Genomic DNA, 44,542 nt, shown 5'->3' on the forward strand with positions numbered 1-44,542 from the left:
GCTGATAATTGTTGCCCCCGCCTTGCTGATCGCCCTGCTGCGGACGGCCGCCTAGCAGTTGCATGGTGCCTTGCATGTCGACCACGATTTCGGTGGTGTAACGCTTGATACCGTCTTTTTCCCACTCGCGGGTCTGCAGCTTGCCTTCGATGTAGACCTGGGAACCTTTACGCAGGTACTCGCCGGCAATTTCTGCAACCTTGCCGAACATCGAAACACGGTGCCACTCGGTCTTCTCGACCTTCTGACCGGTTTGCTTGTCGGTCCACTGTTCGCTGGTCGCCAGACTCAGGTTGGTCACGGCGTTACCGTTAGGCAAGTAGCGAACTTCGGGATCCTGGCCGCAAGTGCCGACCAATATGACTTTGTTAACCCCACGGGCCATAACGTTCTCCTAGGCTTCGCACGCTGTCGCGGTCGGGTTGTTCACCAGACGCTCGAGGGTGGTGCGATCCAATAGTTCGGTGTCCAATTTGATGTAAATAGCCGCTTCATCAGCGACCACGACTGCATCTGTTACCCCTACAACGGCCATGAGGCGCTCGACCAGACCCGCTTCGCGGATGGCCTCCGGCGACAGCGGCACACGCAGGCTCGTTACGTAGGGCGGTTCGCGCATGGTAACAGCAAAGGCCAGCCAAAGTGCAGCAAGGCCAGCGCATCCGAGGAACACAACCGACAGACCGCCATGCTGGAACAGCCAGCCGCCCATGATCCCGCCCAACGCCGAACCGAGGAACTGGCTGGTGGAATAAACCCCCATCGCCGTGCCCTTGCCGCCTGCCGGTGAAACCTTGCTGATCAGCGATGGCAGCGAAGCTTCCAGCAAATTGAACGCGGTGAAGAACACCACCGTACCGATCACCAGAGCCCGCAAGCTATCGCCGAACTGCCAGAAGAATAGCTCAGTCAGCATCAGCGTCAGCACCGCGCCCAATAAAACTCGTTTCATTTTGCGTTTCTTCTCGCCATAGATAATGAACGGGATCATGGCGAAGAAAGAAATCAGCAGCGCAGTGAGGTAGACCCACCAGTGCTGCTCCTTGGGCAACCCGGCTTTTTCGACCAGGGCCAGGGGCAAGGCGACGAAGCTCGACATCAACATCGCGTGCAACACAAAAATGCCCAGGTCGAGGCGCAGCAGGTCAGGATGTTTCAGCGTTGGTATCAGCGCCTGACGCGCCACGCCCGATTCGCGATGCTGCAACGGCCCGGTCGAACGCGGCACCATGAACATCACGATGACAATACCCAGCAGCGCCATAGCACCCGTAGCGATAAACAAACCGGACAGGCCGAATGCACGGGTCAGCAAAGGGCCCACAACCATGGCAACGGCGAATGACAGACCGATCGTCATGCCGATCATGGCCATGGCTTTGGTCCGATGCTGTTCGCGGGTCAGGTCTGACAGCAACGCCATGACAGCCGCAGAAATCGCCCCGGCGCCCTGCAGGATCCGTCCGGCAATCACGCCCCAGATCGAATCGGCGCTGGCTGCCAGGACACTGCCCAGGGCGAAAATAATCAGCCCAAGGTAAATCACCGGGCGGCGACCGATCCGGTCGGATATGAAACCGAAAGGGATTTGAAACAGTGCCTGGGTCAGGCCATACGCGCCAATGGCCAGTCCGATCAGGGCCGGGGTCGCGCCTGCCAGATCCATCCCATAGGTCGCCAACACCGGCAACACCATGAACATGCCCAGCATTCGGAAGGCGAACACGAGGGCCAGACCGCTTGCTGCGCGGGTCTCGCTGCCACTCATGCGTTCGCTGTGGGGATCGTGCATGGAAAAACCTCATGTGAACCGGCGGCGATTCTACCAGTCCCATCGATTGACAGGGTACATCGCGACGCTTTGACGCGCTGCGCTGACAGAGTCTTCATGCAAGCCTGTGACCCGCTCATTCGATAGTGTGCATCCATCCAGTATTTGGCCGTATACTGCTACGTTTTCGACGCCCGCCAAGCGAGGCCACTTTGGACAAGATCCTGATTCGTGGGGCCCGAACCCACAACCTGAAGAACATCGATCTGACCCTGCCACGGGACAAACTGATCGTTATCACCGGCCTGTCCGGATCCGGCAAATCGTCCCTCGCATTCGACACGCTGTACGCCGAAGGCCAGCGCCGTTACGTCGAGTCGCTGTCGGCTTATGCACGGCAGTTTTTGTCGATGATGGAAAAGCCGGATGTCGACACCATCGAAGGTTTGTCGCCAGCCATTTCCATCGAACAGAAGTCGACCTCGCACAACCCGCGCTCGACGGTAGGCACCATCACCGAAATCTACGACTACCTGCGCCTGCTGTATGCGCGTGTGGGTATTCCGCGCTGCCCGGATCACGACATTCCGCTGGAAGCGCAAACGGTCAGCCAGATGGTCGACCTGGTCCTCGCACAACCGGAGGGCAGTCGGCTCATGCTGCTGGCCCCGGTCATCCGCGAGCGCAAAGGCGAACATCTTTCCGTATTCGAAGAGCTGCGCGCCCAAGGCTTTGTCCGGGCCCGGGTGAACGGCCGGCTGTGCGAGCTGGACGAATTGCCAAAGCTGGATAAACAGAAGAAGCATTCGATTGACGTTGTGGTTGACCGCTTCAAGGTCCGCGCCGATCTGCAACAACGTCTGGCAGAGTCTTTTGAGACTGCGCTGAAGTTGGCGGACGGTATTGCCCTGGTCGCCTCAATGGATGACGAGCCCGGTGAAGAGATGATTTTCTCCGCGCGTTTCGCCTGCCCGATTTGCGGTCACGCAATCAGCGAACTCGAGCCCAAGCTGTTTTCCTTCAACAACCCGGCCGGCGCCTGCCCGACCTGCGACGGTCTGGGCGTGAAGCAATTTTTCGACATCAAGCGCCTGGTCAATGGCGATCTGACACTGGCTGAGGGGGCGATCCGCGGATGGGACAGGCGTAACGTCTATTACTTCCAGATGCTGGGATCGCTCGCGTCTCATTACAAATTCAGCCTCGAAGTGCCGTTCAATGAATTGCCCGCCGACCAGCAGAAATTTATTCTGCACGGCAGCGGTTCGCAGAAAGTCGACTTCAAATACCTGAACGATCGTGGCGACATCGTCAAACGTTCGCACCCGTTCGAAGGCATCGTGCCGAACCTCGATCGCCGCTACCGCGAGACCGAATCGGCCTCGGTGCGCGAAGAGTTGGCCAAGTTCCTCAGCACCCAGCCCTGCCCGGATTGCCGTGGCACACGACTGCGCCGTGAAGCACGGCACGTCTGGGTCGGCGAGAAAACCCTGCCGGCGGTGACCAATCTGCCGATTGGCGATGCGAGCGATTATTTTGGCCTGCTCAAGTTGACGGGCCGGCGCGGCGAGATTGCCGACAAGATTCTCAAGGAAATCCGCGAGCGCCTGCAGTTCCTGGTCAACGTCGGCCTGGATTATCTGTCGCTGGATCGCAGTGCAGACACCTTGTCCGGCGGTGAAGCTCAACGAATCCGTTTGGCGAGCCAAATCGGTGCAGGCCTCGTCGGGGTTCTGTACATCCTCGATGAACCGTCGATCGGCTTGCACCAACGCGATAACGACCGCCTCCTCGGTACGCTCAAACATCTGCGTGACATCGGCAACACGGTGATCGTGGTCGAGCACGACGAAGATGCGATTCGCCTGGCCGACTATGTAGTGGATATCGGCCCTGGTGCTGGCATACACGGCGGGCACATTGTTGCCGAAGGCACACCGGCGGAAGTCATGGCGCATCCTGATTCGCTGACAGGAAAGTATCTGTCGGGTCGGGTGAAGATTGCGGTGCCAGCCAAGCGGACGCCACGAAACAAGAAGTTGTCCTTGTCGCTCAAGGGAGCGCGCGGCAACAACCTGCGCAACGTCGATCTGGAAATTCCGATCGGCCTGCTGACGTGTGTCACCGGCGTATCCGGCTCGGGCAAGTCGACGCTGATCAACAACACACTGTTCCCGCTGAGCGCTACAGCCCTCAACGGCGCCACCACGCTGGAAGCGGCTGCTCACGACAGCATCAAGGGCCTGGAACACCTCGATAAGGTCGTCGACATCGACCAGAGCCCGATCGGCCGTACACCGCGCTCGAACCCGGCGACGTACACCGGTTTGTTCACACCGATCCGCGAACTGTTCGCCGGTGTTCCGGAATCCCGCTCGCGCGGATATGGACCGGGCCGGTTCTCCTTCAATGTCAAAGGCGGACGCTGCGAAGCTTGCCAGGGCGATGGCCTGATCAAGGTGGAGATGCACTTTCTGCCGGACATCTATGTTCCTTGCGATGTCTGCAAGAGCAAGCGCTACAACCGCGAGACGCTGGAGATCAAGTACAAGGGCAAGAGCATTCACGAGACCCTCGAGATGACTATCGAGGAAGCCCGGGTGTTCTTCGACGCCGTTCCAGCGCTGGCGCGCAAGCTGCAGACACTGATGGATGTCGGTCTCTCGTACATCAAGCTCGGCCAGTCGGCAACCACGCTGTCAGGCGGTGAAGCACAACGAGTGAAGCTCTCCCGCGAGCTGTCCAAGCGCGACACGGGCAAGACGCTGTACATCCTCGATGAGCCGACTACCGGTCTGCACTTCGCGGATATCCAGCAGTTGCTCGACGTGCTGCATAGACTGCGCGACCACGGCAACACCGTGGTAGTCATTGAACACAATCTAGACGTGATCAAGACCGCTGACTGGCTGGTGGATCTTGGGCCGGAGGGCGGTTCCAAAGGTGGGCAGATCATCGCGGTCGGCACTCCAGAGGACGTCTCGGAAATGAAGCAATCCCACACCGGTTTTTATCTCAAGCCACTGCTGGCACGAGATCGGGATTAAATTGCAGGCATGAAAAAGCCCCTGTCACTTGATCGGTGACAGGGGCTTTTTTTGCGCTGCCAGCAGGTAGTTTGCTTCTACAACATCACTACTCGGCGTGCGATTGCAGGTAGTTTTCCAGGCCAATCAACTTGATCAGCCCCAACTGCTTCTCGAGCCAGTAGGTGTGATCTTCTTCCGTGTCGTTCAGCTGAATACGCAGCATCTCGCGACTGACATAGTCCTGGTGTTGCTCACAGAGCTCGATGCCCTTGCAGAGTGCAGCGCGGACCTTGTATTCCAGACGCAAGTCAGCCGCGAGCATGTCAGGTACGGTAGTGCCGACATCGAGGTCGTCCGGACGCATGCGCGGCGTGCCTTCAAGCATCAAAATCCGACGCATCAAGGCATCGGCATGGCCGGCCTCTTCTTCCATCTCGTGGTTGATTCGTTCGTAGAGCTTGGTGAATCCCCAGTCCTCATACATTCGCGAGTGAACAAAGTATTGGTCACGCGCGGCCAGTTCGCCGGTCAGCAACGTGTTGAGGTAATCGATAACGTCTGGGTGGCCTTGCATCGCCCTACATCTCCCTGCTTGAAAGTCTGTAGTTTGAACCAAGGCGGCCATTTGGTCACCCCCGCTTACGCGATAAAAGAGAAGAAATTCCGAGAAAAGTAGCTTAAATAACGCAAAAACCGCTCAAATGTGAGCGGTTCTGCTTCTCGTTTAGACTTCGTTGAACGGTAAGTTGAGCGCCGTTGCGATTGCTTCTCCGTACGCCGGATCTGCCCGGAAGAAATGCTGCAGCTGGCGATCAACCACATCACTGGAAACTCCAGCCATCGCGCCTGCGATGTTGCTGACCAGAAGCGCTTTCTGCTCATCGCTCATCAGGCGGAAGAGCGCACCGGCATGACTGTAGTAATCAGTGTCTTCGCGGTGATCGTATCGGTCAGCCGACCCGCTCAGTGCGAGGGGAGGCTCAGCGTATCGAGGCGCTTGTTTTGGCGATTCGACATAGCTATTCGGTTCGTAATTGGGGGCGGCACCGCCGTTGCTGCCAAAGGCCATTGAACCGTCGCGCTGGTAATTGTTGACCGGACTACGCGAGGCGTTCACGGGCAAGTGCTGGTGGTTGGTACCAATCCGATAGCGATGAGCATCAGCGTACGCGAAAACGCGTCCCTGCAGCATGCGGTCCGGGGAGAGCCCCACGCCTGGCACCATGTTGCTGGGGCCGAATGCAGCCTGCTCGACTTCGGCGAAGTAATTCTGCGGGTTACGATTGAGCTCCAGTTCGCCAACCTCAATCAGCGGGTATTCTTTCTGCGACCAGGTCTTGGTCACATCGAAGGGATTCTCATAATGAGCCGCTGCTTGTGCCTCGCTCATGATTTGCACGCACACACGCCATTTTGGAAAATCACCGCGCTCGATAGCCTCAAACAGATCCCGCTGGGCGTAATCAGGATCGGTCCCGGCCAAACGAGCAGCATCGGCTGGCGCCAGGTTCTTGATACCTTGCCGGGTTTTATAATGCCATTTGACCCAGTGCCGTTCGCCCGTGGCACTGATCAAGCTATAGGTGTGACTCCCGAAACCATGCATATGGCGGTAGCCATCGGGAATACCACGATCGGAAAACAGAATAGTGACCTGATGCAGCGCCTCAGGAGAATGAGACCAGAAGTCCCACATCATCTGCGCACTCTTCAAGTTACTTTGTGGCAGGCGTTTCTGGGTATGGATGAAGTCCGGGAATTTTAGCGGGTCACGAATGAAGAACACGGGCGTGTTGTTGCCTACGATGTCCCAGTTACCTTCTTCGGTGTAAAACTTGAGTGCAAAACCACGCGGATCGCGCTCTGTATCTGCTGAACCACGTTCGCCGCCCACTGTGGAAAATCTGAGGAAGGTCGGGGTTTGCTTACCGATTGCTTCAAACAGTTTGGCACTGGTGTATTGGGTGATATCCCGGGTGACGGTGAATGTTCCGTATGCGCCTGAACCTTTGGCGTGGACGCGACGTTCGGGAATATTCTCGCGATTGAAATGCGCAAGCTTCTCAAGCAAGTGGAAGTCGTCAAGCAACAATGGCCCGCGGGGGCCTGCGGAGCGGGAATTCTGATTATCTGCGACAGGTGCCCCACTAGCGGTGGTCAGCGTTTTATTTTGGCTCATGCATTTCATCCTCTTTCAGTCTTGGCTACCGTCTATCGGCCTGGGAGGATTGTTAACGTTTACCCGACCGCACACAAATTTATTAACTTACGTGCCTCAATAGATAATTACTAATGGAGTCGTTCCTCCCGAACGCGACGATATAAACGCTTGTCAGCACCATCAATCAGACGAAGGTTTATTCAAGACAACAAAAAACCGGGCACTAGGCCCGGTTTGATGTTTTCAGACTGACGTCTTACTCAGCGGATACAGCTTCACCACCGGCAGGACGGTCAACCAACTCGACGTACGCCATAGGCGCGTTGTCGCCAGTGCGGAAACCGCACTTGAGGATGCGCAGGTAGCCACCCTCACGGGTAGCATAACGCTTGCCCAGGTCGTTGAAGAGCTTACCAACGATAGCTTTCGAACGAGTACGGTCGAAGGCCAGACGGCGGTTAGCCAGGCTGTCTGTCTTGGCCAAAGTGATCAGCGGCTCAGCAACGCGACGCAGTTCTTTAGCTTTCGGCAGTGTAGTTTTGATCAGCTCGTGCTCGAACAGCGACACGGCCATGTTTTGAAACATGGCCTTGCGGTGCGAGCTGGTGCGGCTCAGGTGACGACCACTTTTACGATGACGCATGGTTCATTCCTTACCAAACACAACGTTCGGTGATTACGACGATCAGGCAGTCGCCTTGTCGTCCTTCTTAAGACTTGCAGGCGGCCAGTTGTCGAGGCGCATGCCGAGGGACAGACCGCGGGAGGCCAGAACGTCCTTGATTTCAGTCAAGGATTTCTTGCCAAGGTTCGGAGTCTTCAACAGCTCTACTTCGGTGCGCTGAATCAGGTCACCGATGTAGTAGATGTTTTCCGCCTTAAGGCAGTTAGCCGAACGTACAGTCAGTTCCAGATCGTCAACCGGGCGAAGCAGGATCGGATCGATCTCGTCTTCCTGCTCGACAACCACTGGCTCACTGTCACCTTTGAGATCGACGAACGCAGCCAACTGCTGTTGCAGAATGGTTGCAGCGCGGCGAATAGCCTCTTCAGGATCCAGAGTACCGTTGGTTTCCAGATCAATAACCAGCTTATCCAGGTTAGTACGCTGCTCGACACGGGCGTTTTCCACCACGTATGCGATACGGCGAACCGGGCTGAACGAAGAGTCAAGCTGCAAGCGACCAATGCTGCGGCTTTCGTCTTCATCGCTCTGACGCGAGTCGGCCGGTTCATAACCACGACCACGAGCTACGGTGAGCTTCATGTTCAGGGCGCCGTTAGACGCCAGGTTAGCGATTACGTGATCGGGATTAACGATCTCGACATCATGATCCAGCTGAATATCGGCAGCGGTAACCACCCCCGAACCCTTCTTCGACAAGGTCAGCGTAACTTCGTCACGACCGTGGAGCTTGATAGCCAGACCTTTAAGGTTCAACAGGATTTCAATTACATCTTCCTGTACACCTTCGATGGCGCTGTACTCATGGAGCACACCGTCAATCTCGGCCTCGACTACTGCACAGCCGGGCATTGAGGACAACAGGATGCGGCGCAGCGCGTTGCCCAGGGTGTGGCCAAAACCACGCTCGAGAGGCTCGAGAGTGATCTTGGCGCGGGTTGGACTGACAACCTGCACATCAATATGGCGGGGTGTCAGGAACTCATTTACCGAAATCTGCATGGATGCACCTATTTTCTAGCCCTTACTTGGAGTAGAGCTCGACAATCAGGCTTTCGTTGATGTCGGCGGACAGATCACTGCGAGCAGGAACGTTCTTGAAAACGCCCGACTTCTTCTCAGTGTCTACTTCTACCCATTCTACGCGGCCACGTTGGGCACACAGATCGAGAGCTTGGACAATGCGAAGTTGGTTCTTTGCTTTCTCGCGAATCGCGACCACGTCACCAGCACGAACCTGGTACGACGGCACGTTTACGGTCTGACCGTTAACGCTTACGGATTTGTGCGATACCAGCTGACGGGATTCGGCACGAGTCGAACCAAAGCCCATACGGTATACAACGTTGTCCAGACGGCATTCGAGCAGTTGCAGCAGGTTTTCACCGGTTGCACCTTTCTTGCCAGCAGCTTCTTTGTAGTAGCCGCTGAATTGACGCTCGAGAACGCCGTAGATACGACGGACCTTCTGCTTTTCACGCAGTTGGGTGCCGTAATCGGACTGGCGACCGCGGCGTTGGCCGTGGATACCAGGTGCTGCTTCGATGTTGCACTTCGATTCGATCGCGCGCACGCCGCTCTTCAGAAAGAGATCGGTGCCTTCGCGACGAGCGAGTTTGCATTTTGGACCAATGTAACGAGCCATTCTTTACAATCTCCTGGATTACACGCGGCGCTTCTTCGGCGGACGGCACCCGTTGTGCGGGATTGGCGTCACGTCGGTGATGCTGGCGATCTTATAGCCACAGCCGTTCAATGCACGGACAGCAGACTCACGACCTGGACCTGGACCTTTGACGTTAACGTCGAGGTTTTTCAGGCCGTATTCCAGCGCAGCTTGACCAGCACGTTCAGCAGCTACTTGAGCAGCAAACGGGGTGGACTTGCGGGAACCGCGGAAACCCGAACCACCGGAGGTAGCCCAAGAAAGCGCGTTACCTTGACGGTCGGTGATGGTCACGATTGTGTTGTTAAAAGAAGCATGGATGTGGGCGATGCCATCAACCACTGTCTTTTTAACTTTTTTACGAGGACGAGCAGCAGGTTTTGCCATGATTAATTTCCTGTCGATTCGCTGGGGCGATTACTTGCGGATCGGCTTACGCGGACCTTTACGGGTACGCGCGTTAGTCTTGGTACGCTGACCGCGCACTGGAAGACCACGACGATGACGCAGACCGCGATAGCAACCGAGGTCCATCAAACGCTTGATTTTCATGTTGATTTCGCGACGCAGGTCACCTTCAGTGGTGAACTTCGCCACTTCGCCACGCAGCTGTTCAATCTGCTCGTCGCTCAGATCCTTGATCTTTGCGGCTGGGTTTACCCCAGTCACTGCGCAAATTTTCTGCGCAGTAGTGCGACCAACACCATAGATGTAGGTCAGCGAGATAACAGTATGCTTGTTATCTGGAATGTTAACGCCTGCAATACGGGCCATTCAGTGGGACTCCAATTGACAGCTACCTACGCCCCGGAAGCCAAGAAATAGGGCGCGAGATAATATCGCTGTAATAACAAATAATCAACCCGGCAGCGCACTAGCTGCCGGGCTTGAAGCACAATCACACTCAGCCTTGGCGCTGTTTGTGACGCGGTTCCGCGCTGCAAATTACTCGAACAACACCTTCGCGGCGAATAATCTTGCAGTTACGGCACAGCTTTTTCACCGATGCACGAACTTTCATCACCAACTCCTCGAACCTTATGGGTACTCAGCGCAACATGCCGCTGCCGTAACCCTTCAGGTTGGCTTTCTTCATCAGGGATTCGTACTGGTGCGAAACGAGGTGCGATTGTACTTGGGACATGAAGTCCATCACAACCACGACGACGATCAGCAACGAGGTCCCGCCAAGGTAGAACGGAACGTTTGCTGCAACCACCAGGAACTGGGGCAACAAGCACACGGCCGTCATATATAGAGCACCGAACAGGGTCAAACGAGTCAAAACGCCATCAATGTAGCGTGCCGACTGCTCGCCTGGACGAATGCCCGGAATAAAGGCACCGGACTTCTTCAGGTTTTCCGCTACGTCTTTCGGATTGAACATCAACGCCGTATAGAAGAAGCAGAAGAAAATAATCCCTGCACTAAACAGCAGAATATTCAACGGCTGACCAGGAGCGATCGACTGCGAGATGTCCTGCAGCCAGCCCATACCTTCAGACTGACCAAACCAGGTACCCAACGAAGCCGGGAACAGCAAAATGCTGCTCGCGAAAATGGCCGGAATAACACCGGCCATGTTCACCTTCAGCGGCAAGTGGCTAGTCTGCGCGGCGAAGACCTTACGGCCCTGCTGACGCTTGGCGTAGTGAACAGCAATACGACGCTGGCCACGCTCAATGAACACCACAAAACCGATAATCGCTACTGCCAGCAAACCGATCGCAACCAGGGCGAAAATGTTGATGTCACCCTGACGCGCAGACTCGAAAGACTGCCCGATCGCTCTCGGAAGACCGGCGACGATACCTGCGAAAATCAACATCGAGATACCGTTGCCAACACCACGCTCAGTAATCTGCTCACCCAGCCACATCATGAACATCGCACCAGCCACAAAAGTGGATACCGCGACGAAATGGAAGCCAAAGTCACCAGTGAACGAAACGCCCTGCCCCGCCAGACCAATGGACATGCCAATAGCCTGAACGAGAGCAAGAACGACAGTGCCGTAGCGGGTGTACTGGGCAATCTTGCGACGCCCAGACTCACCTTCCTTCTTCAACTGTTCCAGCTGCGGGCTGACGGCGGTCATCAGCTGCATGATGATCGATGCCGAGATGTACGGCATGATCCCCAGTGCAAAGATGCTCATCCGTTCCAGCGCACCGCCGGAAAACATGTTGAACAAGCTAAGAATGGTCCCCTCATTCTGTCGAAACAGGTCCGCGAGTCGGTCCGGGTTGATACCTGGAACCGGGATGTGTGCGCCTATTCGGTAGACGATAATCGCCAGGAACAGAAAACGCAGACGAGCCCAGAGTTCAGACATACCGCCTTTGCCGAGCGCAGAGAGAGCACCTTGCTTAGCCATTTATTCCTCGAACTTGCCGCCAGCTGCTTCGATAGCCGAACGCGCACCTTTGGTGGCGCCGATTCCCTTTCCGATGGTAACAGCGCGAGTAACTTCGCCGGACAGCATGATTTTCACACGCTGCACGTTGACGTTGATCACGTTGGCATCTTTGAGGGACTGCACGGTTACGATGTCGCCTTCCACTTTAGCCAGCTCGGACAAACGCACTTCTGCGCGATCCATGGCTTTCAGGGAAACGAAACCGAACTTCGGCAGACGACGATGCAGCGGCTGTTGGCCGCCTTCAAAGCCTGGAGCAATGGTGCCACCGGAGCGGGAGGACTGACCTTTGTGGCCACGGCCACCGGTCTTGCCCAAACCACTACCGATACCACGGCCCGGACGATGCTTTTCACGACGGGAACCCGGCGCTGGACTCAGATCATTGAGTTTCATCGATTAACCCTCGACACGCAGCATGTAGTAAGCCTTGTTGATCATCCCGCGATTCTCGGGAGTATCAAGTACTTCTACAGTGTGACCGATGCGACGCAGACCCAGACCCTTAACGCACAGTTTGTGGTTAGGGATGCGGCCGGTCATGCTTTTGATCAGCGTAACTTTAACGGTAGCCATGATCAGAAGATCTCCTTGACGCTTTTGCCACGCTTGGCGGCAATGGATTCAGGAGACTGCATGGCCTTCAAACCTTTGAAAGTGGCGTGAACCACGTTTACCGGGTTAGTCGAGCCGTAGCACTTGGCCAGAACGTTCTGAACGCCAGCAACTTCGAGGACAGCACGCATAGCGCCGCCAGCGATGATACCGGTACCTTCAGAAGCAGGCTGCATGTACACCTTCGAAGCGCCATGAGCGGACTTCATTGCGTACTGCAGCGTGGTGCCGTTCAGGTCAACTTGGATCATGTTGCGGCGAGCAGCTTCCATTGCCTTCTGGATCGCAGCAGGCACTTCACGCGACTTGCCACGGCCGAAGCCAACGCGCCCTTTACCATCACCAACCACGGTCAACGCGGTGAAAGTGAAGATACGGCCGCCTTTAACGGTTTTGGCTACGCGGTTAACTTGAACCAGCTTCTCAATGTAGCCTTCGTCGCGCTTTTGGTCGTTATTTGACATAACTTAGAACTCCAGCCCAGCTTCACGAGCAGCATCAGCCAGCGCTTTAACGCGGCCATGGTACTTGAAGCCAGAGCGGTCGAAAGCCACTTGCGAGACGCCAGCGGCCTTAGCACGCGTGGCGACCAGCTGGCCAACCTTAGTGGCCGCGTCGATGTTGCCAGTGGCACCATCACGCAGTTCTTTATCCAAAGTCGAGGCAGAAGCCAGAACTTTGGCGCCGTCGGCCGAAATGACCTGGGCGTAGATGTGCTGCGACGAGCGGAACACGCAGAGACGCACGACTTCGAGTTCGTGCATTTTCAGGCGTGCTTTGCGAGCGCGACGCAGTCGAGTAACTTTTTTGTCGGTCATTTGCTATGCCCTACTTCTTCTTGGCTTCTTTACGACGGACGACTTCGTCCGCGTAGCGCACACCTTTGCCTTTGTACGGCTCTGGTGGACGGAAGTCGCGGATCTCGGCGGCCACTTGACCTACCAGCTGCTTGTCGATGCCCTTGATCAGGATATCGGTCTGGCTAGGAGTCTCAGCGGTGATGCCTTCCGGCAGTTCATAATCCACTGGGTGCGAGAAGCCAAGAGCCAGGTTCAGCACTGTGCCTTTTGCTTGCGCTTTGTAACCAACACCGACCAGCTGGAGCTTGCGCTCGAAGCCTTGGCTTACGCCTTGGACCATGTTGTTTACCAACGCACGAGTGGTACCAGCCATTGCGCGAGTTTGTTGATCGCCATTGCGAGCAGCGAAACGCAACTCACCGGCTTCTTCAACGATCTCAACGGACGAATGGATGTTCAGTTCGAGAGTGCCCTTGGCACCCTTCACCGAAAGCTGTTGGCCTGCGAATTTGACTTCGACACCGGCTGGCAGCTTAACGGGGTTCTTAGCGACGCGTGACATGCTTATCCCCCCTTAGAACACAGTGCAAAGAACTTCGCCGCCGACACCGGCAGCGCGCGCAGCACGATCCGTCATCACACCTTTGTTGGTGGAGACGATAGACACACCGAGACCGCCACGAACTTTTGGCAGATCATCGACGGACTTGTACTGACGCAGGCCTGGACGGCTAACGCGCTTCACTTCCTCGATGACCGGACGGCCTTCGAAGTACTTCAGCTCGATGGACAGCAGTGGTTTGATTTCGCTGCTGATCTGATAACCCGCAATGTAACCTTCGTCCTTCAGGACTTTGGCAACAGCTACCTTCAAAGTAGAAGATGGCATGCTTACGACGGACTTTTCAGCCATCTGGGCATTACGGATACGAGTTAGCATGTCCGCTAACGGGTCCTGCATACTCATGGGCTAGACGCTCCTAATACAAAAAAATTAGCCTTGCGGCTACTACGTGTCGCCGAGTACATCCATGCGAAAAAAGCACGGGCTCAGGCGAGCCGGGTATTCTAGACACACCCCACAAATGAATCAAGCCCCAAAAGGGGCTTGATTCAAGTTCAAGGTCACCGGTGGTCAGGATCTTGCGACCCCTCTCACCGAGACTTTGAGATGTTGCTTACCAGCTGGCTTTAACCAGACCCGGTACGTCGCCACGCATTGCTGCTTGGCGCAGCATGTTACGGCCGAGGCCGAACTTGCGGTAAACGCCGTGCGGACGACCGGTCAAGCGGCAGCGGTTACGCATGCGCGATGCGCTTGCGTCACGTGGCTGCTTCTGCAGAGCAACTGTTGCTTCCCAACGTGCTTCTGGACTTGCGTTCAGATCCACGATGATAGCTTTCAGTGCTGCACGCTTTTTGGCGTACTTGGCAACAGTGAGCTGACGCTTCAGCTCACGGTTTTTCATGCTCGTCTTGGCCATTTTCCTACTCCAATCAGTTGCGGAACGGGAATTTGAAAGCACGCAACAACGCGCGACCTTCATCATCGTTCTTGGCAGTGGTGGTCAGGGTAATGTCCAGACCGCGGAGAGCATCGATCTTGTCGTAGTCGATTTCCGGGAAGATGATCTGCTCTTTAACGCCCATGCTGTAGTTACCACGACCATCGAAGGACTTGGCATTCAGGCCGCGGAAGTCGCGAACCCGAGGCAGGGAGATCGACAGCAGACGATCCAGGAATTCATACATACGCTCACGGCGCAGGGTCACTTTGACGCCGATCGGCCAACCTTCACGGACTTTGAAGCCAGCGATGGATTTCCGAGCGTAAGTCACGATGACTTTCTGACCGGTGATCTTTTCCAGGTCGGCAACAGCGTGCTCGATGACTTTTTTGTCACCGACCGCTTCGCCCAGACCCATGTTCAGGGTGATTTTGGTAACGCGTGGAACTTCCATCACGTTCGAAAGCTTAAGTTCTTCCTTAAGCTTCGGTGCGATTTCCTTCCAGTAAATCTCTTTTAGTCGTGCCATGGTCTTCTACCTAGCAGTGTTCAAGCATCAACCGCTTTTTGGGTCGACTTGAAGACACGAATTTTCTTGCCGTCTTCTACTTTAAAACCAACGCGATCAGCCTTGTTGGTTTCGCCGTTGAAAATGGCGACGTTAGAAGCGTCCAGTGGAGCTTCTTTTTCGACGATACCGCCTTGTACGCCCGACATCGGGTTAGGCTTGGTATGACGCTTGACCAGGTTCAGACCGCCAATAACCAGACGGTTGTTAGCGAGAACCTTAAGCACCTTACCGCGCTTACCTTTGTCTTTGCCGGCGATCACGATGATCTCGTCGTCACGACGAATCTTTTGCATGTCGGATCTCCTTACAGCACTTCTGGGGCGAGCGAGACGATCTTCATGAACTTCTCAGTACGAAGTTCACGGGTCACTGGCCCAAAGATACGGGTGCCGATCGGCTCTTGCTTGTTGTTCAAAAGAACAGCAGCGTTGCCATCAAAGCGGATAATGGAGCCATCAGCACGACGTACGCCGTGACGAGTGCGGACTACAACAGCAGTCATCACTTGGCCTTTTTTCACTTTACCGCGAGGAATTGCTTCCTTCACGGTAACTTTGATGATGTCACCGATACCAGCGTAACGACGATGGGAGCCACCCAGCACCTTGATGCACATAACGCGGCGTGCGCCGCTGTTATCGGCCACATCGAGCATGGATTGAGTCTGAATCATATAATTTCTCCGACCCCTAGTCCTTAGACTTCCACAGCGCGTTCGAGAACATCAACCAGCGCCCAAGACTTGGTCTTGGCCAAAGGACGAGTTTCACGAATAGTGACTTTGTCGCCGATGTGGCACTGATTGGTTTCGTCGTGCGCGTGCAGCTTAGTCGAACGCTTAACGTATTTACCGTAGATCGGGTGCTTTACGCGACGCTCGATCAGAACGGTGATGGTCTTGTCCATTTTGTCGCTGACAACACGGCCAGTCAGCGTACGGACGGTTTTTTCGGCTTCAGCCATGATTACTTACCTGCCTGCTGTTTGAGCACAGTCTTCACGCGAGCGATGTCACGCTTAACTTGCCGGAGCAGGTGAGACTGCCCCAACTGGCCAGTTGCTTTCTGCATGCGCAGATTGAACTGGTCGCGCAGCAGGCCGAGCAGTTGCTCGTTAAGCTGCGGCGCGTCTTTTTCACGAAGTTCATTCGCTTTCATCACATCACCGTCCGTTTAACAAAGGAGGTGGCGAGTGGCAGCTTTGCAGCAGCCAGGGCGAAAGCCTCACGCGCCAGCTCTTCAGAAACGCCCTCGATTTCATACAGGACTTTGCCTGGCTGAATCTGGGCAACCCAGTATTCCACGCTACCTTTACCTTTACCCATCCGAACTTCGAGTGGCTTTTTGGTGACAGGCTTGTCCGGGAATACACGGATCCAGATCTTGCCGCCACGTTTTACGTGACGGGTCAGAGCACGACGCGCTGACTCGATCTGACGAGCGGTGAGACGACCACGAGCAACAGACTTCAGCGCGAACTCGCCGAAGCTGACTTTGCTACCGCGCAATGCCAGGCCACGGTTGTGACCAGTCATTTGCTTGCGGAACTTCGTACGCTTTGGTTGCAACATTTGGCGTACCCCTTACTTAGCAGCTTTTTTACGAGGCGCTGGTGCTTGCGGTTTCAGCTCTTCTTGGCGACCACCAATTACTTCGCCTTTGAAGATCCAAACCTTTACACCGATCACACCATAAGTGGTGTGAGCTTCGTAGTTGGCATAGTCGATGTCGGCACGCAGGGTGTGCAGTGGCACACGACCTTCGCGATACCATTCAGTACGTGCGATTTCAGCACCGCCGAGACGACCGCTCACTTGGATTTTGATGCCTTTGGCACCAATGCGCATTGCGTTCTGTACAGCGCGCTTCATAGCGCGACGGAACATTACGCGCCGCTCCAGCTGCTGAGCTACGCTCTGCGCAACCAACATACCGTCGAGTTCCGGCTTGCGGATTTCTTCGATATTGATGTGCACAGGCACACCCATTTGTTTGGTCAGGTCCTGACGCAGTTTCTCAACATCTTCACCTTTCTTCCCGATAACGATACCCGGACGAGCAGTGTGGATGGTGATACGTGCTGTTTGAGCCGGACGATGGATATCGATACGGCTTACGGACGCGCTTTTTAGTTTGTCTTGGAGATACTCACGCACTTTCAGATCAGCGAACAAATAGTCCGCATAAGTCCGACCGTCTGCGTACCAGACGGAGGTGTGCTCCTTGACGATTCCCAGGCGAATGCCAATGGGATGTACTTTCTGACCCATCTCTTCGACTCCGTTACTTGTCAGCAACCTTGACAGTGATATGGCAAGACCGCTTGACGATGCGATCAGCACGGCCTTTGGCACGTGGCATGATTCGCTTCAGCGAACGCCCTTCGTTGACGAAAACGGTGCTGACTTTAAGGTCATCAACGTCTGCGCCTTCGTTATGCTCGGCGTTGGCTACGGCCGACTCCAGCACTTTCTTCATGATCTCGGCGGCTTTCTTACTGCTGAAAGCCAACAGGTTGAGCGCTTCGCCCACCTTCTTCCCGCGGATCTGGTCGGCGACCAAGCGGGCTTTCTGGGCGGAGATTCGAGCGCCCGACAACTTAGCGGCTACTTCCATCGTTCCTTACCCCTTAACGCTTGGCTTTCTTGTCTGCCACGTGCCCACGATAAGTGCGGGTACCGGCAAACTCGCCTAGTTTGTGGCCGACCATGTCTTCGTTCACAAGAACTGGGACATGTTGACGACCGTTATGCACTGCAATGGTCAGACCGACCATTTGTGGCAGGATCATCGAACGACGCGACCAGGTTTTAACTGGTTTGCGATCATTCTTTTCCGCCGCCACTTCGATCTTCTTCAGTAGGTGAAGATCAATAAAAGGACCTTTTTTCAGAGAACGTGGCACTGTCGTATCCCTCTATTTACTTGCGACGACGGACGATCATTTTGTCGGTACGCTTATTACCACGAGTCTTCGCGCCCTTAGTCGGGAAGCCCCACGGCGATACCGGATGACGACCACCAGAGGTACGACCTTCACCACCACCATGTGGGTGGTCAACCGGGTTCATGGCAACACCACGAACGGTTGGGCGAACGCCACGCCAGCGTTTGGCACCAGCTTTACCCAACGAACGCAGGCTGTGCTCGGAGTTCGAGACTTCGCCCAGAGTCGCACGGCATTCAGCCAGAACTTTACGCATTTCACCGGAACGCAGACGCAGGGTCACGTAGACACCTTCACGAGCGATCAGCTGAGCCGAAGCACCAGCGGAACGAGCGATTTGCGCGCCTTTACCCGGCTTCAATTCGATGCCGTGTACGGTGCTACCAACTGGAATGCTGCGCAGTTGCAACTGGTTACCTGGCTTGATCGGAGCCAAAGCACCCGAAATCAGCTGGTCGCCAGCATTCACGCCTTTAGGGGCGATGATGTAACGGCGTTCGCCGTCTGCGTACAGCATAAGAGCAATGTGAGCAGTACGGTTTGGATCGTATTCAATACGCTCGACAGTGGCTGGAATGCCATCTTTGTCGTTGCGACGGAAATCGACCAGACGATAATGCTGCTTGTGGCCACCACCGATGTGACGAGTGGTAATACGACCATTGTTGTTACGACCACCAGACTTCGATTTCTTCTCGAGCAGCGGTGCGTGAGGAGCGCCTTTATGCAGCTCCTGGTTGACCACCTTGACCACATGACGGCGGCCAGGGGAAGTCGGTTTGCATTTAACGATTGCCATGATGCACCCCTTCCTTACTCAGCACTGCTGCTGAAATCGAGATCTTGGCCTGGCTGAAGGGAGATAACTGCCTTCTTCCAGTCATTACGCTTGCCCAGACCGCGAGCAGTGCGCTTGCTCTTACCCAGAACATTCAGGGTAGTAACACGCTCTACTTTCACGCTGAACAGGCTTTCGACGGCCTTCTTGATTTCCAGCTTGGTTGCGTCAGTTGCAACCTTGAAAACGAACTGGCCTTTTTTGTCAGCCAGAACCGTAGCCTTCTCGGAAACGTGCGGGCCGAGCAGAACTTTAAATACGCGTTCCTGGTTCATCCCAGCAGCTCCTCGAATTTCTTCACGGCCGACACGGTGATCAACACCTTGTCGTATGCGATCAGACTAACTGGATCGGAACCTTGCACGTCACGTACATCAACGTGTGGCAGGTTGCGAGCAGCAAGGTACAGGTTCTGATCAACCACTTCAGACACGATCAAGACGTCAGTCAGGCCCATGCCGGTCAGTTTGTTCAGCAGATCTTTGGTCTTCGGTGCATCAACAGCGAAGTCCTGAACCACAACCAGACGATCAGTACGCACCAGCTCAGCAAGGATGGAACGCATTGCTGCGCGATACATCTTCTTGTTCAGCTTCTGGGTGTGATCCTGAGGACGAGCTGCGAAAGTGGTACCGCCGCCGCGCCAGATTGGGCTACGGATAGTACCGGCACGCGCGCGGCCAGTACCTTTCTGACGCCAAGGGCGCTTACCGCCACCACGAACGTCGGAACGGGTCTTTTGCTGCTTGCTACCTTGACGGCCGCCGGCCATGTAGGCCACGACTGCTTGGTGAACCAGCGTCTCGTTGAATTCGCCGCCAAATGTCAGTTCGGAAACTTCGATCGCTTGAGCGTCATTTACATTTAATTGCATGTCAGCTTCCCCTTAACCGCGAGCCTTGGCTGCTGGACGTACAACCAAGTTGCCGCCAGTAGCGCCAGGAACAGCGCCCTTGACCAACAACAGATTGCGTTCAGCGTCCACGCGCACTACTTCAAGAGACTGCACGGTCACGCGCTCAGCGCCCATATGACCGGACATTTTTTTGCCCTTGAATACACGACCAGGAGTCTGGCACTGGCCGATAGAGCCTGGAACGCGGTGGGACACGGAGTTACCGTGGGTATTATCTTGCCCGCGGAAGTTCCAACGCTTGATCGTACCCTGGAAGCCTTTACCCTTGGACTGACCGGTTACATCAACCAGTTGACCAGCGGCGAAGATTTCAGCGTCGATCAGATCGCCGGCCTGGTACTCGCCTTCTTCAAGACGGAATTCCATTACGGTACGACCAGCGGCAACGTTCGCCTTAGCGAAGTGGCCAGCCTGAGCAGCTGTAACACGCGAAGCACGACGCTCGCCTACAGTGACTTGCACTGCACGATAGCCATCGGTCTCTTCAGTTTTGAACTGGGTGACGCGATTCGGCTCGATCTCAATGACCGTGACCGGAATGGAGACACCTTCTTCGGTGAAAATACGGGTCATACCGCATTTACGACCGACTACACCAATAGTCATGTTGTAAACCTCATGAGTGTACGGGGCTTTCACCCGCTATGGCCGCCCATTTCAGAGCGTTACACGACTAAGACCGAGTCTTAGCCGAGGCTGATCTGCACTTCCACACCGGCCGCAAGATCAAGCTTCATAAGCGCATCAACGGTTTTATCCGTTGGCTGGACGATGTCCAGAACACGCTTATGAGTACGGATCTCGTACTGGTCACGCGCGTCTTTGTTGACGTGCGGGGAGACCAGAACGGTGAACCGCTCTTTACGGGTAGGCAGTGGAATTGGACCACGCACTTGAGCACCAGTACGTTTCGCGGTTTCCACGATTTCCTGGGTGGATTGGTCGATCAGGCGATGGTCAAAAGCCTTCAACCTGATACGGATTTGCTGATTTTGCATTGGATTTCAGACTCCGGCTGCTATTCCCACCGAGCGCAATACGCCCGTTAAAAGGAGGCGCAATTCTATAGACGCCCCAAATAGGTGTCAACCCAATAAAAAAGCCCCCGCTAAGCGGGGGCTTTTTCAGATCATCACTTATTAAGCGATGATTTTGGCTACGACGCCAGCGCCGACGGTACGACCGCCTTCACGAATAGCGAAACGCAGACCGTCTTCCATTGCGATGGTCTTGATCAGGGTGACAACCATTTTGATGTTGTCGCCTGGCATTACCATTTCAACGCCTTCCGGCAGTTCGCAGTTACCGGTCACGTCAGTGGTCCGGAAGTAGAACTGTGGACGGTAGCCTTTGAAGAACGGAGTGTGACGACCGCCTTCTTCTTTGCTCAGCACGTACACTTCAGCTTCGAAGGTAGTGTGCGGCTTGACCGAGCCTGGCTTGACCAGAACCTGGCCACGCTCAACGTCGTCACGCTTGGTGCCGCGCAGCAGCACGCCGCAGTTCTCGCCAGCACGACCTTCGTCGAGCAGCTTACGGAACATTTCAACACCGGTGCAGGTGGTGACAGTGGTGTCACGCAGACCAACGATTTCCAGTGGATCCTGAACCTTGACGATACCGCGCTCGATACGACCAGTTACAACAGTACCGCGACCGGAGATCGAGAATACGTCTTCGATTGGCATCAGGAACGGCTTGTCGATAACACGGACTGGATCCGGGATGTAGCTGTCCAGAGTCTCAACCAGTTTACGAACGGCAGTAGTGCCCATTTCGTTGTCGTCTTGGCCGTTCAGAGCCATCAGAGCCGAACCGATGATGATCGGAGTGTCGTCGCCCGGGAAGTCGTAAGTGCTCAGCAGATCGCGCACTTCCATCTCAACCAGTTCCAGCAGCTCAGCGTCGTCTACCATGTCAGCCTTGTTCAGGAAGACAACGATGTACGGAACGCCAACCTGACGGGACAGCAGGATGTGCTCACGAGTTTGTGGCATCGGACCATCAGCGGCCGAGCAAACCAGGATAGCGCCGTCCATCTGAGCAGCACCGGTGATCATGTTCTTCACATAGTCAGCGTGACCTGGGCAGTCAACGTGAGCGTAGTGACGGATCAGCGAGTTGTATTCAACGTGCGCGGTGTTGATGGTGATACCACGAGCCTTTTCTTCCGGAGCGCTGTCGATCTTGTCGAAAGCAACAACGGCCGAACCGAAAACTTCGGAGCAGACGCGAGTCAGAGCAGCAGTCAGCGTGGTTTTACCGTGGTCGACGTGACCGATGGTGCCAACGTTGACGTGCGGAAGGGAACGATCAAATTTTTCTTTAGCCACGACAATTAACTCCTAGCCTAAAGGGGCTGAATCAGCCTTGTTTTTTGGTAACGGTTTCGACGATGTGCGACGGAGCCGTATTGTATTTTTTGAATTCCATAGAGTAGCTTGCGCGACCTTGGGACATGGAGCGAACGTCGGTTGCGTAACCGAACATCTCACCCAACGGAACCTCGGCACGAATCACTTTGCCGGAAACCGTATCTTCCATACCCAGGATCATGCCGCGACGACGGTTAAGGTCGCCCATCACGTCACCCATATAGTCTTCAGGTGTAACAACCTCTACCGCCATGATCGGCTCAAGCAGCTCACCACCGCCCTTCTGGGCCAGTTGCTTGGTCGCCATGGATGCAGCCACCTTGAACGCCATCTCGTTGGAGTCGACGTCGTGGTAGGAACCATCAAACACAGTTGCCTTCAGGCCGATCAGCGGATAGCCGGCAACAACGCCGTTCTTCATCTGCTCTTCGATACCCTTCTGGATAGCCGGGATGTATTCCTTAGGAACCACACCACCCACTACTTCGTTCACGAATTGCAGACCTTCCTGACCTTCGTCAGCAGGAGCAAAACGGATCCAGCAGTGGCCGAACTGACCACGACCGCCGGACTGACGAACGAACTTGCCTTCGATTTCACAGTTCTTCGTGATGCGCTCACGATAGGAAACCTGAGGCTTACCGATGTTGGCTTCGACGTTGAACTCACGGCGCATCCGGTCAACCAGGATGTCCAGGTGCAACTCGCCCATGCCGGAGATGATCGTTTGACCAGTCTCTTCATCAGTCTTGACGCGGAAAGATGGATCTTCCTGAGCAAGCTTGCCCAGAGCGATACCCATTTTTTCCTGGTCATCCTTGGTCTTAGGCTCAACGGCAACCGAAATAACCGGCTCCGGGAAGTCCATGCGAACCAGGATGATTGGCTTGTCAGCGCTGCACAAGGTTTCGCCAGTGGTGACGTCCTTCATGCCGATCAAGGCTGCGATGTCACCAGCGCGTACTTCCTTGATTTCTTCACGGGCGTTTGCGTGCATCTGCACCATACGACCCACGCGCTCTTTCTTGCCTTTAACCGAGTTGATCACGCCGTCGCCGGAGGCCAACACGCCCGAGTAAACTCGAACAAAGGTCAAAGTACCCACGAATGGGTCGGTAGCGATTTTGAAAGCCAGAGCCGAGAACGGCTCGCTGTCATCTGCGTGGCGTTCCATCTGCTTTTCCTCGTCATCAGGGTCAGTACCCTTGATGGCAGGAATATCAGTTGGAGCAGGCAGGTAATCGATAACGGCGTCGAGAACCAAGGGAACGCCCTTGTTCTTGAAGGAAGAACCGCAAACAGCCAGGACGATTTCGCCAGCGATAGTACGCTGACGCAGAGCGGCCTTGATTTCCGCGTTGGTGAGTTCTTCACCTTCGAGGTACTTGTTCATCAGCTCTTCGCTGGCTTCGGCCGCAGCCTCAACCATGTTGCCGCGCCACTCGTCAGCCAGCTCCTGCAGTTCAGCAGGGATAGGCTTACGAACTGGAACCATACCTTTGTCGGAGTCATTCCAATAAACAGCTTCCATAGCCATCAGATCGATCTGACCCTGGAAGTTGTCTTCGGAACCGATAGCCAACTGGATTGGCACCGGAGTGTGACCCAGACGCTGCTTGATCTGACCGATTACGCGCAGGAAGTTTGCACCGGCACGGTCCATCTTGTTTACGTAAACAAGACGTGGAACGCCGTACTTGTTGGCTTGACGCCATACGGTTTCCGACTGAGGCTCAACACCCGAAGTGCCGCAGAACACAACGACCGCGCCGTCGAGAACACGCAGGGAACGTTCAACTTCAATAGTGAAGTCCACGTGACCCGGGGTGTCGATGACGTTGAAGCGGTATTGGTCCTTGTGCTGCTTCTCGGAACCCTGCCAGAAGGCGGTAATGGCAGCAGAAGTAATGGTAATACCACGCTCCTGCTCCTGAACCATCCAGTCTGTGGTCGCGGCGCCGTCATGCACCTCGCCCATTTTGTGACTTTTGCCAGTGTAAAAAAGGACGCGCTCGGTGGTGGTGGTCTTACCAGCATCCACGTGAGCAACGATACCAATGTTACGGTAGCGATTAATCGGTGTTGTACGAGCCATAAAGCCCTCGCAAAATTAGTGACGCTAAAATTAGAAGCGGTAGTGCGAGAAAGCTTTGTTAGCTTCAGCCATACGGTGCACGTCTTCACGCTTCTTAACTGCAGCACCTTTACCTTCGGCAGCGTCCAACAGTTCGCCAGCCAAACGCAGAGCCATAGACTTCTCGCCGCGCTTGCGCGCGAAGTCTACCAACCAGCGCATTGCCAGAGCGTTACGACGGGACGGACGAACTTCGACCGGAACCTGGTAAGTGGCACCGCCTACACGGCGCGACTTTACTTCGACCAGCGGAGCGATGGCGTCGAGAGCTTTCTCGAAGATTTCCAGGGGGTCGCTGTTCTTGCGTTCTTTAACCTTTTCCAGCGCGCCATAAACGATACGCTCGGCAACGGCTTTCTTGCCGCTTTCCATCACGTGGTTCATGAACTTGGCCAGGATTTGGCTTCCGTATTTTGGATCGTCAAGCACTTCGCGCTTGGCTGCTACGCGTCTTCTTGGCATGGATAAGCCCTCAAACGGTCTTCAGGTTCGTTCGGAATCGGTGCCCTTGCGGGACGCCTCCGACCTTACTCTTATCGACTCAGAAAAATAGAAAATCAGTGTCTACAAAAAGCCACTACTACTTAGGCTTCTTGGTACCGTACTTCGAACGACCCTGGTTACGACCTTTAACGCCGGAAGTATCCAGAGAGCCGCGTACGGTGTGGTAACGAACACCTGGCAAGTCTTTTACACGACCGCCGCGGATCAGTACCACGCTGTGCTCTTGCAGGTTGTGGCCTTCACCGCCGATGTACGAGGAAACCTCGAAACCGTTGGTCAGACGCACGCGGCATACTTTACGCAGTGCCGAGTTAGGTTTTTTCGGCGTGGTGGTATACACACGGGTGCATACGCCACGACGTTGCGGGCAGTTCTGCAGCGCAGGCACGTCGGATTTCTCGACGATACGCTTACGCGGCTGACGTACCAGCTGGTTGATAGTTGCCATCTACTAGCTCCACTGTTGTCTTGCGACGCTATTGTCTTGCAAGAAAAGCAAAATGGCAGGAACGAATTCCCGCCAAATTTAGGGGTACAAGAGTCTAAAGAGGATCTTGCCCCCAGTCAAGGCAAGGCCCCGACGCCTCCACTCATCCAACCTCGACAAATCGTCTCGATTCGATGAACGGAGCGGCCAGGGCCTTACGCTCATTTATTGCAGAACTCAGTTACCGCTTGAGTTCAGCGCTTCGGTCAGTGCAGCTTCCACTTCACTGGCGCTTACGCGCAGCGGCTTGTCTGCTTCACGACGACGCTTACGCTCGCTGTGATAAGCCAAACCGGTACCGGCCGGGATCAGACGACCCACGACCACGTTCTCTTTCAGGCCGCGCAGATAATCGCGCTTGCCGGTTACCGCCGCTTCGGTCAGTACACGAGTGGTTTCCTGGAAGGAAGCCGCCGAGATGAACGATTCGGTGGACAACGACGCCTTGGTGATACCCAGCAACACGCGAGTGAACTTGGAAACGAATTTCTCGTCGCCAGCCAGACGCTCGTTCTCTACCAGAACGTGAGTCAATTCCATCTGGTCGCCCTTGATGAAAGTGGAATCGCCGGATTCAGCAATTTCAACTTTACGCAGCATCTGACGCAGGATGGTCTCGATGTGCTTATCGTTGATCTTCACGCCTTGCAGACGATATACGTCCTGGATCTCGTTCACGATGTACTTGGCCAGCGCACTCACACCCAGCAGACGCAGGATGTCGTGTGGATCGCTCGGGCCGTCGGAGATAACTTCGCCGCGGTTTACCTGTTCGCCTTCGAAGACGTTCAGGTGGCGCCACTTCGGAATCAGCTCTTCGTACGGATCGGTACCGTCGTTCGGGGTAATGACCAGACGGCGCTTGCCTTTGGTCTCTTTACCGAACGCGATGGTGCCGCTGACTTCAGCCAGGATCGAGGCTTCTTTCGGACGACGTGCTTCGAACAAGTCGGCAACACGTGGCAGACCACCGGTGATGTCACGGGTCTTCGAAGTCTCTTGCGGGATACGAGCGATAACATCACCGATCGCAATCTTCGCGCCGTCCGCTACACCAACCAGGGCGTTAGCAGGCAGGAAGTACTGAGCAATTACGTCAGTACCCGGCAGCAAGAGATCCTTGCCATTGTCATCAACCATCTTCACAGCAGGACGGATATCTTTACCGGCAGCTGGACGGTCTTTGGCGTCGAGGACTTCAATGTTGGTCATACCGGTCAATTCGTCAGTCTGACGCTTGATCGTGATGCCTTCTTCCATGCCCACGTAGGTCACGGTACCTTTCATCTCGGTAACGATTGGGTGAGTGTGCGGATCCCACTTGGCCACGATTGCGCCAGCGTCGACCTTGTCACCTTCCTTAACCGAGATCACAGCACCGTACGGCAGCTTGTAACGCTCACGCTCACGACCGAAGTCATCAGCGATTGCCAGCTCACCGGAACGGGACACAGCAACCAGGCAACCATCCACTCGCTCAACGTGCTTCAGGTTATGCAGACGAACGGTACCGCCATTCTTCACCTGAACGCTGTCAGCTGCGGAGGTCCGGCTTGCCGCACCACCAATGTGGAACGTACGCATGGTCAGCTGGGTACCCGGCTCACCGATGGACTGGGCAGCGATAACGCCGACCGCTTCACCGATGTTCACCTGGTGACCACGGGCCAGATCACGGCCGTAGCACTTGGCGCAAATGCCGTAGCGGGTTTCGCAGCTGATCGGCGAACGCACGATCACTTCATCGATGCTGTTCAGCTCGATGAACTCGACCCACTTCTCGTCTACCAGAGTGCCACCAGGAACGATGACTTCTTCGGTACCCGGCTTGAACACGTCACGAGCAATGACACGACCCAATACGCGCTCACCCAGCGGCTCGACAACGTCACCGCCTTCAATGTGCGGAGTCATTACCAGGCCATGTTCGGTGCCGCAATCGATCTCGGTCACAACCAGATCCTGCGCCACGTCTACCAGACGACGAGTCAGGTAACCGGAGTTCGCAGTTTTCAGTGCGGTATCCGCCAAACCTTTACGAGCACCGTGAGTGGAGATGAAGTACTGAAGTACGCTCAAACCTTCACGGAAGTTCGCAGTAATCGGCGTTTCGATGATGGAACCGTCCGGCTTGGCCATCAGGCCACGCATACCGGCGAGCTGACGGATCTGCGCAGCAGAACCCCGTGCGCCCGAGTCGGCCATCATGTACATCGAGTTGAAGGACTCTTGGTCGACTTCGACGCCATGACGGTCGATGACTTTCTCTTTCGAGAGGTTGGCCATCATCGCCTTGGAAACTTCGTCGTTCGCCTTGGACCAAAGGTCGATCACTTTGTTGTACTTCTCGCCCTGGGTTACCAGGCCGGAGGCGTACTGACTTTCGATCTCTTTCACTTCATCGGTTGCAGCATTGATGATGCGGGCTTTTTCATCCGGGATAACGAAGTCGTTAACACCGATGGAAACGCCGGAGATGGTCGAATAGGCAAAACCGGTGTACATCAACTGGTCAGCGAAGATCACGGTCTCTTTCAAACCAACCACGCGGTAGCACTGGTTGATCAGCTTGGAGATCGCCTTTTTCTTCATCGGCTGGTTAACGACGTCGTAGGACAGGCCAGGTGGAACAACCTGGAACAACAGCGCACGACCGACGGTTGTGTCGACGATACGGGTGTTCTTGACGCTGCCACCATCACGATCGTTGACGGTTTCGTGGATGCGGACTTTGACCTTGGCGTGCAGTGCGGCTTCGCCGGCACGGAACACACGGTCAACTTCCTGCAGATCCGCGAACACACGACCTTCGCCCTTGGCGTTGATCGCTTCACGAGTCATGTAGTACAGACCCAATACAACGTCCTGCGAAGGAACGATGATTGGCTCACCGTTGGCTGGCGACAGAATGTTGTTGGTCGACATCATCAACGCGCGCGCTTCCAACTGGGCTTCCAGTGTCAGCGGTACGTGCACGGCCATTTGGTCGCCGTCGAAGTCGGCGTTGTACGCGGCGCAGACCAGAGGGTGCAGCTGGATAGCCTTACCTTCGATCAGTACCGGTTCAAACGCCTGGATACCCAGACGGTGAAGGGTCGGTGCACGGTTGAGGAGAACCGGGTGTTCACGGATCACTTCAGCGAGCACGTCCCAAACCTCAGGCAGCTCGCGCTCGACCATCTTCTTGGCAGCTTTGATGGTGGTCGCGAGACCACGCATTTCCAGCTTGCCGAAAATGAACGGCTTGAACAGCTCGAGGGCCATTTTCTTCGGCAGACCGCACTGGTGCAGACGCAGGGTCGGACCAACGGTAATTACCGAACGACCGGAGTAGTCAACACGCTTACCGAGCAAGTTCTGACGGAAACGACCCTGCTTACCCTTGATCATGTCAGCCAGGGATTTCAGAGGACGCTTGTTCGAACCGGTGATAGCGCGACCACGACGACCGTTGTCGAGCAGTGCATCGACAGCTTCCTGCAACATACGCTTTTCGTTGCGAACGATGATGTCCGGAGCGGACAGATCGAGCAGACGCTTCAAGCGGTTGTTACGGTTGATCACTCGACGATACAGATCGTTGAGGTCGGAAGTCGCGAAGCGACCGCCATCCAGCGGGACCAGTGGACGCAGATCCGGCGGCAGAACCGGCAGAACGGTGAGCACCATCCATTCTGGAAGGTTGCCGGAACCCTGGAAGGCTTCCATCAACTTCAGACGCTTGGACAGCTTCTTGATTTTGGTTTCGGAGTTGGTTTGCGGAATTTCTTCACGCAGGCGGCCAATCTCGTGCTCCAGGTCGATAGCGTGCAGCAGTTCGCGGACAGCTTCGGCACCCATGCGGGCATCGAAATCGTCGCCGAACTCTTCCAGCGCTTCGAAGTACTGCTCGTCGTTCAGCAACTGACCTTTTTCAAGGGTGGTCATGCCCGGATCGATAACGACATAGCTCTCGAAGTAGAGAACGCGTTCGATATCACGCAGGGTCATGTCCATCAGCAAGCCGATACGCGACGGCAGCGATTTCAGGAACCAGATGTGGGCAACTGGCGAAGCCAGTTCGATGTGCGCCATGCGCTCACGACGAACCTTGGCCAGCGCGACTTCAACGCCGCACTTCTCGCAGATCACGCCACGGTGCTTCAAGCGCTTGTACTTACCGCACAGGCACTCGTAATCCTTTACCGGGCCAAAGATCTTGGCGCAGAACAGGCCGTCACGTTCAGGTTTAAACGTACGGTAGTTGATGGTTTCCGGCTTTTTAACTTCACCGAACGACCACGAACGGATCATCTCAGGCGATGCCAATCCAATACGGATGGCGTCGAACTCTTCGACTTGACCCTGGTTTTTCAGCAAATTCAGTAGGTCTTTCAAGGCCTTTCCTCCTGGCGGAGCAGAGAGCGGGCAATCCTGCCCCGCTCTCGATTCGCGTCACGTGTTATTCGGTTTCCAGATCGATATCGATGCCGAGGGAACGAATTTCCTTGATCAACACGTTGAAGGACTCGGGCATGCCCGGCTCCATACGGTGATCGCCATCCACGATGTTTTTGTACATCTTGGTACGGCCGTTCACATCGTCCGACTTCACTGTGAGCATTTCTTGCAGAGTGTAAGCAGCACCGTATGCTTCCAGTGCCCAGACCTCCATCTCCCCGAAACGCTGACCACCGAACTGTGCCTTACCACCCAGCGGCTGCTGGGTAACCAGGCTGTACGAACCGGTAGAACGAGCGTGCATCTTATCGTCTACCAAGTGGTTCAGCTTCAGCATGTACATGTAGCCAACAGTAACCGGGCGCTCGAACTTGTTGCCGGTACGGCCGTCGGTCAGCTGCATCTGGCCGCTTTCTGGCAAGTCTGCCAGCTTCAGCATGGCCTTGATTTCGCTTTCCTTGGCACCGTCGAACACTGGAGTGGCCATTGGAACGCCGCCACGCAGGTTTTTCGCCAGATCCAGAATTTCCTGGTCGGAGAAGCTGTCCAGATCTTCGTTACGACCACCGATCTGGTTGTAGATCTCGTCGAGGAATTTACGAAGCTCGGCGACTTTGCGCTGCTCTTCGATCATCCGGTTGATCTTCTCGCCCAGACCTTTGGCCGCGAGGCCCAGGTGAGTTTCAAGGATCTGACCAACGTTCATACGCGACGGTACGCCCAACGGGTTGAGGACGACGTCGACCGGGGTGCCATTGGCATCGTGCGGCATGTCTTCAACCGGCATGATCACGGAGACCACACCTTTGTTACCGTGACGACCGGCCATCTTGTCGCCCGGCTGGATGCGACGACGGATTGCCAGGTAAACCTTGACGATTTTCAGCACGCCTGGAGCCAGGTCATCGCCCTGCTGCAGTTTGCGCTTCTTGTCTTCGAACTTGTCGTCCAGCAGACGGCGACGATCAACGATGTAGGCCTGAGCCTTCTCGAGCTGCTCGTTCAGAGCATCTTCAGCCATGCGCAGTTTGAACCACTGACCATGCTCAAGACCGTCGAGAACTTCATCGGTGATGTCCTGACCTTTCTTCAGGCCGGCGCCGCCTTCGGCTTTGTGGCCGACCAGAGCGGAACGCAGACGTTCGAAAGTCGCGCCTTCAACGATACGGAACTCTTCGTTCAGATCCTTGCGGATCTCGTCGAGCTGAGTCTTCTCGATCGACAGGGCACGAGCATCACGCTCAACACCGTCACGAGTGAAGACCTGTACGTCGATGACGGTACCCTTGGTGCCGGTAGGCACACGCAGGGAGGTGTCTTTAACGTCGCTGGCTTTTTCACCGAAGATCGCACGCAACAGCTTCTCTTCCGGAGTCAGCTGGGTCTCGCCTTTCGGAGTGACCTTACCGACCAGGATGTCGCCCGCGCCTACTTCGGCACCTACGTAAACGATACCGGCTTCGTCCAGCTTGTTCAGTGCAGCTTCACCCACGTTCGGGATGTCTGCAGTGATTTCCTCAGGCCCAAGCTTGGTGTCACGCGCCACACAGGTCAGTTCCTGGATGTGGATCGTGGTGAAGCGGTCTTCTTGAACAACGCGTTCCGACAGGCAGATGGAGTCTTCGAAGTTGAAGCCGTTCCATGCCATGAAGGCGATGCGCATGTTCTGACCCAGCGCCAGTTCACCCATGTCGGTGGACGGACCGTCGGCCATGATGTCGCTGCGCTGAACCCGATCACCCTTACGCACCAGCGGACGCTGGTTGATGCAGGTGTTCTGGTTGGAGCGGGTGTATTTGGTCAGGTTGTAGATGTCGACACCAGCTTCACCGGTTTCAACTTCGTCATCAGCAACACGAACCACGATACGGCTGGCGTCAACGGAGTCGATAACACCGCCACGACGAGCTACGACGCAAACGCCGGAGTCACGGGCTACGTTACGCTCCATGCCGGTACCGACCAGCGGCTTGTCAGCGCGCAGGGTGGGTACAGCTTGACGCTGCATGTTCGAACCCATCAACGCACGGTTGGCGTCATCGTGCTCGAGGAACGGGATCAGCGACGCTGCAACCGAAACTACCTGCTTCGGCGATACGTCCATCAAGGTGACGTCTTCCGGCGCCTTGACGGTGAACTCGTTCAGGTGACGAACAGCTACCAGCTCGTCGATCAGAACTTTCTTGTCGTTCATCGTGGCCGAAGCCTGAGCGATCACGTGATCGGCTTCTTCGATGGCGGACAGGAAAACGATCTCGTCGGTGACCAGAGCGTCTTTCACCACACGGTACGGGCTCTCAAGGAAGCCGTACTGGTTGGTGCGCGCATAGGCAGCCAGGGAGTTGATCAGACCGATGTTCGGACCTTCCGGCGTTTCGATCGGGCATACACGACCGTAGTGAGTCGGGTGTACGTCACGAACTTCAAAGCCAGCACGCTCACGAGTCAGACCGCCAGGGCCGAGTGCAGACACACGACGCTTGTGGGTGATCTCGGACAGCGGGTTGTTCTGGTCCATGAACTGGGAAAGCTGGCTGGAACCGAAGAACTCTTTCACCGCCGCAGCCACTGGCTTGGCGTTGATCAGGTCTTGCGGCATCAGGCCTTCGCTTTCTGCCATCGACAGGCGCTCTTTGACCGCACGCTCAACACGTACCAGGCCAACGCGGAACTGGTTCTCGGCCATCTCGCCTACGCAGCGAACACGACGGTTACCCAGGTGGTCGATGTCATCGACGATGCCTTTACCGTTACGGATGTCGACCAGGGTCTTCAGAACCGCGACGATATCTTCCTTGCACAACACGCCCGAACCTTCGATCTCGGTACGACCGATACGACGGTTGAACTTCATCCGGCCGACCGCAGACAGGTCATAACGCTCAGGGCTGAAGAACAGGTTGTTGAACAGAGTCTCGGCAGCGTCTTTGGTTGGCGGCTCGCCTGGACGCATCATGCGATAGATCTCGACCAGCGCTTCCAATTGGTTGCTGGTGGAGTCGATCTTCAAGGTGTCGGAGACGAACGGACCGCAGTCGATATCGTTGGTGTACAGAGTTTCGATGCGAACGACCTGAGCCTTGGCGATTTTTGCCAGGATCTCGGTGTTCAGCTCGGTGTTGCACTCTGCCAGGATTTCGCCGGTTGCCGGGTGCACGATGGCCTTGGCGGTAGTGCGACCCAGGACGTAGTCCAGAGGCACCTCCAGGGTCTTGAGACCGGCTTTCTCGATCTGGTTGATGTGGCGCGCGGTAATACGGCGACCCGCCTCAACGATGACCTTGCCCTTCTCGTCCTGAATATCAAGAACAGCGATCTCACCACGCAGACGCGAAGCAATCAGTTCCAGACTGAGGGTTTCGCCGCTCAGGTGGAAAACGTTGGTGGTGTAGAACGCGTCGAGCACTTCTTCAGTGGTATAGCCGAGCGCGCGCAGCAGTACCGATGCAGGCAGCTTGCGACGACGGTCGATACGCACGAATACACAGTCTTTCGGGTCGAACTCGAAGTCCAGCCACGAACCACGGTAAGGAATGATGCGCGCGGAGTACAGCAGTTTGCCGGAGCTATGCGTCTTGCCGCGGTCGTGGTCGAAGAACACGCCCGGGGAACGGTGCAGCTGGGAAACGATTACACGCTCGGTACCATTGATTACGAAGGTACCGTTTTCAGTCATCAGGGGGATTTCACCCATGTAGACTTCTTGCTCTTTGATGTCCTTGATCGCTTTGTTCGACGATTCTTTGTCGAAAATGATCAGGCGCACTTTTACCCGCAAAGGTACGGCGTAAGTTACACCGCGCAATACGCATTCTTTGACATCAAATGCCGGTTCGCCCAGGCGATAACCGACGTACTCCAGCGCAGCATTGCCGGAGTAGCTGATGATCGGGAAAACGGATTTGAAGGCCGCATGCAGGCCCACGTCGCGGAACTGATCTTTAGTCGCTCCCGCCTGCAAGAATTCACGATACGAATCCAGCTGGATTGCCAGGAGATACGGCACATCCATGACGTCCGGCAACTTGCTAAAGTCCTTGCGGATACGTTTTTTCTCAGTATATGAGTAAGCCATCAGCGTTCCCCAGCTTGGTCACCTGCTTGTTTGGCCCCTCCCGACGGGAGCAGCCAGAAAATCGTGCAAACCCCATGGTTTGCGCCACCGCATCGGGTGGTTACAGCTCGCTACCGGCACCGACCCAGTCGGCAGCCAATAACGGAAAAAGGCCGGTGGCAAGAGCCACCAGCCATCAGCCTTTCGCTTAACGCTCGGGCTGGAGGTGCAAAGTCGATGCTTACTTCAGCTCGACTTTAGCGCCTGCTTCTTCCAGAGTGGCTTTTGCTTTGTCAGCTGCGTCTTTCGATACAGCTTCCAGAACGATGCCAGGAGCGCCGTCAACTACTGCCTTGGCTTCTTTCAGGCCCAGACCGGTCAGTTCACGTACTGCCTTGATCACGTTAACTTTCTTCTCGCCAGCTTCGGTCAGCATGACGTTGAATTCAGTTTGTTCTTCAACAACGGCAGCAACAGCAGCTGGACCAGCGGAAGCAGCGGCAGCAGAAACGCCGAACTTCTCTTCCATGGCCTTGATCAGCTCAACGATTTCCAGAACGGATTTTTCGCCGATTGCTTCGATGATTTGGTCGTTAGTCAGAGACATGACTATAAATTCCTGTATTGGGGTGACAGCCTACGCGGCCATCGAAATAAACAATAAACGCTGAAAGGAGTCGCTCAGCCTTAGGCTGCGGCAGCTTCTTTCTGGTCGCGAAGGGCCGCCAGAGTACGAGCCAATTTGCTGGTTGCGCCTTGAATCACGCTCATCAGCTGAGAAATTGCTTCGTCACGGGTCGGCAGACTTGCCAGTACGTCGATCTGATTAGCTGCGAGGAACTTGCCCTCGAACGCAGCTGCCTTGATCTCGAACTTATCCTGACCTTTTGCGAATTCCTTGAAGATACGAGCAGCAGCGCCCGGATGATCTTTGGAGAATGCAATCAAGGTCGGGCCAGTGAACACGTCGTTGAGCACGTCATATTGAGTGCCAGCAACGGCGCGCTTGAGCAGGGTGTTACGTACAACACGTACGTAAACGCCAGCTTCACGAGCCTCTTTACGGAGTCCGGTCATAGCGCCAACTGTCACGCCGCGGGCATCAGCCACAACAGCAGACAGGGCAACATTGGCAGCCTCGTTGACTTCAGCGACGATGGCCTTCTTGTCTTCGAGTTTAATTGCCACGGGTTTAACTCCTGCTTGTTACCGTTTCATCCAACCGAAGCCGGATGTCGTTTTGGTGTCTGATTCGGTAAGGAACCGGGAGCACCATCTGCGTAGGCTTGAGGTTTAAGACTTTCGTCGCCTACGGTCTTGGATAGCCCCCGCCAGGCAGGGACCCCAATCTTTCAATTGGCGCAATCGCTTGCGCCAACCTGTGTCTTACGCGTCGAGCGAGCCTTGGTCGATGACCAGACCTGGACCCATGGTGGTGCTCAGGGTAACGCGCTTGACGTAGATACCTTTCGAGGAAGCTGGCTTGATACGCTTCAGATCAGCGATCAGGGCTTCAACGTTTTCCTTCAGCTTGACGGCATCAAAGCCGACCTTGCCAACGGAGGTATGGATGATGCCGTTTTTGTCGGTGCGATAACGAACCTGACCAGCCTTGGCGTTTTTAACCGCGGTGGCTACGTCTGGCGTTACGGTGCCGACTTTAGGGTTAGGCATCAGACCACGTGGACCGAGGATCTGACCCAACTGACCCACAACGCGCATGGCATCCGGGGATGCGATAACGACGTCATAGTTCAGGTCGCCGCCTTTCATTTCGGCAGCCAGATCGTCCATACCTACACGGTCAGCGCCGGCAGCCAGAGCGGCCTCAGCAGCTGGACCCTGGGTGAACACGGCAACGCGAACGGTCTTGCCAGTGCCGTGTGGCAGCACGGTAGCGCTACGAACGACCTGATCAGATTTACGCGGGTCAACGCCCAGGTTCACGGCAACGTCGAACGACTCGCTGAACTTGACGGTCGACAGCTCAGCCAGCAGAGCGGCAGCGTCTACAAAGTTGTAGGACTTGCCTGCTTCGATTTTGCCGGCGATAGCCTTTTGACGCTTGGTCAACTTAGCCATTACACACCCTCCACGTTAAGGCCCATGCTACGAGCAGAACCGGCGATAGTGCGCACGGCTGCATCCATATCAGCTGCAGTCAGATCCGCGTTTTTGGTTTTCGCGATTTCTTCCAGCTGAGCACGGGTTACAGTGCCAACCTTAACGGTGTTCGGACGAGCGGAACCGCTAGTCAGACCGGCCGCCTTCTTCAGCAGAACCGAAGCAGGGGTGGATTTGGTTTCGAAAGTGAAGCTACGGTCGCTGTAGACAGTGATGATCACTGGAGTCGGCAGGCCTGGCTCAATACCCTGGGTGCGGGCGTTGAAAGCTTTGCAGAATTCCATGATGTTCACGCCGTGCTGACCCAGTGCAGGACCAACAGGTGGGCTTGGGTTAGCCTGAGCGGCCTTCACTTGCAGCTTGATGTAAGCGGTAATCTTCTTGGCCATGAGGCACTCCAATTACGGGTTCGAACGCCTCGAAAGGCTCCCCGGTTACTTGCGCGTTTATCCCAGTGACGACAAAACCCCACAGCCTAGGGCTGCGGGGTTGGGATGCATGTTCAGCTAGACCTTTTCGACCTGGCTGAACTCTAACTCTACCGGAGTAGAGCGACCGAAAATGAGCACTGCCACCTGGATCCGGCTCTTTTCGTAGTTAACCTCTTCAACCGTGCCGGTAAAATCGGCAAACGGCCCGTCGTTGACACGCACTGACTCACCTGGCTCGAACAACGTCTTCGGCTTCGGCTTGTCGCTACCATCAGCAACACGACGCAGAATTGCTTCTGCCTCTTTATCTGTGATCGGTGCAGGCTTATCAGCAGTACCGCCGATGAAACCCATCACCCGAGGAGTATCCTTGACCAAGTGCCAAGTACCCTCGTTCATATCCATCTGGACCAGCACGTAACCTGGGAAGAACTTACGCTCGCTTTTGCGTTTCTGGCCATTACGCATTTCCACCACTTCTTCAGTGGGAACCAGAATTTCGCCGAAGCCATCTTCCATGCCAGCCAGCTTTACGCGCTCTACCAACGAGCGCATGACATGCTTCTCGTAACCGGAGTAAGCATGCACAACGTACCAACGCTTAGCCACGGGACACCCTTAGCCGACAATCAAGGAAACAAGCCAGCCGAGCAGGGAATCAAGACCCCACAACAGCAACGCCATTACCAGTACAACAGCCACAACAATCAAAGTGGTCTGCGTGGTTTCTTGGCGAGTTGGCCATACGACTTTACGAATCTCGGTGCGAGCTTCCTTAACCAGTACAAAGAAAGACTTGCCCTTGGCTGTCTGCAGGCCTACAAAGGCAGCTACAGCAGCAATGGCAAGCAATGCAAGTACGCGGTACAGGATCGGCGAAGCAGAGTAATACTGATTGCCAACAACGCCAACAACCACCAAAGCAACTACTACTAGCCACTTGAGCAGATCGAAGCGAGAGCCTTGAGCTTCAGCTTTAGGAGTCATCTATGAAGATCCTGTGAAAAGAAAGCCAAACCCACCAAGTGAATCTGGCAGGTCAGGAGGGAATCGAACCCCCAACCTACGGTTTTGGAGACCGTCGCTCTGCCAATTGAGCTACTGACCTAAAACAAAATCAGGCCGACCATTATGCCGGCCTGAAAAAGACATTACAACAACTTACTCGATGACTTTTGCCACGACACCCGCGCCGACGGTACGACCGCCCTCACGAATGGCGAAACGCAGACCATCTTCCATCGCTATGGTTTTGATCAGGGTAACGGTCATCTGAACGTTATCACCTGGCATAACCATCTCAACACCTTCCGGCAGCTCGCAGTTACCAGTCACATCAGTCGTACGGAAGTAGAACTGTGGACGGTAGCCCTTGAAGAATGGCGTATGACGACCGCCCTCTTCCTTGCTCAGAACATAGACTTCAGCAGTGAACTTGGTGTGCGGCTTGACGGTGCCCGGCTTGACCAATACCTGGCCACGCTCAACATCATCACGCTTGGTACCACGCAGCAATACGCCGCAGTTCTCACCTGCACGACCTTCGTCGAGCAGCTTGCGAAACATCTCCACACCAGTGCAAGTCGTCTTGACCGTGTCGCGCAGACCAACAATCTCGACTTCTTCCTGAATGCGGACAATGCCACGCTCAACACGACCAGTCACGACAGTACCGCGACCAGAGATCGAGAACACATCCTCGATCGGCATCAGGAACGGCTTATCAATAGCGCGCTCAGGCTGCGGAATATAAGTATCCAAGGTCTCGACCAGCTTCTTGACGGCAGTAGTGCCCATCTCGTTGTCGTCTTGACCATTCAACGCCATCAGCGCCGAACCGATGATGATCGGAGTGTCATCACCTGGGAAATCGTAAGTGCTCAACAGGTCGCGTACTTCCATCTCGACCAGCTCAAGCAGCTCCGCGTCATCTACCATGTCAGCCTTGTTCAGGAAGACAACGATGTACGGAACGCCAACCTGGCGCGACAGGAGGATGTGCTCACGGGTTTGCGGCATCGGACCATCAGCGGCCGAGCAAACCAGAATTGCACCATCCATCTGTGCAGCACCGGTAATCATGTTTTTTACGTAGTCGGCGTGACCAGGGCAGTCCACATGTGCGTAGTGACGCACGGCCGAATCGTATTCCACGTGAGCGGTGTTGATGGTAATGCCACGAGCTTTTTCTTCTGGGGCGCTATCGATCTTGTCGAAGTCAACTTTTGCCGAACCGAACACTTCGGAGCAGACGCGAGTCAAGGCTGCAGTCAGAGTAGTTTTACCGTGGTCGACGTGACCAATGGTGCCTACGTTGACGTGCGGCTTATTACGTTCGAACTTTTCCTTAGCCATCGAAATCACCCTCAGGAGAAGATTTTTTACAAGTCAAACAAGCCATTAAAACAAAGGCAGATATTTTCATATCTGCCTTGTTATATGGAGCTCTTGAGCGGATTTGAACCGCTGACCTCACCCTTACCAAGGGTGTGCTCTACCAACTGAGCTACAAGAGCGTAACACTGTGCAAGATCCGCAAACGTGGAGCGGGTAGCGGGAATCGAACCCGCATCATCAGCTTGGAAGGCTGAGGTTCTACCACTAAACTATACCCGCGAGCTTGCAACTCTCGCTAAAAATGGTGGAGGGGGAAGGATTCGAACCTTCGAAGTCGTAGACGTCAGATTTACAGTCTGATCCCTTTGGCCGCTCGGGAACCCCTCCTAAGCGAGCCGGCATTCTATATCATGCCGACCTTCTGTCAAGCATTTTCTCATTAAAAACCTGAGGTTAGCTGCGTTGACCTCGCTACACACTGCTGACCATCAAAGGTCTTCACTGCGAAGCGGGCGCCATTCTATGCAAACTATTCGATAGGTGCAAGCCCCTCACAAGGCATTATTTTATGTTTTAACTCATTGAATTCTCTGGAAAGGTTTCGCAGCTGCACATCACCCAACCAGCGTCGACTCTCGGGCGCTACGCGCACCCAGTAACCAGCCAATTCCGGCAGATCCTTTGCCAAGGACTGGAAGTCGATCTGCATACCGCTCAAACGACGCTCAACCGCCTGAGCAGTTTCTTGACGACCATAGCCGCCCAGATACAAGCAACCGTTGTTAGCCGCCGTGGCTGCTGTCGTATCGGGCGTTGTTTCCGCTGACTCACTAAGTAACCGTATATCTTGCTGACCACCCCTGTATAAGCTTAATGGCGTGACATCCTTTGCGCGCAGAGGCGCCTCTTGCCAATGCCAAATGTAATAGAACACGTTGAGGACAAGCAGCAGCAGAAACAACCAACGCATAAAAACCTCAGGACAAGGGACACGCCATAGCCAAGCCGACAAAGACTAGATCCGGCACCACCCTGGCCTGCGGCACTATTCCGGAAACCAGTTCAGCATCTCCACCGGTGAAGAAGACCGAATAGTCGTCTCCCCAGTAGCTGCGCGCCAGATCGATCTGTGTCAGGACGAAGCCCCGCAACATGAGCGAACACCCCCGTTCGACTGCCTCAACAGTTGAGCGACCAGGCACCAAGCTTTCCAAAGCACGCTCTGCAGCCAGGTCGCTGTAACGAATCTTGCGTGTGTGGGTGCGCAGCTGATTACGCATCAAAGGCATGCCGGGACAAATGAATCCTCCCAGATGCTCACCGTCACTGCTCACAAAATCTGCGGTTACGGCTGTGCCGAAATCAAGCACAAGGCAGGCACCCGCAGCCAAATGAAACCCGCCAAGCATGGCGAGCCAGCGATCGAGCCCCAAGCGCTCGAACTCCTCATAGCCATTGCGAACGCCGCCCATCTCGCGAGCAGGCACCGCACTCGACACGGAAACGTCAAACGTCGTCGTCAAAAGGGATATCAATGCATTCGTCTCTTCTTCAGTTCTGACACTGACCAATCGACAGAACCGAAGTGAGAGCGGGGCAAGCGCGTGAAGACTCTCGAGCAAAGCAACGTTGGAATCAACAACGCCTTCCCCGACTGGCGGCCGGGCCTTGGCGGCGATTACACGCCACTTGATAAAACTATTTCCGCAGTCGAGCTCAAGAATCATTGCGCAACCTCAAACTAAGCTCGCCGCCACTAAAGACTTTTTCCACACCACCCACCTTCAGGCGAAGAGCACCCTGACTATCAATGCCCAGGACTTCACCCTCTATTTGATTAGCTCCAGCAGTCAATGACACCGCACGCCCTTGCCATAAATGATTTTGCTCCCACTCGGATTGGATCGCAGTAAATCCGCCAACCTTATGTCTATTCAGGTAGCTCTGCAGCGTTTCTCCCAGGAAGGCGACTAGCGTATTGCGGTCAAAAGATCGGCCTGACTCAAGCTTCATTGAGGTCCACAACTGGTCAACCTCATCTGCCGACTGCATGTTCACATTGATACCAATACCCAGGACTACGTGACAAACATCGGCAGGATCGCCCACCAGCTCAAGCAATATCCCTGCGATCTTTTTCTGTCCGACGAGCAGATCATTGGGCCACTTCAAGCCTGCATTCTGAATTCCTGACTCTCTTAACGTTTGCAGCACGGCCAGCCCTACTACAAGGCTCAAACCCTCAAGCTGCCGCATGCCACCTTCAATCCTCAGTACGAGACTGTAATAGATATTTTCGGCAAATGGACTCACCCACTTGCGACCTCGCCGGCCCCGCCCCGCAGTTTGCCTCTCGGCGAGCACCAAAAACGGCGCAGGCTCCTCGCGCTGTATAGCGCGGAGCGCTTCAGCATTGGTGGAATCAATAGAATCGAAAATCAGGACGGACCAATCACAAGAAGCCGCCGCCTGCTTTATCGCAGCAGCGTCGAGTAGCGTCAGCGGCGCAGCCAACTGATAACCACGCCCTCGCACCTTATGGATAGATAAACCAAGCTCCGCCTCGAGATGCTGAAGCTGCTTCCAAACAGCGCTGCGACTGACGCCCAATGCAGCGCCCAGGGCTTGTCCTGAATGAAATCGGCCATCTTTTAGAAGCTTTAACAACGTCAGCATGCAAGTCTCGCCTCACAATGAGGCCCGCATGATAGCCATGCTCCGTGCAGTTGCATATGTTGGTGTATCTATTTCGGCACCACTTTCCTGCGGGCAAAACAAAACCCCTACCTGCATACGCAGATAGGGGTTTCGGAATTTAATCTTGACGATGACCTACTCTCACATGGGGAAACCCCACACTACCATCGGCGATGCATCGTTTCACTGCTGAGTTCGGGATGGGATCAGGTGGTTCCAATGCTCTATGGTCGTCAAGAAATTCGGTAGCCAGGTCGTTCACCTTTCGGTTCACGCTCCAGCGAATGGGTATGTGATAGTTTTGTGTGCTGCTTGTGAGCAAAGCGTGCGAACTTTCGGTTCGTGTCGTCTTCACAGTCACCGCAATCTGGTGCTCGTTAGAGCAAGCAAATTGCTTGGGTGTTATATGGTCAAGCCTCACGGGCAATTAGTATTGGTTAGCTCAACGCCTCACAGCGCTTACACACCCAACCTATCAACGTCGTAGTCTTCGACGGCCCTTCAGGGGACTCAAGGTCCCAGTGAGATCTCATCTTGAGGCTAGTTTCCCGCTTAGATGCTTTCAGCGGTTATCTATTCCGAACATAGCTACCCGGCAATGCCACTGGCGTGACAACCGGAACACCAGAGGTTCGTCCACTCCGGTCCTCTCGTACTAGGAGCAGCCCCTCTCAAATCTCAAACGTCCACGGCAGATAGGGACCGAACTGTCTCACGACGTTCTAAACCCAGCTCGCGTACCACTTTAAATGGCGAACAGCCATACCCTTGGGACCGGCTTCAGCCCCAGGATGTGATGAGCCGACATCGAGGTGCCAAACACCGCCGTCGATATGAACTCTTGGGCGGTATCAGCCTGTTATCCCCGGAGTACCTTTTATCCGTTGAGCGATGGCCCTTCCATACAGAACCACCGGATCACTAAGACCTACTTTCGTACCTGCTCGACGTGTCTGTCTCGCAGTCAAGCGCGCTTTTGCCTTTATACTCTACGACCGATTTCCGACCGGTCTGAGCGCACCTTCGTACTCCTCCGTTACTCTTTAGGAGGAGACCGCCCCAGTCAAACTACCCACCATACACTGTCCTCGATCCGGATAACGGACCTGAGTTAGAACCTCAAAGTTGCCAGGGTGGTATTTCAAGGTTGGCTCCACGCGAACTGGCGTCCACGCTTCAAAGCCTCCCACCTATCCTACACAAGCAAATTCAAAGTCCAGTGCAAAGCTATAGTAAAGGTTCACGGGGTCTTTCCGTCTAGCCGCGGATACACTGCATCTTCACAGCGATTTCAATTTCACTGAGTCTCGGGTGGAGACAGCGCCGCCATCGTTACGCCATTCGTGCAGGTCGGAACTTACCCGACAAGGAATTTCGCTACCTTAGGACCGTTATAGTTACGGCCGCCGTTTACCGGGGCTTCGATCAAGAGCTTCGCGTTAGCTAACCCCATCAATTAACCTTCCGGCACCGGGCAGGCGTCACACCCTATACGTCCACTTTCGTGTTTGCAGAGTGCTGTGTTTTTAATAAACAGTCGCAGCGGCCTGGTATCTTCGACCGGCATGAGCTTACGGAGCAAGTCCTTCACCCTCACCGGCGCACCTTCTCCCGAAGTTACGGTGCCATTTTGCCTAGTTCCTTCACCCGAGTTCTCTCAAGCGCCTTGGTATTCTCTACCCAACCACCTGTGTCGGTTTGGGGTACGGTTCCTGGTTACCTGAAGCTTAGAAGCTTTTCTTGGAAGCATGGCATCAACCACTTCGTGTTCTAAAAGAACACTCGTCATCAGCTCTCGGCCTTAAGATCCCGGATTTACCTAAGATCTCAGCCTACCACCTTAAACTTGGACAACCAACGCCAAGCTGGCCTAGCCTTCTCCGTCCCTCCATCGCAATAACCAGAAGTACAGGAATATTAACCTGTTTTCCATCGACTACGCTTTTCAGCCTCGCCTTAGGGACCGACTAACCCTGCGTCGATTAACGTTGCGCAGGAAACCTTGGTCTTTCGGCGTGGGTGTTTTTCACACCCATTGTCGTTACTCATGTCAGCATTCGCACTTCTGATACCTCCAGCAAGCTTCTCAACTCACCTTCACAGGCTTACAGAACGCTCCTCTACCGCATCATCCTAAGATGATACCCGTAGCTTCGGTGTATGGTTTGAGCCCCGTTACATCTTCCGCGCAGGCCGACTCGACTAGTGAGCTATTACGCTTTCTTTAAAGGGTGGCTGCTTCTAAGCCAACCTCCTAGCTGTCTAAGCCTTCCCACATCGTTTCCCACTTAACCATAACTTTGGGACCTTAGCTGACGGTCTGGGTTGTTTCCCTTTTCACGACGGACGTTAGCACCCGCCGTGTGTCTCCCATGCTCGGCACTTGTAGGTATTCGGAGTTTGCATCGGTTTGGTAAGTCGGGATGACCCCCTAGCCGAAACAGTGCTCTACCCCCTACAGTGATACATGAGGCGCTACCTAAATAGCTTTCGAGGAGAACCAGCTATCTCCGAGCTTGATTAGCCTTTCACTCCGATCCACAGGTCATCCGCTAACTTTTCAACGGTAGTCGGTTCGGTCCTCCAGTTAGTGTTACCCAACCTTCAACCTGCCCATGGATAGATCGCCCGGTTTCGGGTCTATTCCCAGCGACTAGACGCCCTATTAAGACTCGCTTTCGCTACGCCTCCCCTATTCGGTTAAGCTCGCCACTGAAAATAAGTCGCTGACCCATTATACAAAAGGTACGCAGTCACCCAACAAAGTGGGCTCCCACTGCTTGTACGCATACGGTTTCAGGATCTATTTCACTCCCCTCTCCGGGGTTCTTTTCGCCTTTCCCTCACGGTACTAGTTCACTATCGGTCAGTCAGTAGTATTTAGCCTTGGAGGATGGTCCCCCCATATTCAGACAAAGTTTCTCGTGCTCCGTCCTACTCGATTTCATGACTAAGAGATTTTCGCGTACAGGGCTATCACCCACTATGGCCGTACTTTCCAGAACGTTCCGCTAATCTCAAAGCCACTTAAGGG

Annotated in this window: 49 protein-coding genes, 4 tRNA genes and 2 rRNA genes; 1 reads left to right on the forward strand and 54 read right to left on the reverse strand. The window is 55.0% G+C overall.

What is annotated here, in order from left to right; all coding sequences use genetic code 11:
- Window positions 1–385 (reverse strand): single-stranded DNA-binding protein (locus tag F8N12_RS22935; protein WP_150582431.1); only part of this gene is annotated, 385 nt, incomplete at its 3' end.
- Between the two features lie 9 nt (window positions 386–394).
- Entirely contained in the window at window positions 395–1,792 is a 1,398-nt protein-coding gene (locus F8N12_RS22940; protein ID WP_150582432.1) for an MFS transporter, read from the reverse strand.
- A gap of 191 nt (window positions 1,793–1,983) precedes the next feature.
- On the opposite strand from F8N12_RS22940, the gene uvrA reads away from it, so the two are divergent.
- Window positions 1,984–4,818: an excinuclease ABC subunit UvrA gene (uvrA, locus tag F8N12_RS22945; RefSeq protein ID WP_150582433.1), complete on the forward strand. Its 2,835-nt coding sequence runs from the start codon at window positions 1,984–1,986 to the stop codon at window positions 4,816–4,818.
- Window positions 4,819–4,906: 88 nt separating this feature from the next.
- Here uvrA and bfr read toward each other — a convergent pair whose 3' ends face one another.
- From bfr to F8N12_RS23205, 52 genes are all read right to left on the reverse strand, one after another.
- Complete coding sequence (gene bfr / locus F8N12_RS22950; RefSeq protein WP_150582434.1) at window positions 4,907–5,374, reverse strand: bacterioferritin; 468 nt, start codon at window positions 5,372–5,374, stop codon at window positions 4,907–4,909.
- A gap of 150 nt (window positions 5,375–5,524) precedes the next feature.
- A complete protein-coding gene (locus F8N12_RS22955; protein WP_150582435.1) occupies window positions 5,525–6,979 on the reverse strand; it encodes a catalase in 1,455 nt (484 codons plus the stop codon).
- Window positions 6,980–7,217: 238 nt separating this feature from the next.
- Window positions 7,218–7,604, reverse strand: coding sequence for a 50S ribosomal protein L17 (gene rplQ / locus F8N12_RS22960; RefSeq protein WP_008145500.1), 387 nt, complete (start codon window positions 7,602–7,604; stop codon window positions 7,218–7,220).
- A 42-nt stretch (window positions 7,605–7,646) separates the two neighbouring features.
- Complete coding sequence (locus tag F8N12_RS22965) at window positions 7,647–8,648, reverse strand: DNA-directed RNA polymerase subunit alpha (RefSeq protein ID WP_003186012.1); 1,002 nt, start codon at window positions 8,646–8,648, stop codon at window positions 7,647–7,649.
- Window positions 8,649–8,670: 22 nt separating this feature from the next.
- Complete coding sequence (gene rpsD / locus F8N12_RS22970) at window positions 8,671–9,291, reverse strand: 30S ribosomal protein S4 (protein ID WP_003210056.1); 621 nt, start codon at window positions 9,289–9,291, stop codon at window positions 8,671–8,673.
- 18 nt (window positions 9,292–9,309) lie between these two features.
- On the reverse strand, window positions 9,310–9,699 hold the full coding sequence (gene rpsK, locus F8N12_RS22975; protein ID WP_002555466.1) for a 30S ribosomal protein S11: 390 nt from the start codon (window positions 9,697–9,699) through the stop codon (window positions 9,310–9,312).
- Window positions 9,700–9,729: 30 nt separating this feature from the next.
- Window positions 9,730–10,086 (reverse strand): 30S ribosomal protein S13, encoded by a 357-nt coding sequence (gene rpsM / locus F8N12_RS22980; RefSeq protein WP_003186020.1) that lies wholly within the window; start codon window positions 10,084–10,086, stop codon window positions 9,730–9,732.
- Window positions 10,087–10,216: 130 nt separating this feature from the next.
- Window positions 10,217–10,333, reverse strand: coding sequence for a 50S ribosomal protein L36 (gene rpmJ, locus F8N12_RS22985; protein ID WP_002555468.1), 117 nt, complete (start codon window positions 10,331–10,333; stop codon window positions 10,217–10,219).
- A 27-nt stretch (window positions 10,334–10,360) separates the two neighbouring features.
- A complete protein-coding gene (gene secY, locus F8N12_RS22990) occupies window positions 10,361–11,689 on the reverse strand; it encodes a preprotein translocase subunit SecY (protein ID WP_150582436.1) in 1,329 nt (442 codons plus the stop codon).
- Window positions 11,690–12,127, reverse strand: a complete 438-nt coding sequence (rplO, locus tag F8N12_RS22995; protein ID WP_010467269.1) for a 50S ribosomal protein L15 — start codon at window positions 12,125–12,127, stop codon at window positions 11,690–11,692. It lies immediately after the preceding gene.
- Window positions 12,128–12,130: 3 nt separating this feature from the next.
- Window positions 12,131–12,307, reverse strand: coding sequence for a 50S ribosomal protein L30 (gene rpmD, locus F8N12_RS23000; RefSeq protein ID WP_003186033.1), 177 nt, complete (start codon window positions 12,305–12,307; stop codon window positions 12,131–12,133).
- A gap of 2 nt (window positions 12,308–12,309) precedes the next feature.
- Window positions 12,310–12,810 carry a 30S ribosomal protein S5 gene (rpsE, locus tag F8N12_RS23005; RefSeq protein ID WP_003186035.1) on the reverse strand — a complete coding sequence of 167 codons (501 nt, stop codon included), beginning with the start codon at window positions 12,808–12,810 and terminating at the stop codon, window positions 12,310–12,312.
- A 3-nt stretch (window positions 12,811–12,813) separates the two neighbouring features.
- Entirely contained in the window at window positions 12,814–13,164 is a 351-nt protein-coding gene (gene rplR / locus F8N12_RS23010) for a 50S ribosomal protein L18 (RefSeq protein ID WP_017341069.1), read from the reverse strand.
- Window positions 13,165–13,174: 10 nt separating this feature from the next.
- Window positions 13,175–13,708 (reverse strand): 50S ribosomal protein L6, encoded by a 534-nt coding sequence (gene rplF / locus F8N12_RS23015; protein WP_003176412.1) that lies wholly within the window; start codon window positions 13,706–13,708, stop codon window positions 13,175–13,177.
- Between the two features lie 12 nt (window positions 13,709–13,720).
- The gene (gene rpsH / locus F8N12_RS23020) at window positions 13,721–14,113 is read right to left on the reverse strand and encodes a 30S ribosomal protein S8 (RefSeq protein WP_003186040.1); all 393 of its coding nucleotides are present in this window, start codon (window positions 14,111–14,113) and stop codon (window positions 13,721–13,723) included.
- A gap of 211 nt (window positions 14,114–14,324) precedes the next feature.
- The gene (rpsN, locus tag F8N12_RS23025; protein WP_028621546.1) at window positions 14,325–14,630 is read right to left on the reverse strand and encodes a 30S ribosomal protein S14; all 306 of its coding nucleotides are present in this window, start codon (window positions 14,628–14,630) and stop codon (window positions 14,325–14,327) included.
- Window positions 14,631–14,643: 13 nt separating this feature from the next.
- Window positions 14,644–15,183, reverse strand: coding sequence for a 50S ribosomal protein L5 (gene rplE, locus F8N12_RS23030; protein WP_028621545.1), 540 nt, complete (start codon window positions 15,181–15,183; stop codon window positions 14,644–14,646).
- Window positions 15,184–15,203: 20 nt separating this feature from the next.
- Window positions 15,204–15,518 carry a 50S ribosomal protein L24 gene (rplX, locus tag F8N12_RS23035; RefSeq protein WP_003176416.1) on the reverse strand — a complete coding sequence of 105 codons (315 nt, stop codon included), beginning with the start codon at window positions 15,516–15,518 and terminating at the stop codon, window positions 15,204–15,206.
- Window positions 15,519–15,529: 11 nt separating this feature from the next.
- Entirely contained in the window at window positions 15,530–15,898 is a 369-nt protein-coding gene (gene rplN, locus F8N12_RS23040; RefSeq protein WP_002555479.1) for a 50S ribosomal protein L14, read from the reverse strand.
- 23 nt (window positions 15,899–15,921) lie between these two features.
- Window positions 15,922–16,188 (reverse strand): 30S ribosomal protein S17, encoded by a 267-nt coding sequence (gene rpsQ, locus F8N12_RS23045; protein WP_003176419.1) that lies wholly within the window; start codon window positions 16,186–16,188, stop codon window positions 15,922–15,924.
- Between the two features lie 2 nt (window positions 16,189–16,190).
- Entirely contained in the window at window positions 16,191–16,382 is a 192-nt protein-coding gene (gene rpmC, locus F8N12_RS23050; protein ID WP_008030901.1) for a 50S ribosomal protein L29, read from the reverse strand.
- Entirely contained in the window at window positions 16,382–16,795 is a 414-nt protein-coding gene (gene rplP, locus F8N12_RS23055; RefSeq protein ID WP_150582437.1) for a 50S ribosomal protein L16, read from the reverse strand. The genes rpmC and rplP overlap by 1 nt, the downstream gene beginning before the upstream one ends.
- A gap of 12 nt (window positions 16,796–16,807) precedes the next feature.
- Complete coding sequence (rpsC, locus tag F8N12_RS23060; protein WP_003176422.1) at window positions 16,808–17,494, reverse strand: 30S ribosomal protein S3; 687 nt, start codon at window positions 17,492–17,494, stop codon at window positions 16,808–16,810.
- 13 nt (window positions 17,495–17,507) lie between these two features.
- Entirely contained in the window at window positions 17,508–17,840 is a 333-nt protein-coding gene (gene rplV / locus F8N12_RS23065) for a 50S ribosomal protein L22 (protein WP_003103908.1), read from the reverse strand.
- Window positions 17,841–17,853: 13 nt separating this feature from the next.
- Window positions 17,854–18,129, reverse strand: coding sequence for a 30S ribosomal protein S19 (gene rpsS / locus F8N12_RS23070; RefSeq protein WP_002555486.1), 276 nt, complete (start codon window positions 18,127–18,129; stop codon window positions 17,854–17,856).
- 16 nt (window positions 18,130–18,145) lie between these two features.
- Complete coding sequence (gene rplB, locus F8N12_RS23075; RefSeq protein WP_008030897.1) at window positions 18,146–18,970, reverse strand: 50S ribosomal protein L2; 825 nt, start codon at window positions 18,968–18,970, stop codon at window positions 18,146–18,148.
- 14 nt (window positions 18,971–18,984) lie between these two features.
- On the reverse strand, window positions 18,985–19,284 hold the full coding sequence (gene rplW / locus F8N12_RS23080) for a 50S ribosomal protein L23 (RefSeq protein ID WP_002555488.1): 300 nt from the start codon (window positions 19,282–19,284) through the stop codon (window positions 18,985–18,987).
- On the reverse strand, window positions 19,281–19,883 hold the full coding sequence (gene rplD, locus F8N12_RS23085) for a 50S ribosomal protein L4 (RefSeq protein WP_007896707.1): 603 nt from the start codon (window positions 19,881–19,883) through the stop codon (window positions 19,281–19,283). Before rplD ends, rplW begins: the two co-directional genes overlap by 4 nt.
- A gap of 12 nt (window positions 19,884–19,895) precedes the next feature.
- The gene (rplC, locus tag F8N12_RS23090; RefSeq protein ID WP_150582438.1) at window positions 19,896–20,531 is read right to left on the reverse strand and encodes a 50S ribosomal protein L3; all 636 of its coding nucleotides are present in this window, start codon (window positions 20,529–20,531) and stop codon (window positions 19,896–19,898) included.
- Window positions 20,532–20,611: 80 nt separating this feature from the next.
- Window positions 20,612–20,923, reverse strand: a complete 312-nt coding sequence (rpsJ, locus tag F8N12_RS23095) for a 30S ribosomal protein S10 (RefSeq protein ID WP_003186070.1) — start codon at window positions 20,921–20,923, stop codon at window positions 20,612–20,614.
- A 141-nt stretch (window positions 20,924–21,064) separates the two neighbouring features.
- On the reverse strand, window positions 21,065–22,258 hold the full coding sequence (gene tuf / locus F8N12_RS23100; protein ID WP_150582439.1) for an elongation factor Tu: 1,194 nt from the start codon (window positions 22,256–22,258) through the stop codon (window positions 21,065–21,067).
- Between the two features lie 31 nt (window positions 22,259–22,289).
- Entirely contained in the window at window positions 22,290–24,395 is a 2,106-nt protein-coding gene (fusA, locus tag F8N12_RS23105; RefSeq protein WP_150582440.1) for an elongation factor G, read from the reverse strand.
- Between the two features lie 30 nt (window positions 24,396–24,425).
- On the reverse strand, window positions 24,426–24,896 hold the full coding sequence (rpsG, locus tag F8N12_RS23110) for a 30S ribosomal protein S7 (protein WP_002555493.1): 471 nt from the start codon (window positions 24,894–24,896) through the stop codon (window positions 24,426–24,428).
- A 118-nt stretch (window positions 24,897–25,014) separates the two neighbouring features.
- Window positions 25,015–25,386, reverse strand: coding sequence for a 30S ribosomal protein S12 (rpsL, locus tag F8N12_RS23115; RefSeq protein ID WP_002555494.1), 372 nt, complete (start codon window positions 25,384–25,386; stop codon window positions 25,015–25,017).
- Window positions 25,387–25,602: 216 nt separating this feature from the next.
- On the reverse strand, window positions 25,603–29,802 hold the full coding sequence (rpoC, locus tag F8N12_RS23120; RefSeq protein WP_028621542.1) for a DNA-directed RNA polymerase subunit beta': 4,200 nt from the start codon (window positions 29,800–29,802) through the stop codon (window positions 25,603–25,605).
- Window positions 29,803–29,866: 64 nt separating this feature from the next.
- The gene (gene rpoB, locus F8N12_RS23125; protein WP_010467260.1) at window positions 29,867–33,940 is read right to left on the reverse strand and encodes a DNA-directed RNA polymerase subunit beta; all 4,074 of its coding nucleotides are present in this window, start codon (window positions 33,938–33,940) and stop codon (window positions 29,867–29,869) included.
- Between the two features lie 220 nt (window positions 33,941–34,160).
- On the reverse strand, window positions 34,161–34,526 hold the full coding sequence (gene rplL / locus F8N12_RS23130; protein WP_007896630.1) for a 50S ribosomal protein L7/L12: 366 nt from the start codon (window positions 34,524–34,526) through the stop codon (window positions 34,161–34,163).
- Window positions 34,527–34,606: 80 nt separating this feature from the next.
- Window positions 34,607–35,107, reverse strand: a complete 501-nt coding sequence (rplJ, locus tag F8N12_RS23135; protein ID WP_150582441.1) for a 50S ribosomal protein L10 — start codon at window positions 35,105–35,107, stop codon at window positions 34,607–34,609.
- 198 nt (window positions 35,108–35,305) lie between these two features.
- Complete coding sequence (gene rplA / locus F8N12_RS23140; RefSeq protein WP_007896626.1) at window positions 35,306–36,001, reverse strand: 50S ribosomal protein L1; 696 nt, start codon at window positions 35,999–36,001, stop codon at window positions 35,306–35,308.
- Window positions 36,001–36,432 (reverse strand): 50S ribosomal protein L11, encoded by a 432-nt coding sequence (gene rplK / locus F8N12_RS23145; protein ID WP_003210097.1) that lies wholly within the window; start codon window positions 36,430–36,432, stop codon window positions 36,001–36,003. The genes rplA and rplK overlap by 1 nt, the downstream gene beginning before the upstream one ends.
- A gap of 117 nt (window positions 36,433–36,549) precedes the next feature.
- Window positions 36,550–37,083 (reverse strand): transcription termination/antitermination protein NusG, encoded by a 534-nt coding sequence (gene nusG, locus F8N12_RS23150; RefSeq protein ID WP_007896622.1) that lies wholly within the window; start codon window positions 37,081–37,083, stop codon window positions 36,550–36,552.
- A gap of 9 nt (window positions 37,084–37,092) precedes the next feature.
- Window positions 37,093–37,461 (reverse strand): preprotein translocase subunit SecE, encoded by a 369-nt coding sequence (gene secE, locus F8N12_RS23155; RefSeq protein ID WP_009045851.1) that lies wholly within the window; start codon window positions 37,459–37,461, stop codon window positions 37,093–37,095.
- Window positions 37,462–37,506: 45 nt separating this feature from the next.
- Window positions 37,507–37,582: transfer RNA gene (locus F8N12_RS23160), tRNA-Trp, on the reverse strand.
- Between the two features lie 53 nt (window positions 37,583–37,635).
- Window positions 37,636–38,829, reverse strand: a complete 1,194-nt coding sequence (gene tuf, locus F8N12_RS23165) for an elongation factor Tu (protein ID WP_150582442.1) — start codon at window positions 38,827–38,829, stop codon at window positions 37,636–37,638.
- A gap of 85 nt (window positions 38,830–38,914) precedes the next feature.
- Window positions 38,915–38,990, reverse strand: a tRNA-Thr gene (locus F8N12_RS23170).
- Between the two features lie 26 nt (window positions 38,991–39,016).
- Window positions 39,017–39,090, reverse strand: a tRNA-Gly gene (locus F8N12_RS23175).
- 23 nt (window positions 39,091–39,113) lie between these two features.
- Window positions 39,114–39,198, reverse strand: a tRNA-Tyr gene (locus F8N12_RS23180).
- A 142-nt stretch (window positions 39,199–39,340) separates the two neighbouring features.
- Window positions 39,341–39,781 carry a hypothetical protein gene (locus F8N12_RS23185; protein WP_150582443.1) on the reverse strand — a complete coding sequence of 147 codons (441 nt, stop codon included), beginning with the start codon at window positions 39,779–39,781 and terminating at the stop codon, window positions 39,341–39,343.
- A gap of 7 nt (window positions 39,782–39,788) precedes the next feature.
- On the reverse strand, window positions 39,789–40,538 hold the full coding sequence (locus tag F8N12_RS23190) for a pantothenate kinase (RefSeq protein ID WP_150582444.1): 750 nt from the start codon (window positions 40,536–40,538) through the stop codon (window positions 39,789–39,791).
- A complete protein-coding gene (gene birA / locus F8N12_RS23195; protein WP_150582445.1) occupies window positions 40,528–41,487 on the reverse strand; it encodes a bifunctional biotin--[acetyl-CoA-carboxylase] ligase/biotin operon repressor BirA in 960 nt (319 codons plus the stop codon). The genes F8N12_RS23190 and birA overlap by 11 nt, the downstream gene beginning before the upstream one ends.
- Before the next feature lie 143 nt (window positions 41,488–41,630).
- Window positions 41,631–41,746: ribosomal RNA gene (gene rrf / locus F8N12_RS23200) — 5S ribosomal RNA — on the reverse strand.
- A 168-nt stretch (window positions 41,747–41,914) separates the two neighbouring features.
- A 23S ribosomal RNA gene (locus F8N12_RS23205) occupies window positions 41,915–44,542 on the reverse strand; the annotation flags it as partial.

Source organism: Pseudomonas fluorescens (genome assembly GCF_902497625.1).
GTDB classification, from domain to species: Bacteria; Pseudomonadota; Gammaproteobacteria; order Pseudomonadales; family Pseudomonadaceae; genus Aquipseudomonas; species Aquipseudomonas fluorescens_BQ.

What these genes read in the sequence shown, in the direction of transcription:
- F8N12_RS23185 (WP_150582443.1), bottom strand. Translation starts at nt 39,781, where the DNA reads ATGCGTTGGTTGTTTCTGCTGCTGCTTGTCCTCAACGTGTTCTATTAC.
- rplL (WP_007896630.1), bottom strand. Translation starts at nt 34,526, where the DNA reads ATGTCTCTGACTAACGACCAAATCATCGAAGCAATCGGCGAAAAATCC.
- rpsD (WP_003210056.1), bottom strand. Translation starts at nt 9,291, where the DNA reads ATGGCTCGTTACATTGGTCCAAAATGCAAACTCGCTCGTCGCGAAGGC.
- rplV (WP_003103908.1), bottom strand. Translation starts at nt 17,840, where the DNA reads ATGGAAGTAGCCGCTAAGTTGTCGGGCGCTCGAATCTCCGCCCAGAAA.
- rpsG (WP_002555493.1), bottom strand. Translation starts at nt 24,896, where the DNA reads ATGCCAAGAAGACGCGTAGCAGCCAAGCGCGAAGTGCTTGACGATCCA.
- F8N12_RS23190 (WP_150582444.1), bottom strand. Translation starts at nt 40,538, where the DNA reads ATGATTCTTGAGCTCGACTGCGGAAATAGTTTTATCAAGTGGCGTGTA.
- rplD (WP_007896707.1), bottom strand. Translation starts at nt 19,883, where the DNA reads ATGCAATTAAATGTAAATGACGCTCAAGCGATCGAAGTTTCCGAACTG.
- rplR (WP_017341069.1), bottom strand. Translation starts at nt 13,164, where the DNA reads ATGACCGACAAAAAAGTTACTCGACTGCGTCGCGCTCGCAAAGCACGC.
- secE (WP_009045851.1), bottom strand. Translation starts at nt 37,461, where the DNA reads ATGACTCCTAAAGCTGAAGCTCAAGGCTCTCGCTTCGATCTGCTCAAG.
- rpmD (WP_003186033.1), bottom strand. Translation starts at nt 12,307, where the DNA reads ATGGCTACCGTTAAAGTTACGCTGATCAAAAGCATGACCGGCCGCATC.
- rplC (WP_150582438.1), bottom strand. Translation starts at nt 20,531, where the DNA reads ATGACTATTGGTGTAGTCGGTCGTAAATGCGGTATGACCCGTATTTTC.
- F8N12_RS22940 (WP_150582432.1), bottom strand. Translation starts at nt 1,792, where the DNA reads ATGCACGATCCCCACAGCGAACGCATGAGTGGCAGCGAGACCCGCGCA.
- rpoB (WP_010467260.1), bottom strand. Translation starts at nt 33,940, where the DNA reads ATGGCTTACTCATATACTGAGAAAAAACGTATCCGCAAGGACTTTAGC.
- rpsK (WP_002555466.1), bottom strand. Translation starts at nt 9,699, where the DNA reads ATGGCAAAACCTGCTGCTCGTCCTCGTAAAAAAGTTAAAAAGACAGTG.
- rpsC (WP_003176422.1), bottom strand. Translation starts at nt 17,494, where the DNA reads ATGGGTCAGAAAGTACATCCCATTGGCATTCGCCTGGGAATCGTCAAG.
- rplX (WP_003176416.1), bottom strand. Translation starts at nt 15,518, where the DNA reads ATGCAAAAGATTCGTCGTGACGACGAGATCATCGTGATCGCCGGCAAA.
- rpsN (WP_028621546.1), bottom strand. Translation starts at nt 14,630, where the DNA reads ATGGCCAAGACGAGCATGAAAAACCGTGAGCTGAAGCGTCAGCTCACT.
- rplE (WP_028621545.1), bottom strand. Translation starts at nt 15,183, where the DNA reads ATGGCACGACTAAAAGAGATTTACTGGAAGGAAATCGCACCGAAGCTT.
- F8N12_RS22955 (WP_150582435.1), bottom strand. Translation starts at nt 6,979, where the DNA reads ATGAGCCAAAATAAAACGCTGACCACCGCTAGTGGGGCACCTGTCGCA.
- rpmJ (WP_002555468.1), bottom strand. Translation starts at nt 10,333, where the DNA reads ATGAAAGTTCGTGCATCGGTGAAAAAGCTGTGCCGTAACTGCAAGATT.
- rplB (WP_008030897.1), bottom strand. Translation starts at nt 18,970, where the DNA reads ATGGCAATCGTTAAATGCAAACCGACTTCCCCTGGCCGCCGTCATGTG.
- rplA (WP_007896626.1), bottom strand. Translation starts at nt 36,001, where the DNA reads ATGGCTAAGTTGACCAAGCGTCAAAAGGCTATCGCCGGCAAAATCGAA.
- rpsQ (WP_003176419.1), bottom strand. Translation starts at nt 16,188, where the DNA reads ATGGCTGAAGCCGAAAAAACCGTCCGTACGCTGACTGGCCGTGTTGTC.
- rplK (WP_003210097.1), bottom strand. Translation starts at nt 36,432, where the DNA reads ATGGCCAAGAAGATTACCGCTTACATCAAGCTGCAAGTGAAGGCCGCT.
- rplQ (WP_008145500.1), bottom strand. Translation starts at nt 7,604, where the DNA reads ATGCGTCATCGTAAAAGTGGTCGTCACCTGAGCCGCACCAGCTCGCAC.
- F8N12_RS22965 (WP_003186012.1), bottom strand. Translation starts at nt 8,648, where the DNA reads ATGCAGATTTCGGTAAATGAGTTCCTGACACCCCGCCATATTGATGTG.
- fusA (WP_150582440.1), bottom strand. Translation starts at nt 24,395, where the DNA reads ATGGCTCGTACAACACCGATTAATCGCTACCGTAACATTGGTATCGTT.
- rpsE (WP_003186035.1), bottom strand. Translation starts at nt 12,810, where the DNA reads ATGTCAAATAACGACCAAAAGCGCGACGAAGGCTACATTGAGAAGCTG.
- rpsH (WP_003186040.1), bottom strand. Translation starts at nt 14,113, where the DNA reads ATGAGTATGCAGGACCCGTTAGCGGACATGCTAACTCGTATCCGTAAT.
- rplF (WP_003176412.1), bottom strand. Translation starts at nt 13,708, where the DNA reads ATGTCACGCGTCGCTAAGAACCCCGTTAAGCTGCCAGCCGGTGTCGAA.
- secY (WP_150582436.1), bottom strand. Translation starts at nt 11,689, where the DNA reads ATGGCTAAGCAAGGTGCTCTCTCTGCGCTCGGCAAAGGCGGTATGTCT.
- rpsJ (WP_003186070.1), bottom strand. Translation starts at nt 20,923, where the DNA reads ATGCAAAATCAGCAAATCCGTATCAGGTTGAAGGCTTTTGACCATCGC.
- rplW (WP_002555488.1), bottom strand. Translation starts at nt 19,284, where the DNA reads ATGAACCAGGAACGCGTATTTAAAGTTCTGCTCGGCCCGCACGTTTCC.
- birA (WP_150582445.1), bottom strand. Translation starts at nt 41,487, where the DNA reads ATGCTGACGTTGTTAAAGCTTCTAAAAGATGGCCGATTTCATTCAGGA.
- tuf (WP_150582442.1), bottom strand. Translation starts at nt 38,829, where the DNA reads ATGGCTAAGGAAAAGTTCGAACGTAATAAGCCGCACGTCAACGTAGGC.
- rpmC (WP_008030901.1), bottom strand. Translation starts at nt 16,382, where the DNA reads ATGAAAGCGAATGAACTTCGTGAAAAAGACGCGCCGCAGCTTAACGAG.
- rplN (WP_002555479.1), bottom strand. Translation starts at nt 15,898, where the DNA reads ATGATTCAGACTCAATCCATGCTCGATGTGGCCGATAACAGCGGCGCA.
- bfr (WP_150582434.1), bottom strand. Translation starts at nt 5,374, where the DNA reads ATGCAAGGCCACCCAGACGTTATCGATTACCTCAACACGTTGCTGACC.
- rpsL (WP_002555494.1), bottom strand. Translation starts at nt 25,386, where the DNA reads ATGGCAACTATCAACCAGCTGGTACGTCAGCCGCGTAAGCGTATCGTC.
- rplP (WP_150582437.1), bottom strand. Translation starts at nt 16,795, where the DNA reads ATGTTGCAACCAAAGCGTACGAAGTTCCGCAAGCAAATGACTGGTCAC.
- rplO (WP_010467269.1), bottom strand. Translation starts at nt 12,127, where the DNA reads ATGAAACTCAATGATCTGAGTCCAGCGCCGGGTTCCCGTCGTGAAAAG.
- rpsM (WP_003186020.1), bottom strand. Translation starts at nt 10,086, where the DNA reads ATGGCCCGTATTGCAGGCGTTAACATTCCAGATAACAAGCATACTGTT.